This window comes from Bradyrhizobium pachyrhizi (assembly GCF_001189245.1).
In the GTDB taxonomy this organism is placed as follows: Bacteria; Pseudomonadota; Alphaproteobacteria; order Rhizobiales; family Xanthobacteraceae; genus Bradyrhizobium; species Bradyrhizobium pachyrhizi.
In genome coordinates this window covers 55,683-111,645 of sequence record NZ_LFIQ01000105.1, presented here as the reverse complement: position 1 = coordinate 111,645, position 55,963 = coordinate 55,683, and the positions used below count along the sequence as shown (strand labels likewise).

General features: G+C 62.8%; 57 protein-coding genes and 1 pseudogene (1 of these 58 running past the window's edge). 36 read left to right on the top strand and 22 right to left on the bottom strand.

Annotation, left to right across the window (positions count from 1 at the left end):
• Window positions 1–159 carry the beginning of an RraA family protein gene (locus AKL29_RS26585; protein ID WP_050386200.1) on the bottom strand. Its footprint begins 522 nt before the window's first position, so only the first 159 of its 681 coding nucleotides appear in the window; its start codon is at window positions 157–159; the stop codon falls past the left edge of the window.
• Window positions 160–251: 92 nt separating this feature from the next.
• Between AKL29_RS26585 and AKL29_RS26580 the strand changes: the two genes are divergently transcribed.
• Window positions 252–986 carry an IclR family transcriptional regulator gene (locus tag AKL29_RS26580; RefSeq protein WP_050386199.1) on the top strand — a complete coding sequence of 245 codons (735 nt, stop codon included), beginning with the start codon at window positions 252–254 and terminating at the stop codon, window positions 984–986.
• Window positions 987–1,293: 307 nt separating this feature from the next.
• On the top strand, window positions 1,294–1,629 hold the full coding sequence (locus AKL29_RS42295; protein ID WP_152977782.1) for a hypothetical protein: 336 nt from the start codon (window positions 1,294–1,296) through the stop codon (window positions 1,627–1,629).
• A 53-nt stretch (window positions 1,630–1,682) separates the two neighbouring features.
• On the opposite strand, the gene AKL29_RS26570 is transcribed toward AKL29_RS42295, so the two are convergent.
• From AKL29_RS26570 to dctP, 4 genes are read right to left on the bottom strand one after another with little or no spacing between them, the layout of a single operon-like run.
• The gene (locus AKL29_RS26570) at window positions 1,683–2,600 is read right to left on the bottom strand and encodes an SMP-30/gluconolactonase/LRE family protein (RefSeq protein ID WP_028334190.1); all 918 of its coding nucleotides are present in this window, start codon (window positions 2,598–2,600) and stop codon (window positions 1,683–1,685) included.
• Window positions 2,601–2,612: 12 nt separating this feature from the next.
• Window positions 2,613–3,920, bottom strand: a complete 1,308-nt coding sequence (locus tag AKL29_RS26565) for a TRAP transporter large permease (RefSeq protein WP_050386198.1) — start codon at window positions 3,918–3,920, stop codon at window positions 2,613–2,615.
• Window positions 3,917–4,471, bottom strand: coding sequence for a TRAP transporter small permease (locus AKL29_RS26560; protein WP_050386197.1), 555 nt, complete (start codon window positions 4,469–4,471; stop codon window positions 3,917–3,919). The genes AKL29_RS26565 and AKL29_RS26560 overlap by 4 nt, the downstream gene beginning before the upstream one ends.
• A gap of 6 nt (window positions 4,472–4,477) precedes the next feature.
• Window positions 4,478–5,482: a TRAP transporter substrate-binding protein DctP gene (gene dctP / locus AKL29_RS26555; protein WP_244482436.1), complete on the bottom strand. Its 1,005-nt coding sequence runs from the start codon at window positions 5,480–5,482 to the stop codon at window positions 4,478–4,480.
• A gap of 209 nt (window positions 5,483–5,691) precedes the next feature.
• On the opposite strand from dctP, the gene AKL29_RS26550 reads away from it, so the two are divergent.
• The 4 genes and pseudogenes from AKL29_RS26550 (at window position 5,692) to AKL29_RS46360 (ending at window position 9,233) form a co-directional block, all read left to right on the top strand.
• Window positions 5,692–6,888, top strand: a complete 1,197-nt coding sequence (locus AKL29_RS26550; protein WP_050386196.1) for a CaiB/BaiF CoA transferase family protein — start codon at window positions 5,692–5,694, stop codon at window positions 6,886–6,888.
• Entirely contained in the window at window positions 6,885–8,084 is a 1,200-nt protein-coding gene (locus tag AKL29_RS26545; RefSeq protein WP_283809426.1) for an acyl-CoA dehydrogenase family protein, read from the top strand. Before AKL29_RS26550 ends, AKL29_RS26545 begins: the two co-directional genes overlap by 4 nt.
• A gap of 13 nt (window positions 8,085–8,097) precedes the next feature.
• Window positions 8,098–8,829, top strand: a pseudogene (locus AKL29_RS46485) (acyl-CoA dehydrogenase family protein); the annotation flags it as partial.
• A gap of 104 nt (window positions 8,830–8,933) precedes the next feature.
• Complete coding sequence (locus AKL29_RS46360) at window positions 8,934–9,233, top strand: acyl-CoA dehydrogenase family protein (RefSeq protein WP_283809425.1); 300 nt, start codon at window positions 8,934–8,936, stop codon at window positions 9,231–9,233.
• Here AKL29_RS46360 and AKL29_RS26535 read toward each other — a convergent pair.
• Together AKL29_RS26535 and AKL29_RS26530 are read right to left on the bottom strand one after the other, a co-directional pair.
• A complete protein-coding gene (locus tag AKL29_RS26535; protein ID WP_244482435.1) occupies window positions 9,187–9,918 on the bottom strand; it encodes an IclR family transcriptional regulator in 732 nt (243 codons plus the stop codon). The two genes, AKL29_RS46360 and AKL29_RS26535, sit on opposite strands and share 47 nt — an antisense overlap.
• A gap of 118 nt (window positions 9,919–10,036) precedes the next feature.
• Window positions 10,037–10,879 (bottom strand): IclR family transcriptional regulator, encoded by an 843-nt coding sequence (locus AKL29_RS26530; RefSeq protein WP_050386193.1) that lies wholly within the window; start codon window positions 10,877–10,879, stop codon window positions 10,037–10,039.
• On the opposite strand from AKL29_RS26530, the gene AKL29_RS26525 reads away from it, so the two are divergent.
• From AKL29_RS26525 to AKL29_RS26500, 6 genes are read left to right on the top strand one after another with little or no spacing between them, the layout of a single operon-like run.
• On the top strand, window positions 10,860–12,173 hold the full coding sequence (locus tag AKL29_RS26525; protein ID WP_244482434.1) for an acyl-CoA dehydrogenase family protein: 1,314 nt from the start codon (window positions 10,860–10,862) through the stop codon (window positions 12,171–12,173). The two genes, AKL29_RS26530 and AKL29_RS26525, sit on opposite strands and share 20 nt — an antisense overlap.
• Window positions 12,170–13,693 carry a class I adenylate-forming enzyme family protein gene (locus tag AKL29_RS26520; RefSeq protein WP_063779947.1) on the top strand — a complete coding sequence of 508 codons (1,524 nt, stop codon included), beginning with the start codon at window positions 12,170–12,172 and terminating at the stop codon, window positions 13,691–13,693. Before AKL29_RS26525 ends, AKL29_RS26520 begins: the two co-directional genes overlap by 4 nt.
• A complete protein-coding gene (locus tag AKL29_RS26515; protein WP_050386190.1) occupies window positions 13,690–14,904 on the top strand; it encodes an ABC transporter substrate-binding protein in 1,215 nt (404 codons plus the stop codon). Before AKL29_RS26520 ends, AKL29_RS26515 begins: the two co-directional genes overlap by 4 nt.
• Entirely contained in the window at window positions 14,877–15,791 is a 915-nt protein-coding gene (locus tag AKL29_RS26510) for an NAD(P)-binding domain-containing protein (protein WP_082190717.1), read from the top strand. The genes AKL29_RS26515 and AKL29_RS26510 overlap by 28 nt, the downstream gene beginning before the upstream one ends.
• 13 nt (window positions 15,792–15,804) lie before the next feature.
• Window positions 15,805–16,935, top strand: a complete 1,131-nt coding sequence (locus AKL29_RS26505; RefSeq protein WP_050386188.1) for an Ldh family oxidoreductase — start codon at window positions 15,805–15,807, stop codon at window positions 16,933–16,935.
• Between the two features lie 2 nt (window positions 16,936–16,937).
• Window positions 16,938–17,834, top strand: a complete 897-nt coding sequence (locus AKL29_RS26500; protein ID WP_082190716.1) for an amidohydrolase family protein — start codon at window positions 16,938–16,940, stop codon at window positions 17,832–17,834.
• A gap of 319 nt (window positions 17,835–18,153) precedes the next feature.
• On the opposite strand, the gene AKL29_RS26495 is transcribed toward AKL29_RS26500, so the two are convergent.
• On the bottom strand, window positions 18,154–19,341 hold the full coding sequence (locus AKL29_RS26495; RefSeq protein WP_050386287.1) for an ABC transporter substrate-binding protein: 1,188 nt from the start codon (window positions 19,339–19,341) through the stop codon (window positions 18,154–18,156).
• Window positions 19,342–19,397: 56 nt separating this feature from the next.
• Complete coding sequence (locus AKL29_RS26490; protein WP_050386186.1) at window positions 19,398–20,537, bottom strand: acyl-CoA dehydrogenase family protein; 1,140 nt, start codon at window positions 20,535–20,537, stop codon at window positions 19,398–19,400.
• Window positions 20,538–20,620: 83 nt separating this feature from the next.
• On the opposite strand from AKL29_RS26490, the gene AKL29_RS26485 reads away from it, so the two are divergent.
• From AKL29_RS26485 to AKL29_RS26470, 4 genes are read left to right on the top strand one after another with little or no spacing between them, the layout of a single operon-like run.
• A complete protein-coding gene (locus AKL29_RS26485) occupies window positions 20,621–21,487 on the top strand; it encodes a FadR/GntR family transcriptional regulator (RefSeq protein WP_050386185.1) in 867 nt (288 codons plus the stop codon).
• 59 nt (window positions 21,488–21,546) lie between these two features.
• Window positions 21,547–22,356, top strand: coding sequence for an enoyl-CoA hydratase/isomerase family protein (locus AKL29_RS26480; protein WP_244482432.1), 810 nt, complete (start codon window positions 21,547–21,549; stop codon window positions 22,354–22,356).
• A 14-nt stretch (window positions 22,357–22,370) separates the two neighbouring features.
• Complete coding sequence (locus AKL29_RS26475; protein WP_050386183.1) at window positions 22,371–24,608, top strand: acyl-CoA dehydrogenase family protein; 2,238 nt, start codon at window positions 22,371–22,373, stop codon at window positions 24,606–24,608.
• A 10-nt stretch (window positions 24,609–24,618) separates the two neighbouring features.
• Complete coding sequence (locus tag AKL29_RS26470) at window positions 24,619–25,812, top strand: CaiB/BaiF CoA transferase family protein (RefSeq protein WP_050386182.1); 1,194 nt, start codon at window positions 24,619–24,621, stop codon at window positions 25,810–25,812.
• Between the two features lie 21 nt (window positions 25,813–25,833).
• On the opposite strand, the gene AKL29_RS26465 is transcribed toward AKL29_RS26470, so the two are convergent.
• The gene (locus tag AKL29_RS26465) at window positions 25,834–26,328 is read right to left on the bottom strand and encodes a MarR family winged helix-turn-helix transcriptional regulator (RefSeq protein WP_050386181.1); all 495 of its coding nucleotides are present in this window, start codon (window positions 26,326–26,328) and stop codon (window positions 25,834–25,836) included.
• A gap of 205 nt (window positions 26,329–26,533) precedes the next feature.
• Here AKL29_RS26465 and AKL29_RS26460 point away from each other — a divergent pair, with 205 nt between their 5' ends.
• Genes AKL29_RS26460 through AKL29_RS41195 form a run of 7 tightly spaced genes read left to right on the top strand, consistent with a single transcriptional unit; the run spans window position 26,534 to window position 33,397 of the window.
• A complete protein-coding gene (locus AKL29_RS26460) occupies window positions 26,534–26,860 on the top strand; it encodes a hypothetical protein (protein ID WP_028334208.1) in 327 nt (108 codons plus the stop codon).
• A 13-nt stretch (window positions 26,861–26,873) separates the two neighbouring features.
• A complete protein-coding gene (locus AKL29_RS26455) occupies window positions 26,874–28,193 on the top strand; it encodes a Rieske 2Fe-2S domain-containing protein (protein WP_050386180.1) in 1,320 nt (439 codons plus the stop codon).
• A complete protein-coding gene (locus tag AKL29_RS26450) occupies window positions 28,190–29,140 on the top strand; it encodes a PDR/VanB family oxidoreductase (RefSeq protein ID WP_050386179.1) in 951 nt (316 codons plus the stop codon). The genes AKL29_RS26455 and AKL29_RS26450 overlap by 4 nt, the downstream gene beginning before the upstream one ends.
• Window positions 29,141–29,167: 27 nt before the next feature.
• Window positions 29,168–30,391: an ABC transporter substrate-binding protein gene (locus AKL29_RS26445; RefSeq protein ID WP_028334211.1), complete on the top strand. Its 1,224-nt coding sequence runs from the start codon at window positions 29,168–29,170 to the stop codon at window positions 30,389–30,391.
• A 50-nt stretch (window positions 30,392–30,441) separates the two neighbouring features.
• The gene (locus AKL29_RS26440; RefSeq protein ID WP_050386178.1) at window positions 30,442–31,725 is read left to right on the top strand and encodes a CaiB/BaiF CoA transferase family protein; all 1,284 of its coding nucleotides are present in this window, start codon (window positions 30,442–30,444) and stop codon (window positions 31,723–31,725) included.
• The gene (locus AKL29_RS26435; protein WP_028334213.1) at window positions 31,722–32,918 is read left to right on the top strand and encodes a thiolase C-terminal domain-containing protein; all 1,197 of its coding nucleotides are present in this window, start codon (window positions 31,722–31,724) and stop codon (window positions 32,916–32,918) included. Before AKL29_RS26440 ends, AKL29_RS26435 begins: the two co-directional genes overlap by 4 nt.
• Complete coding sequence (locus tag AKL29_RS41195; RefSeq protein WP_193395254.1) at window positions 32,915–33,397, top strand: OB-fold domain-containing protein; 483 nt, start codon at window positions 32,915–32,917, stop codon at window positions 33,395–33,397. The genes AKL29_RS26435 and AKL29_RS41195 overlap by 4 nt, the downstream gene beginning before the upstream one ends.
• A 469-nt stretch (window positions 33,398–33,866) precedes the next feature.
• Here the strand turns inward: AKL29_RS41195 and AKL29_RS26430 are convergent, their stop codons facing one another.
• Window positions 33,867–34,358, bottom strand: coding sequence for an Lrp/AsnC family transcriptional regulator (locus AKL29_RS26430; protein WP_050386177.1), 492 nt, complete (start codon window positions 34,356–34,358; stop codon window positions 33,867–33,869).
• 142 nt (window positions 34,359–34,500) lie between these two features.
• Between AKL29_RS26430 and AKL29_RS26425 the strand changes: the two genes are divergently transcribed.
• The 6 genes from AKL29_RS26425 to AKL29_RS26400 are packed head-to-tail and all read left to right on the top strand — an operon-like array spanning window position 34,501 to window position 41,203.
• On the top strand, window positions 34,501–34,893 hold the full coding sequence (locus AKL29_RS26425) for a RidA family protein (protein ID WP_050386286.1): 393 nt from the start codon (window positions 34,501–34,503) through the stop codon (window positions 34,891–34,893).
• A gap of 33 nt (window positions 34,894–34,926) precedes the next feature.
• A complete protein-coding gene (locus AKL29_RS26420; protein ID WP_050386176.1) occupies window positions 34,927–36,312 on the top strand; it encodes an MFS transporter in 1,386 nt (461 codons plus the stop codon).
• A complete protein-coding gene (locus AKL29_RS26415; protein ID WP_050386175.1) occupies window positions 36,309–37,112 on the top strand; it encodes a putative hydro-lyase in 804 nt (267 codons plus the stop codon). Before AKL29_RS26420 ends, AKL29_RS26415 begins: the two co-directional genes overlap by 4 nt.
• Before the next feature lie 28 nt (window positions 37,113–37,140).
• Complete coding sequence (ggt, locus tag AKL29_RS26410) at window positions 37,141–38,727, top strand: gamma-glutamyltransferase (protein ID WP_050386285.1); 1,587 nt, start codon at window positions 37,141–37,143, stop codon at window positions 38,725–38,727.
• An 8-nt stretch (window positions 38,728–38,735) separates the two neighbouring features.
• Complete coding sequence (locus AKL29_RS26405; RefSeq protein ID WP_050386174.1) at window positions 38,736–39,989, top strand: diaminopropionate ammonia-lyase; 1,254 nt, start codon at window positions 38,736–38,738, stop codon at window positions 39,987–39,989.
• Window positions 39,986–41,203 (top strand): M20 family metallopeptidase, encoded by a 1,218-nt coding sequence (locus tag AKL29_RS26400; RefSeq protein ID WP_050386173.1) that lies wholly within the window; start codon window positions 39,986–39,988, stop codon window positions 41,201–41,203. Before AKL29_RS26405 ends, AKL29_RS26400 begins: the two co-directional genes overlap by 4 nt.
• A gap of 83 nt (window positions 41,204–41,286) precedes the next feature.
• Here the strand turns inward: AKL29_RS26400 and AKL29_RS26395 are convergent, their stop codons facing one another.
• Complete coding sequence (locus tag AKL29_RS26395; protein ID WP_050386172.1) at window positions 41,287–41,796, bottom strand: ParB N-terminal domain-containing protein; 510 nt, start codon at window positions 41,794–41,796, stop codon at window positions 41,287–41,289.
• Between the two features lie 284 nt (window positions 41,797–42,080).
• On the opposite strand from AKL29_RS26395, the gene AKL29_RS26390 reads away from it, so the two are divergent.
• A complete protein-coding gene (locus tag AKL29_RS26390) occupies window positions 42,081–42,614 on the top strand; it encodes an enoyl-CoA hydratase/isomerase family protein (protein WP_160321794.1) in 534 nt (177 codons plus the stop codon).
• Between the two features lie 2 nt (window positions 42,615–42,616).
• Window positions 42,617–42,859 (top strand): TrbI/VirB10 family protein, encoded by a 243-nt coding sequence (locus AKL29_RS46740; protein ID WP_050386170.1) that lies wholly within the window; start codon window positions 42,617–42,619, stop codon window positions 42,857–42,859.
• A gap of 290 nt (window positions 42,860–43,149) precedes the next feature.
• On the opposite strand, the gene AKL29_RS43765 is transcribed toward AKL29_RS46740, so the two are convergent.
• Entirely contained in the window at window positions 43,150–43,359 is a 210-nt protein-coding gene (locus AKL29_RS43765; protein WP_050386169.1) for a hypothetical protein, read from the bottom strand.
• A 135-nt stretch (window positions 43,360–43,494) separates the two neighbouring features.
• On the opposite strand from AKL29_RS43765, the gene dusA reads away from it, so the two are divergent.
• Window positions 43,495–44,490 carry a tRNA dihydrouridine(20/20a) synthase DusA gene (gene dusA / locus AKL29_RS26375; RefSeq protein WP_283809424.1) on the top strand — a complete coding sequence of 332 codons (996 nt, stop codon included), beginning with the start codon at window positions 43,495–43,497 and terminating at the stop codon, window positions 44,488–44,490.
• Between the two features lie 9 nt (window positions 44,491–44,499).
• Here the strand turns inward: dusA and AKL29_RS26370 are convergent, their stop codons facing one another.
• From AKL29_RS26370 to AKL29_RS26350, 5 genes are all read right to left on the bottom strand, one after another.
• Window positions 44,500–45,417, bottom strand: coding sequence for a LysR family transcriptional regulator (locus tag AKL29_RS26370; RefSeq protein ID WP_244482431.1), 918 nt, complete (start codon window positions 45,415–45,417; stop codon window positions 44,500–44,502).
• Between the two features lie 165 nt (window positions 45,418–45,582).
• Window positions 45,583–46,719: a muconate/chloromuconate family cycloisomerase gene (locus AKL29_RS26365; RefSeq protein WP_244482430.1), complete on the bottom strand. Its 1,137-nt coding sequence runs from the start codon at window positions 46,717–46,719 to the stop codon at window positions 45,583–45,585.
• Between the two features lie 109 nt (window positions 46,720–46,828).
• Complete coding sequence (locus AKL29_RS26360; protein ID WP_050386283.1) at window positions 46,829–47,698, bottom strand: intradiol ring-cleavage dioxygenase; 870 nt, start codon at window positions 47,696–47,698, stop codon at window positions 46,829–46,831.
• A gap of 71 nt (window positions 47,699–47,769) precedes the next feature.
• Window positions 47,770–48,294, bottom strand: coding sequence for a flavin reductase family protein (locus tag AKL29_RS26355; RefSeq protein ID WP_050386166.1), 525 nt, complete (start codon window positions 48,292–48,294; stop codon window positions 47,770–47,772).
• On the bottom strand, window positions 48,291–48,908 hold the full coding sequence (locus tag AKL29_RS26350) for an FAD synthetase (RefSeq protein ID WP_244482429.1): 618 nt from the start codon (window positions 48,906–48,908) through the stop codon (window positions 48,291–48,293). The genes AKL29_RS26355 and AKL29_RS26350 overlap by 4 nt, the downstream gene beginning before the upstream one ends.
• Before the next feature lie 253 nt (window positions 48,909–49,161).
• On the opposite strand from AKL29_RS26350, the gene AKL29_RS26345 reads away from it, so the two are divergent.
• Window positions 49,162–50,739 (top strand): 4-hydroxyphenylacetate 3-hydroxylase N-terminal domain-containing protein, encoded by a 1,578-nt coding sequence (locus AKL29_RS26345; protein ID WP_050386165.1) that lies wholly within the window; start codon window positions 49,162–49,164, stop codon window positions 50,737–50,739.
• Window positions 50,740–50,826: 87 nt separating this feature from the next.
• Window positions 50,827–51,117 carry a muconolactone Delta-isomerase gene (gene catC / locus AKL29_RS26340; RefSeq protein WP_028334230.1) on the top strand — a complete coding sequence of 97 codons (291 nt, stop codon included), beginning with the start codon at window positions 50,827–50,829 and terminating at the stop codon, window positions 51,115–51,117.
• A 22-nt stretch (window positions 51,118–51,139) separates the two neighbouring features.
• Here catC and AKL29_RS26335 read toward each other — a convergent pair whose 3' ends face one another.
• The 4 genes from AKL29_RS26335 to AKL29_RS26320 form a co-directional block, all read right to left on the bottom strand.
• Complete coding sequence (locus AKL29_RS26335) at window positions 51,140–51,730, bottom strand: TIGR02281 family clan AA aspartic protease (protein WP_028334231.1); 591 nt, start codon at window positions 51,728–51,730, stop codon at window positions 51,140–51,142.
• Between the two features lie 25 nt (window positions 51,731–51,755).
• Window positions 51,756–51,959 carry a DUF1289 domain-containing protein gene (locus AKL29_RS26330; RefSeq protein WP_028334232.1) on the bottom strand — a complete coding sequence of 68 codons (204 nt, stop codon included), beginning with the start codon at window positions 51,957–51,959 and terminating at the stop codon, window positions 51,756–51,758.
• A 256-nt stretch (window positions 51,960–52,215) separates the two neighbouring features.
• Window positions 52,216–53,823, bottom strand: a complete 1,608-nt coding sequence (locus AKL29_RS26325) for a sensor histidine kinase (RefSeq protein WP_028334233.1) — start codon at window positions 53,821–53,823, stop codon at window positions 52,216–52,218.
• Between the two features lie 296 nt (window positions 53,824–54,119).
• Window positions 54,120–54,992, bottom strand: a complete 873-nt coding sequence (locus AKL29_RS26320) for an NAD(P)-dependent oxidoreductase (RefSeq protein WP_028334234.1) — start codon at window positions 54,990–54,992, stop codon at window positions 54,120–54,122.
• A 200-nt stretch (window positions 54,993–55,192) separates the two neighbouring features.
• Here AKL29_RS26320 and AKL29_RS26315 point away from each other — a divergent pair, with 200 nt between their 5' ends.
• Both AKL29_RS26315 and AKL29_RS45605 read left to right on the top strand, forming a co-directional pair.
• On the top strand, window positions 55,193–55,630 hold the full coding sequence (locus tag AKL29_RS26315; RefSeq protein ID WP_016843272.1) for a VOC family protein: 438 nt from the start codon (window positions 55,193–55,195) through the stop codon (window positions 55,628–55,630).
• Between the two features lie 57 nt (window positions 55,631–55,687).
• Window positions 55,688–55,963, top strand: a 276-nt coding sequence (locus tag AKL29_RS45605) for an iron-sulfur cluster assembly protein (RefSeq protein WP_244482428.1), incomplete at its 3' end; no start/stop codon positions are given.

Below are 55,963 nucleotides of genomic sequence, written 5' to 3'. Positions count from 1 at the left end.
CATGCCACCGGCCGCATGCATCGGCCGCAGCGTCGCGCCGCCCGAGGCCATACGTGACATCACATCACTAATATTGGCGACCGGAAGGGCGCGAGCCCGCTTGATCCATTCGTCCGCGACAGCGCGCTTGCGGGAATGGATCCTGAACCCTACGGCCATACCGAACCCCCATTGAAAATGGAACGCCGTTACGCATAGTGTAATGGTGATGCGCCGAGGTCAACCCAGAATCGGCGGAACAGGGGATTTCGATGCCGAAGACGCAGGGGGTCGCCACCGTGCAACGCGCACTGGCGATCCTGGATACCTTCGCTGGAGCCGGCTCGCGCAGCCTGGCCGACATCGCCAAGATCACGGGTTTGGCGAAACCAACGGTGATGCGTTCGCTGGTATCATTGGACGAAGCCGGCTACGTCGTCCGCCTCAGCGACGGCCGCTACGCACTTGGTGCGAAGACTTTCCAGCTCGGCACCACCTATCGGGCCAATTTCAATCTCGAACAGCATGTGCTGCCGGTGCTTCAGCGGCTAAGCCAGCAGACGTTGGAGAGCAGCGCGTTTCACGTGCGCGAACGCGACAGCCGGCTCTGCCTGTTTCGGGTGGATTCGCCGCAACTAGTACGCGACGTCGCGCGGCTCACAAATCTCGCGCCGCTTGATTTGACCTCGACAGGACAAGTGCTGAGGATGGCCCGTTGGGCGGACCGGGTAGATGACGGCGTGCAAATTTTCGTCAGCTCCGGAATTTACGACGCCGTGACGGCCTCTCTCTCCACCGCTGTCTTCGGCCACGACAGAGCACTGGTGGGGGCCATGACGGTCAGCGGCCCCGTCGAACGCATACGTCGCGCCGATCTCGGGGCGTTGGCGGCCCGGCTTACCGACGCCTCGCATCAGCTGTCGCTTGTGCTCGGCGCGCCACTGCCCCGGGAGGTCGGCGCGCCGCGCATCATCAGCTTGCCATCGGCGGAAACCGGCTCTCCCTGAACCTCCACCAATTTGAGCTGTTTGGCGGAGCTTGCCCGAGCTGGGTGGTGATGGATTGGAGTGAGAGTTCACGTGTTTCAATCGACTAGAGGGCGTCGTGTGCACGATGTGTGCATCAGGAGATCAACAAAAATCTATAGTCGGCCAATACAGGCAGCGGCCTCAAAGCTCGTTTCGGTGTCATGGAAAATGACGTGGTTTCGGCTCGATTTCCTATCCGGCTCGGAAGTCGAAATACGGTCTGACCTCGCGCAGTTGATCGAGCAGGGCAGATCGATGAGCGGGGTCGAGATCGCCGCCATTCATCATGAGCGATTGGAAGTTCAGGGGCAGCCTGGTTGCATTGTTGGGGGGATCGACTGCTGCTCATCCGCAATGCTCGTGCCGATCCCGAACGATCGCCAAGACGAGTGAATACGGCGCCGATCCGACCGTGCCATTGAGCATCCTGCGCTTCACCGCCGTGTTCGATTTCAGCGGCAGCCCGACGAACTACGCTGTCGATGGCCATGGCAACGGATCGAATGCCCCTGAGCAAGCAACTGGCTGGTCCGAGGACGTGCCGCCCGGCGTTTTCAATCGACAACGGATTGACACAGGCGCCGTCCGCCACTCGATGATATCTGTGCATCAAAGTCGGTGATGGGACGCCAAAGCGCGAGGTGACCTCAATACGCTGCCATCCTCATTGAGCGGCTAACGATGCGAGGCCATCAGCCGTCCCGCAACGGGCAGGCGCGCGACCAGAATGGAGCCGGTTTCCGACTCCGTGATGTAGAGGTTTTTGTTGTCGGGACCACCATAGGCCACATTGGTCGTGGCGAGGCCCTTGCAGGAGCGGATTCGATAGAGTGGCTCGCCCAGGCGACTGAATATCCAAGCGGTGCCGAGGCCGGCGTGAGCGATGGCAAGATTGTCTTGCTCGTCCATCGCCAGGCCGTCGGGGCCGCCCAGGCTTCCGGACAACTGGAGGAATATGCCGACCTTCGATGCCGTGCCGTCCGGCATCAGCGGTATCCGCCAGATCGCATTGCCGCGCGTTGCGGCGACATACAAGATGTGTTCGCTGCCATTGAGCACCAACCCATTCGGGCTCGGCACGTTGCCGACGATCAAGTCGAGCGTTCCGTCGACGCGCAGACGATAGACGCGACCGGTCGGGTCGTGCATGCCGGTCTGCCCCTGGTCCGTAAAATAGATGTCGCCATTGCTGGAAAACACCAGGTCGTTGACGCCCTTGAAGCGCTCCGACCAGCGCCGGTCCAGCACGTTGGTGACTTTGCCGCTATCCGGCTCGAGCATCATGAGCCCGTGGCGATAGTCCGTGATGAATATCCGACCATCGCGTGCGATCTTCAAGCCGTTCGGCTCGCCGTCATATTCTGCGACCAGCGTGAACTCGCCGGCCGGGGAAATGCGGAAGACCCGGCCATACGGAATGTCGACGATATAGAGATTGCCGTTGCGATCGAAAGACGGTCCCTCGATGAAGGAATCAGTCGGAAGTCCCCGGCGGTTCACGACTGCCCAGGCGTTGTCAGGGTCCTTGCGACGAAACTTGTCCGGTAGGCAGGCGAAGACTTCGGTCTGGATTACTTCCGGTGCTGCGTACATCTATTCATCTCGTCAAGGGACAACAGCGGCCTGCGAAGGCAGCCACATCGCGATTTCAGGGAAGATCACCAGCAGACCGAGCAGCACGAACATGATCAAATGGAACGGAATCGTGCCCGTGACGACGTCGCTCAGCTTGCCGGTCCAGATGCTCTGGATCACGAAAAGGTTGATGCCGATGGGAGGCGAGATCTGGCCCATCTCGATGAAGAGCACGAGGATGACGCCGAACCAGATCGGGTCGATGCCGTATTGGACCAGAACGGGATAGAGAAGGGGCACCGTCACCACGATCATGCCGAGACTTTCGACCAGGCAGCCCAGCACCGTATAGAGCACGAACAGAGCGAAGAAGAATTCGAGCTTCGAGAGCTTCAGATCGACCAGGAACTGGGTGATCTGCTCGCCGACGCCGGCATAGCTGATGGCGTAAGAGAACAGGAAGGCGGCATAGACGATGAACAGGATGTTGCCGCACACGCGCACGGTGGTCTGTAATGCGCGCCAGAGAATTGCGACGCTGAAGTCACCCCAGAACATCGCGATGATCATCGCCAGCACACAGCCGACGGCAGCGGCTTCAGTCGGCGTGACCAAGCCGGAATAGATGCTCCCGATCGTGCCGCCGATCAGCACCATGAACGGAATGACGTCGAGCAAGGCCGACAGCAGTTCGCGGACCGATCGGGCGCCGGTTTCAGCGGGTGCGATCCCCGGCTTGAACCAGGCGTGCAGGGCAATGTAAGTCATGAACATCGCGGTCAGCAGCAGGCCCGGCATGACGCCGGCCATGAACAGCTTGGCGACCGAGGTCTCCGTGAAGGTGCCATAGACGATCATGGCAATACTCGGCGGGATCAGGATGCCGAGCGTGCCCCCTGCGGCCAGAGAGCCGGCAGATAAGCGGGGGCTGTATTTGCGCTTCCGAAGTTCCGGCAGCGCGACGCGTCCGATCGATGCAGCCGTGACGACACTTGAGCCGCTGATGGCGGCAAAGATCGCACATCCCGCGATGTTGGTTTGCAGCAAGCCCCCAGGAATCCACGAGACCAGCTTCGACAGGCCGTGATAGACCCGCAGGCTCAACCGGCTCTCCTGCAGGATCTCGGCCATCAGGATGAACAGCGGGATGGCGCTCAGCGTAAAGCTGTTCATGCTGCCCCAGCTGACGAGGCCGATGCCTTTCAGCCCGGGCAAACCGGCGTGCAGCAGCAGATAAATGACGGAAGGTACGGTGATTGCGAACGGGATCGTCATGCCAACGCAAAGCAGGCCGACGAAAATCGCAAGGACAAGGATCAGTTCGACGCCGGGAGTCATCGCTGCGTGCTCCCTTGAAGGTGGCGGATTTTCACGAGAATGGTGCGGACCAGGGCGAAGCACAGGAGCAGCATGCCGAGCGCCATCGTGGTCTGCGGCAACCACAGCGGCGTTTGCAGCGGCGTGGGAGCCACGTCCTCGGAGCGCCAGGAGTTCATCACGAGGCGCCCCAGTTGCCAGGTGACGAAAGCGGTGGCGATCAGCGACATCAGGTCAAAGATGATCTGCGAAACGATCCGTGCGGACTGTCCAAGCCGGGCCTGGATCAGCTCAACCCGGTGAAACGCGCCATGCGCTTCGGCAACCGACATGCTGAGGAAGGTGGTCGCGACTAGAAGATACCCGCCGATCTCATCGGTTATCTGAAGCGATGTCGAAAATACGTTGCGCGCGATCGCTTCCGCTCCGATCAGGATGATCATGGCAACCAGAAACAGGGCGCAGATCGCCTCGGACGCATTCTCGACCGGGCCCGGGCCCGATGACACGTTGTCGATGAAGTGGACGGCGCCGTCAGGCGCCACGTCCTTGATCTCGATGCCGCCGGCCATGATTGATTACCGGCCGAGAGCCGCACGAACCTGTTTGAGCGCTGCCGCGGCATCCGGGCCCTTCGACTTTGCCCATTCATCCCAGAATGCCGAGATCACCTTGGTGCCGGCGTCAATATCGCCGGGCTGTTCCGGCGTGACGGTCATCCCGCCCTCGGCAAACTTCTTGCTGAGACCGTCTTCCTCGTCCGCCATGGCCTTGGTGATCAGCGGCATGTTGTCTGTGATCGCCTTGCGGACCTTGGCCTGGATCTCCGGTGACAGCTTGTTGAAGCGATCCTTGTTCACGATGATGACGGAATTGAAGTAGTTGATGCCCAGCCGATAGTTGAATTTCAGCAGGTCCTTCCAGGTGTTTCCGCCGCCGGTGTTGGCGGTGAGCACGCCGTCGACGATGCTGCGATCCAGCGCCGAGGGGACTTCCGGCGCGCCAAGCGTGACCGGCACGCCGCCGAGCCGCTTGATGAATTCGCCCTGCTCGGGCGAGGTCACGCGGATCTTCTGCCCTTTGATGTCTGCGAGCGAGATCAGCTTCTTGCTCGAGAATGCGACCTGGTAAGGATAAAGGTACTGCCCGAGCACCAGCACGCCTTTTTTCTCGAAGGCCTTTTCCAGGTACGGCGCCATGATGTCGGCGGCTTTCCTGTATTCATCAAGCGAGCGGATCAGCAGCGGCAATCGCAGGACGCCGCCAATCGGCACGTTGCCGAGAAAGTATCCGTCGTCGCCCATCTGCACGACGTCGTCGCTGACCGCCTGGGTGATGGTCGTGGTGTTGATCGGAAGCGATCCGCCGAGGTGCAGCCGGATCGTCAGCTCGCCGGCGGTATCCTTCTCGATCTGCTCGATGATGGCGTTCATGCCCTTGGCCGCTGCAACCGTCGCCACGGGATTGTAGATGTAGAGATCCCATTTCTCGGCGGCGGAGGCCGGGGCGGTCTTTGCAAGGCCCGCCAGTGCAATGGCCCCTACAATTGCATGCGCAAATCCGCGGCGGCTCGTCGGCATCATCGTTCGCTCCCGGTCGTTTATTGTCGTTGAGCAAAACTATGTTTGATCGCGGCCCGGCCAGCAAGTGAACGAACGGTCATAATCAATCGCATATGTGATAAATGCCTGGATCACGCCGAAGCGTATTGATCGTTCTGCGATCACGTAGAAGTTGGACATCCCGCGTGGCGTGCCGGTAGACGCGGCCAACTGAATGAGAGAGTTTCGGGATGGACACGACCCCTGCAGATGGCCCGTTGGGCGGAATCCGCGTCATCGACCTGACCAATGTGATCATGGGGCCGTTTGCGACCCACATCATGGCCGATCTCGGTGCGGACGTGATCAAGATCGAGAGCGAGGAAGGCGATTCCTTTCGCACCTACCGTCCCAATCGCAGCGAGGGCATGGCCGGCGGCTTTCTCCATCTCAACCGCAACAAGCGTAGCGTCGTGCTTGACTTGAAGCAGCCATCGGGAATGGCTGCACTGCACAAGCTGATTGCGACGGCCGATGTCTTCGTGCACTCGCTCCGTCCCAGGGCGATCGATAAGCTCGGACTTGGCTATCAGGCGGTTCGTGTGATCAAGCCGGATATCATTTATTGCGGCGCTTACGGTTTCAGCGAGAAGGGACCTTATCGCGACAAGGCCGCTTATGACGACATCATCCAGGCGGGCTCCGGCCTTGCCGCGCTGCACCTTGCCGCGCGAGGCGAGCCGGCATTCATGCCGACCGTGCTGTGCGACAAGCTATCGGGGCAGGCAGTCGCCTATTCGGTGATGGCGGCCTTGTTCCAGCGTGAGCGCGGCGGCGGCGGCCAGGCCATCGAGGTGCCGATGTTCGAGACCACGGCGGAATTCGCCTATATCGAGCATCTGCTCGGCTTTGCCTTCGAGCCCTCGCTTGGAAGTCCCGGCTATAGCCGTGTCGTCAGCCCGCGGCGGAAGCCGTTTCGGACCGGCGACGGTTACATGTGCATCCTTCCCTACTCGGATCGGAACTGGCGCGATTTCTTCGATTTTATCGGGCGTCCCGAGCTGAAATCGGACGTCCGTTTCTTCCCGCTGGTCGAGCGGGCGTCTCATCTGGAGACGCTTTACGAGATTATCGAACAAGAGGCTCCCAGGCGCTCCACCGCCGCATGGGTTGCGTTTTGCGATGACGTCAGCATTCCCTGCATGCCTGTGCTCGGCCTCGCCGACTTGCCCGATGACGAGCACATGAGGGCCGTCGGAATGTTCGCGCGCGCCGAACATCCGTCGGAAGGCGCGTACAAATCGATCCGGGCACCGGTGTCCTTTAGCTCAGCACCGTTCCGCCTTCGCCGGCATGCGCCTCGCCTGGGCGAGCATACGGCCGAGATCCTGGCAGAGATCCGAATGGACGCTGCGCAGGCGTCCGCCAACAGCGTCAGGAGCAAGTGAGACGCCAGGCGCGTTGCGCTAAGCGAGATAATCTGAAGGAGGTTCAATTGCGCGCATTTCGGTTCGAATCCCTGACGCTTCCGCCGGAAGCCGATGCGATGCGGCGCAAGGTTCGCGTGTTCCTTGAGGATGAACGGGCCAATCGACGCTATGCCGCACACCGGACGTCGTGGTCCACATTCGATCCGGAATTCAGCCGGCGCGCAGCGAAGGCGGGCTTCATCGGCATGACCTGGCCGAGGCAATATGGCGGCGGCGAGTATTCCAACCTCGAGCGTTTCGTCGTCGCCGAGGAGATGCTGGCAGCCGGGGCACCAGGCGGAGCACACTGGATCGCCGATCGGCAGTCGGGTCCTCAGATCCTCAAGCATGGCAGCGAACGTGCGAAGGAATTGATCCTGCCCAGAATCGCGTCGGGCGAGTGCTATTTCGGCATTGGCATGAGCGAGCCCGACTCCGGCTCGGACCTCGCGGCCGCTCGAACCAGGGCAGATCGGGTCGAAGACGGCTGGGTAATCAACGGCGCCAAGATCTGGACATCGAACGCACACCGCGTCCACTACCTGATTGTGCTGGTCCGCACCGAGCCAACCGGCCAGGATCGCCATGCCGGCTTGTCCCAGTTCATCGTGGATACGACGTCGAAGGGTATCGAGATCAGGCCGATCATGAACCTGTCGGGCGGACACGAGTTCAACGAGGTTTTCTTCAAGGACTGCTTCGTTCCGGACGACATGATGATCGGTAAGCCGGGTGAAGGCTGGACGCGTGTCACCGGCGAGTTGGCGTTCGAACGGGCCGGTCCGGACCGCTTCATGTCCGATATCCGCCTGCTCGTCGAACTGATCAACAAGGTGGGACACGAACCGAATGAACGCCAGGCCGTCGAGATCGGTCGGCTGGCGGTTCACTTCGCTACGCTGCGGCGAATGTCGTCCTCGATCGCCGGGCTTCTGGAGCAGGGCGGGAGCCCGGTCACGGAAGCCGCGCTTGTCAAGGACGTCGGCACGGCATTCGAACGCGAGGTCCCGGAGATCGTGCGGAAGCTCCTGCCGATGGAGGCGAGCCTCGACGATGAGGACGAATACTCGCAAGGACTGGCGCACGTGCTGCTACACGCCCCGTCCTTCACCATTCGGGGGGGAACGCCGGAAATCCTGCGCGGGATGATTGCCCGCAGTCTCGGATTGCGGTGAGAAGGAGCGCGTCATGGAAGACATGTCAGCTATCGTACTCGAGCAGGCAGACCGCCTGTTTCAGCAACATATCGACAAGCAGATCCTGCTGGAGGCCGATGCAGGTCATTGGCCGGGGTCGCTGTGGGGCGCTCTGGACGATGCCGGCCTGCCACTCGCCCTCGTGCCGGATGCGAAGGGCGGGGGCGGACTGGCTTCGAGCGTGGCTGCGAGCCTGATCCGTAGGTCCGCATTTCATTCGGTGCCGCTGCCGCTCGCGGAAACCATCATGGCCAATGCTCTGTGGACGGATGCCGGCGGGGAGGTCATCAAAGGAGCCGTGACGCTTGCGCCGGTCAATCCGCTGGATCGCATCACGCTCGTAGCGGGCGCCAGGGGCGCGACACTCCATGGCACCGCGCGCCACGTTCCATGGGGCAAGCAGGCGTTGCACGCGCTGGTATTCGCTCGCGACGCATCCGGAAAGGCGTTCCTCTGCCGCGTGCCCACCGCAAAGATCAACTCGACCAAGGCGCGACGGAACGTCGCTTGCGAGCCACGCGAAGACATCGACTTCGACGGCTTGCACCTTTCATCGAACGACGTGTCGCCGGCATCCTCCTGCCTCGCCGCAGAGGGTTTGATGCCATTCGGCGCGGCCATCCGGGTGCAACAAATGATCGGAGGGATGGAGCGCTGCATGGACTATGCTTTGGCCTATGCCAATGAACGTGTCCAGTTTGGCCGTCCGATCAGCAAGTTCCAGGCCGTTCAGCACATGTTGGCGATTGCTGCCGGGCATTTCGCGGCAGCGTCCGCGGCGGCGACGCGCTCTCCGAGGTACCGCTGCTCGGCGACAATGCGTTTGCCGTGGCGATCGCAAAGTCCCGTTGCGGCGAGGCCGCCGGACAGGTTGCCGCCATATGCCATCAGGTGCACGGCGCCATGGGATTTACGCAGGAGCACCCGCTGCATTATGCCACTCGCCGGTTGTGGTCATGGCGCGACGAATGGGGCGCCGAACCGTGGTGGCAGGAAAAAATTGGCCGGGTAATCTGCGCGCGCGGCGGAGAAGGCTTCTGGCCGCTGCTGGTCGACCGGCAGGAAGCTGTCGGCGCCGCGCCTAGGCCGACGGAGCTGGCCGGAGATAGCGCTGCACGACATCATTGAGCAGTGCGACGATCTCGGCTCGACGTCGTGTCATGTCCTGCAGAGGACCTGACACTGCAACGGCGAGCGCTCTGTTCCATCCGTCGATGCCTTCGGGCAGGGGAATGGCAATCGACCCTGCGCCCGGCGTCACCAGTCCTGCCGAGAAGAAGTAGCCATCACGCCGCGTGCGACCGACATTCTCGACCACCTGATTGGTGTCGATACGCGGAATGCCGAGCGCTGCTTCCGCGTTCGTGCGCGTGCAGAGGCCGCGGATCTCTCTGTCGTTACATGCAGTCAGCAGCGAAAAGCCGGTCGCCGACCAGACCACCAGCCGCCGGGATCCCGGCGGAACGTGGAAGCGCATCGCGGACCTCGCCTGCAGCACGTGGATATACTGCGCGAAGATGCCGTTGCGCGCGGCGATGATCACCGTGTCGCCGGTCTTGTGGGACAGCTCTTCAAGCATCCTGATCAGGCTGCCGTTTCTGACCGGGCCCTTGTCCAGCCAGGTCCCGAGCAGGGTGACACGCGGTGAGGGCAGGAAGCTGCGGCTCTCCGGCAAATAGTCCATGTAACCTAGCTCGACCAGGCAGTTGAGGAGGATGGAGGTCGATGATTGCGGAAACGCAAGGCGTTCGGCCACTTCGGCAACCCGCGCGTCGCGCTGAATTTCGTCGAAGAACTCAAGAATCCGAAGCACGCGTCCCGCCGACTTGACCGAGCCCGCTGCGGGAGGGCCATAGCTCGTGGCTTCCGTGATTTGACTGTCTGCGGAGATTTTGGTTCTTCGTGTGGGCATTGTACGACGACTGATCCTGCTATTTTCGCAGACGCCTGGTCTTCTCTTGTTCAGATGTCCGCGTCGTCCCGCTGCGCATTTTCAAGGCGATCCCCGATTCGCTGGCCGCATCGCGCACTACAGACAATATCTGCTGGGCGTCGCGTGAAATCAGTTCGGACAGACCGCCGATTCCAAGTCCGATAGGTTGCTCAAGCGGTCCGCGCGGCATCGCAACGCAGACAATGCCGGCGCCGAGCGAGATCCGCCCCAGCGAAATCGCAAACCCGGTCCGTCGGATTTGCTTCAGCTCTTCCATAATTTCGGGAAGCGGCGAGACGAATGGATTCGCATTCCATAGATTGGAAACGTCGGAGGGGCGGATGCCTTGTGCTCCTTCGTCCTTGACGCGTCGTTTCGTCTGTTGCCAAAGCTCCTCGACCGTCTGGTCTGGCATCTCCGAGAGCAGCAGTCGCCCCATGCCGGCTTCCATCAGTGGCAGCCGCGATCCCACCGGGATGTCGAGGCGCATCGCGTGACGACCGGGAATCACGTCGATGTAGCGCACACACAGATCAGACGGGACGCCGAGCAGGATCGTCTGGCTGGTGCGTTCACCAACCGCGACCATCAGCGATCTAACGTCCGCGCGCGAGACGCTCGGCTCGACCCAGTTGCCCAACGCCGCCACCCGGCTGCTGGGAAGGATTCCCCGACTATCATGATCAACGACGAGATAACCGGCATTGATCATGCTCTGTACGATCGTCGACGTGCTCGACTGGGGAAATGCGAGACTTGCCGACAGTTCCGCGATGGTCACGGCCCGCTGTCTGGAATCGATGTACTCCAGAATCTGCAACGTGCGCAGTGACGACTTCACACTGATTCCCAAGGACTTGCCGGATCGTGATCGTGGCATGTTTCCTCCATTTAATCATATATATGATATTAAATATCTTATTGACGATCAAGACAATCTGCGTTGTTCTCTCGGCGAAAACAAATGCGAAGGAAACGCGATGGAAGGCTTGCCGAACACCATGTGGCAGCCGGCGGTCGAGGTCGGGTTCGTGGACGAGGTGCGGCGGTTCGTGAAGCACCGCATCGTGCCGCTGGCCAATGAGATCGACGCCAAGGACCTGTACCCAGCCGAGATCGTTCGCGATCTTGCAAAGCTTGGCTGCAACGCGATCTCGCTGCCAAAGAAATTCGGCGGCCGCGAGCTGGGCTACGCCCATAGCGTAGCCGCCTGCGAGGAGATCGGCTGCGGAAGCGCCGCCGTCGCGATCTGTCTGATCACGATCTTCCAGGCGCAGACGATGCTAAACACGTTCGGCTCGGAGAGCCTCAAACAGCGCTATCTGCCGCAATTCGCGGAGGGGCTGATCGCTTCCTACGCCCTGACTGAAGCCTCGCATGGCAGCGATATTCGCAGGCTCGATACCAAGGCGCACAGGGACGGCGACGCCTGGGTTCTGAACGGCGAGAAGTCGTTTATCACGTCCGGCTCACGCGCCGAAGTGTTTGTGATCCTTGCACAGACAGATATCGGCGTATCAGTCTTTGTCGTCCCGCGCGAATGCGCCGGGGTCTCTACATATGTCGGAGAGAACTCCGCAACCTTCGGTCTGCGCAACGGCCCGCATGTCAACGTTCGGCTGCAGGACGTGCGGCTTCCGCTGGATCACCTGGTCGGGCAGGAGGGCAAAGGCGTCCGGCAGGCGGTGACGACGCTCGACTATTCGCGCACACTTGCCGCGGGCATTTCGGTCGGTATTGCAAGGGCCGCGTTTGACGCAGCCCTTGTGTTCGCGCGCGATCGCACCGCGTTCGACCAGAAGGTTGTCAATTTTCAGGGTATCCAATGGTACTTCGCGGACATGCTGGCGAAGATCGATGCCGCGCGCCTGTTGGTTTACGAGGCGGCGCGGGCGCTGGACAACCATGACGACGTCATCCGTCGGGCCAGTGCCGCGAAGCTGTTCGCTTCGGAGGTAGCAACCGAGGTCGCGGCGCGCTGCGTCCAGATCTGCGGCGCCTACGGCACGATGGTGAACGCGCCGTTCGGCCGCTTCATGCGCGATGCCAAGACCTATGAGATAGGCGGCGGCTCCTCCGAAGTGCTGAAGAACGCCTTGGCCAAGTGTGTCGTCAGCTACGCGGCCGAGCTATGATCCTGGAACGCCTGGCACACTGGGCATCAGTCACGCCACAAAAGCCGTTTGTGGTCACTGCGGAGCGATCGTATTCGTTTGCGGAAATCCATTCGCTATCGCTCAGATGCGCGCGACTGCTGCAAGGGCGCAGCATCGGAAAGGGCGATCATGTTGCTCTTATCTCGGGGAACTCCGCCGCGTTCCTGGTCGCGTGGTTCGGTATCAATGCGGCCGGTGCCGTTGCCGTGTGCCTGAACGACCAGTTGAAGGGCGACAGCATCGACTATCTGGTGGCGCAATCCGATTCCAGGCTGATCATGGCCGATGAGAATTGGCTGGGCTCGAGGCGTGGTGATCTTCGTGACGGCCGGGCCGAGCTTCCCGTTGTCGCGATCGACGACGAAAAGTTTCTTCTGGAGCTTGCCGCTCTTCCCGAGAGCGAGGTCGCCGACATCGCGCCGCATGATGCCTGTACGATCCTGTATACGTCGGGAACGACCGGGCGTCCGAAGGGCGTGATATGTGCGCATGGCGGTTACGCGGCGACTGGAGTGCAGTCGGCCCGCATCCTCGAACTGACCGCGGAGGACCGCATCTTCGTCTATCTGCCGCTATATCACACGAATCCACAGACCTATGCGGTTATGTCGGCGTTGACGGTGGGCGCATCGCTCGGCCTGCGGCGGCGGTTTTCGGCGACTTCGTTCTTCGAGGATGCGAAGGCCGTGGAGGCGACCGGTTGCACGTTCGTCGGCACGGTACTCGCGATCCTGGCGGCACGCTATTCCGTACCGATGCGCGACCACATGATGCGCTTTACGATCGGAGGCGGTACGACAGCCGAACTCGCCCGCACCATCGAGGACCGCTTCGGTTTCAAGGTGCACGAACTCTACGGCATGACCGAGGTCGGAGGTTGGGTATCCGGAAGTACGGCTGGGGACCACAAGCTCGGCGCCAACGGCCGGGTGCGGCCGGACATGCAGGTCCAGATCGTCGACCCGGATGACAATCCGCTCCCGACCGGCGAGCGCGGCGAGATAGTGGTTCGGCCGCTCGAACCGAACCGAATCCTGCTCGGTTACTACAACAAGCCGGACGAGTTAGCGAAGGCGAGCCGGAACTTCTGGTTTCACACCGGCGATGTCGGCAGCTTCGATTCCGACGGATATCTATATTTTCATGGACGTACGAAAGAGCTCATTCGGCGTGGTGGAGAGATGATCTCGCCGCAGGAGCTCGAGGGCCGTTTGCTGAAGCTGCCCGGGGTCCGGGATTGCGCGATCGTAGGCGTTGCGGATCCCATCATGGGCGAAGAGGTCAAGGCGGTAGTCGTGACGGACTGCGATTTCGATCTGCGCGACGTGCGCGGGCGGCTTGCCGATCAGGTGCCGACATACATGCTGCCTCGGTTCGTCGAGCGAGTTCTCGCGATACCGCGCACCCAGACAGAGAAGATTCTGCGTCGCGAACTCCAATACATCGATGATCGGGTCACCGATCTCACCAATAATGAAAACAGGAGGAATTTGAAATGAAAGGGCTTGCGAGGGTACTTGGTGTACTGGCTTGCTGTCTGGCGACCGGTGCCTGGGCCGGAGACAAATCGGGGACGGTGAAGATCGGTGTCCTGACCGACATGACCGGGGTGTTCTCCGATCTGACCGGAAATGGATCGGTCGAGGCAGCCAAGATGGCGATCGAGAAGTTTGGCGGCAAGGTCAACGGCCGTCCGGTCGAACTCGTGTTTGCCGACCACCAGAACAAGGCCGACGTCGGCCTTGGTATCCTGCGTCGCTGGTATCAGGTCGACGACGTCGATGCGGTATTCGACTTCGCCAACTCGGCCGTCGCACTCGGCGCCGTCGAGATCACGAAGGAATTCGACCGGGTGATGGTTCCGTCTGGCGTCGGCGCGACCGACCTGACCGGCTCCAAGTGCTCGCCCAACACGATCCACTGGACCTGGGACTCCTATGGAAACGCCAATGCGCTGGTCAAGAGTGTGATGCATCAGGGCGGAAAGAAGTGGTTCTTCGTCACGGTCGACTATGCGTTCGGGCACAGCCTTGAGGAGAACGTCACGAAGTTCGTCAAGGCAGCTGGTGGTACCGTGCTGGGCTCCGTGCGTCATCCGCTCAACACGTCGGACTTCAGCTCTTATCTTCTTACGGCGCAGTCGTCCGGTGCGGACGTCATCGTGCTGGCCAGCGGCGGAGCCGATCTCTCGAACGCGATCAAGCAGGCACGCGAGTTCGGGATCACGTCGGACAAGTACAAGATTGTCGCGCCGCAGTTCAATCTTGCCGTCGTACACGCGGCGGGCCTTGACGCTACGCAGGGTCTGCTCGCCGCTGGCAGCATGAACTGGACCAAGGACGAGACGACGCGAGCCTTCGCGACCGAGCTCGCCAAGCGCAACAAGGGGATTCACCCCGATGCGCTTCAGGGCGGCGTTTACTCCTCGGTGCTGGCCTATCTCGGCGCCGTCGAGAAAGTCGGCAGCACCGATGGCCGCAAGGTGGTCGAATATCTGAAATCGGTCCCGGTCAAGGACCCGCTGCTTGGCGATGGCGTGGTCCGCGCCGATGGACGTATGACGCATCCGGTGCAGATCTTCCAGGTCAAGTCGCCAAAGGAATCGAAGGAGCCATGGGATTACTTCCGGACCATCGATACGATCCCCGGCGACCAGGCGTTCCGGCCGCTGAATGAAAGCGAATGCCCGCTCGTCAAAGCGTCACGATGACCGGCACACCCTCGATTGCACTCGTCGGTCTCGGTGAGGTCGGCACCAGCTTTGCGAGCGCATTGCTCGATCGCGGTGTCGAGCTGAAGGTTGCCTCGCGTGCATCGCCGCGCGCGACGGCCTCGGCGAAGAAGCTCGGCATCGACGTCGACGAGGATGTCGCGCGCGCGGCGAGCACGGCCGACGTCGTGCTGCTGACGATCACCGGCGATGGGCTGCGCGACGTGGTCAAAACAATCGCACCGGTACTACGGGAGCAGGCGATCCTTGCCGACCTGACCGCCGCCGATCCGCCACAGGTGATTGCGGCCGCCGAAATGCTCGGTGCGAACCGTGCGCGGTTCGTCGATGTGGCGATCATGGGCGCCGTCAGCCTGCACGGCATCCGGACGCCCTTGCTGGCGTCAGGGGAGAAGGCAACGGACTTCGCGGAGGCGATGAATGCGCTCGGCTTTTCCGTATCGGCCCGCGACGGCTCCGCGGTTGGCGATGCATCGAGCCTGAAGCTGCTCCGGAGCCTGTTTGCCAAAGGCCTCGATGCGCTGGTCGTGGAGTCGATGCTGGCCGCGGAGGCACTCGGCTTGCGTCAGGACCTGATCGAACTGCTCGGCGATTTCGATCAGCGTCCATTGCGCGACCACATCGACATGTATCTGAGGACGCATCCTCCCCACGCCGGCCGGCGGCTGGTGGAGATGGAGCTGGCGGAAACGCAGTTGAAGTCGCTCGGGCTCAGGAGCCTGACCACCCGCGCGACCATCGATCGCTATCGCCACACAACGGACCTGGTCCGGCAGGGTGGGGCGATGACGGGGCTGGATGCTCCAGCGGCCCTGCAATGGCTTCTGGCCGCCGAACGAGCCAGCACACATAAGAACAAGAGCTGAAGGACATTCGCCGATGGATTCGGAGGAGATGGATGCGAAGGAGCGGCTGGTCTACGTCACGCCCGCGCTTTTGAAGAGGCAGATCGAACTTGTGTTGTCGGCATGGGGGATGACGCCGGACAAGGTCAACGTGATCGCGGATCTATTGGTCGAAACCGATCTGCGCGGCATCGAATCTCACGGCGCGTCCATGCTCCCTCTCTATGACAAGATGCGGCGCGCCGGCGGACTCAACATGACGCCGCAGCCGCGGATCGTGAAGGAGAATGCCGCCACGGCTCTCATGGACGGCGATGCGGGCCTCGGCCATCCCGTCGCGGTCGAGGCGATGAACCTCGCGGTCACCAAGTGCAAGGCGATTGGCATCGGTGCCGTCTCGGTCGTCAATTCGCATCACTTTGGAGCGACCGGGCTCTATGCCGAGATGGCGGCGCGCCAGGGTGTCATCGCACTTGTCACGTCGTCGGCTCGTACCGTTGCAGTGCTCCCGACCGGCGGCACGACGCCCGTGCTCGGCACCAACCCGATTGCGTTCGCAGCGCCGGCCGGCAGGGGGGATCCGTTTCTTCTAGACATGTCGACCTCCGCGGTCGCCGCCAACAAGGTCAAGGTCTACGCATATCATCAGACGCCGCTTCCGGTCGGCTGGGTGGTCGACGGCTCCGGAAAGCCGGTCACCGACGCCACGGAAGGCTTCCGGACCTGCATGGAGAGCGACGTCGGCGGATTGATGCCGATGGGCGGCACCCGCGAAACCGGCACCCATAAGGGCTACGGTCTTGCCGTGATGGCGCAATTGCTCGGCAGCACGCTGGCGGGCGGCTCGTTCTCGCCGTTTCGCAGCCGGGATGCGAAGCCGGGCACGCCCGACAATATCGGTCATTTCTTCCTTGCGCTGGATCCGGATTTCTTCCGCGCCGGCGGGTTATTCGAGGACGACGTCAGCGACATCCTAGATCACCTTCGCGCGACGCCTGCCGTCGATCCGGGCAGCCCAGTGATCGTCGCCGGTGAGCCGGAATTCGCGCGCAGAGCGGAGCGGCTGAAGACCGGCATTCCACTCAACGATGCGTTTCTGGATGAAGTGAAGGCCGTCGCAACGAGCGCGGCCGTCGATTTCATTCTCGATTCAAAGGTCCAGTGACGATGCTTCATTTCGACGGTGTCATTAAGGACTGTCTCCCTCCGCGACTGGCTTCAGCTCCGGAGAGGATCAAGGTTCCGGCTGGCGCGTGGGAGACGCATGCCCACGTTATCGGTCCCGCAGTCGACTATCCTTTCGTATCAGGCAGACACTTCAATCCACCGCCGGCATCGCCTGCCGATTTCGTCGCGATGCTCGACAGGGTCGGCATGCAGTATGGTGTCGTCGTGCAGGTGTCGGTGCACGGAACCGATAACCGTCTGCTCGTCAAGGCATTGCGCGAATACCCCGACAGGCTGTGTGGGGTCGCCGTGATCGACCCCGATATCTCCGACAAAGAGATCGCCGAGCTCAAGGATGCCGGCGTGCGCGGTATCCGCATTCTCGATATCGTCGGTGGCGGTGTCGGCCTGCAGAATCTCGAAGTCCTGGCGGACCGCTGCGCGGAAGTTGGCTGGCACGTTCAGGTCGCGACCCGCGGCGAGACTTATCCCGAAATCGTCGATCGACTGCTTCGACTGCGGGCACCCTTCATCATCGATCACATGGGGTGGTGCGCCGCGGCAAACGGCCTTAACAGCCCCGAATTCCAGGCGGTGCTCCGCATTGTCCGAAACTCAAGCTGCTACGTGAAGCTGTCCGGCGGCTTCAGACTTTCGGCGCAATCCTATCCGTTCCGCGACGTCGTTCCGTTTGCCGAAGCATTGATCGATGCCGCGCCCGATCGGATGGTGTGGGGAAGTGACTGGCCCCATGTCGGTCTCTACGACGCTGCCACTGTCCCGGATGTCGGCGAGATCCTCGATGGGCTCGCCAAGTATACCGCTGATGTTCAGCAGCAGCACAAGATACTGGTGTCTAACCCAGCTAAGTTCTACGGGGTTCCCGTCGCCACCTAGTCCCGCGCCTGATTTCCCACCTGGAAAAGGGCTTATGCTCTTTTCGAGTGGGATCTGGAGCCGGCAATCAATGGCCATCACACTTTTTGCTGCGTGCCTCACTCCGACAAGGTTTTGGGCCCGACCCTGACGTCCGGCCCGGTGACGCATTGGCGCCGCCGCTGAGGTTCCAGAGATAACGCTCTGTGCAGACTCGCCGGCCCCCCACCACCACCAGTGCCTTCCGGTGATGGAACATGGCTGCTCGGGCAGCTCTAACCGGGCCCGGCTGTTGTCCTGACCTAGCGAGAGCCTTGGTGGCTCTCGCCGACAGTGTGGTCTAGTCGGCCGATAGAGGGGCGCCGGTCAAGGACCAGCTTTCTCCGTCAAATGTCGCAATCCGCAGAGTTCTGAAGGGCGTGTAGTCTCCGGGCCGGGTGCTGATCGCGACGCCTGGGAGCATCATCGGCAATCGCTCGCCATTGAGCGAGGTCGCCTGCTTCATGAGGTTCTCGCGGGTCAGGTCGTCGCCGCATTTGCGCAGAGCCAGCTCCACGGCGTGCACGTTCATATAGGCAACGAGCACAGAATAATCGTCCGGATTGGCTGAAGGTGCATACGCCTTCAAGAACTCCTTGTAGGCCTTGACTTCCTCATCATTGGCCCAGGCTGGGTCGCCCGGTTGCTTGAGGAATTGCGTTGTGACCAGCCTTTTCGATGCTTCGAGGCCTGCGGGCTTCAGGATAGTTTCGACCGATGCGGTCGAGCCGCCGATCACGTGCAGCGGCTTCCAGCCGAGCTCGTAAACCTTGCGGATCGATTGCGCGGCTGCCTTCGACGACGACTGCTCGATCAGGGTGTCGACACCGGCGGCCTTCAGCTGGACGATCTGCGAGTCGATCGTCGGATCGGCGAGCTCGTAGGAAGCCTGGGCAACGATCAACTCGGCCTTCGGACCGAGGCCGGCGCGGAGACCCTTGAGGTAGTCCTTGCCATAGTCGTCATTCTGATAGAGGACGCCGATCCTGGCGTCCGGCTTTGCCGTCAGGATGTACTTGGCGACGACGCGGCCTTCGGTTTCGAAGTCGGGATAGAGCGGGATAGTCCAGGGATCGTTGAAGCGGCGTCCGCCGGCGGTGATGAAGAGTTGCGGCACCTGCTTGGCGTTCAGGTACTTCTGGATCGCGACGTTGGGCGCGGTACCGATCGTGCCGACCTCGGCCAATATGCCGACGTCCTCGATCAGCTTGCGTGATTGTTCGACCGCTTTCGGCGCGCTGTAGGCATTGTCGAGCTGCGTGAAGTTGATCTTGCGGCCGTTGATGCCGCCTTTGGCGTTCAGCATCTCAAAGTAGCCGACCACCGCCCGCCCGGCGCCCGCGCCGAACGCGGATGCGGGGCCACTCAGCGGCGTCGATTGGCCGAGCTTGATCTCGGTATCGCTGGCACCGGGACCGTAGGCTTTCTGAGCATAGGCAGGTACCGCCAGAAGTGCCGACAGCGCGCCGGCTATCAGCGCCTGGTTCATGATATGGTTCAAGGTCGTTCCTCCCGGTAATTGTATCTTCTTGAAATCGATCTGCACTATCGCAGCAGCTCGCGGGCGATCACCACGCGCTGGATCTGGTTGGTGCCTTCAAAAATCTGGGTCAGCTTGGCATCGCGCATCATGCGTTCGACCGGATAGTCCATCGTGTAGCCATAGCCGCCGAAGATCTGGACCGCGTCGGTCGTCACCTTCATCGCCATGTCGCTGCCGACGCATTTGGCCATGCTGGCAAGCACGTTGAGCCGCTTCCAGTCGCCGGCATCGCCGGCGCGGGCACATTCGTAGACCAGTGCGCGGGCCGCCTCGATCTGCATGGCCATGTCGGCGAGCATGAACTGCACGCCCTGGAATTCGGCGATCGGCTTTTTGAATTGCTTGCGCTCCTTGGCGTAAGCGACGCACGCATCCAGTGCGCCTTGGGCGAGACCAACGGATTGCGCGCCGATGGTCGGCCGGTTGAGGTCGAGCGCGCGCATCGATGCGCGAAAGCCCCTGCCTTCCTCACCGACAAGGTTTTCGGCGGGGACCCGGACATTGTCGAAGAAGATCGGCGTGTTGGGCGCGCCGCGGAAGCCCATCTTGCGCTCGTGGCGCCCGAACGTGATGCCCGGCATTTTCTTCGGCTCGACGATGAAGGCGCTGATGCCGTCCGCACCGGCGCCGTCACTGGTTCGCGCCATGACCACGATGTAGTCGGCGGCGACACCATAGCTGCACCACTGCTTGCGGCCATTCAGCACATAGCTTTCTCCGTCCTTGCGGGCGCGGGTATTCAGCGCGGCGACATCTGAGCCGGCCTGCGGCTCCGAGATTGCGATCGCCGTGACCACGCCGCCCTCGGCGATGATCGGCAGATATTTCTTGCGCTGCTCCTCCGAGCCGAAATGCATTAGCGGCATGATGAACATGGTGTTGAGTGCCGCGATCGATGCGCAGGCGGGCGAGACCTTCGAGATCTCCTCGCGCGCGATGCAGGCCATGGTCAGGTTGCCGTTCGGGCCGCCATAGCGTTCCGGCACCCAGAGCTGCATCAGCCCCATCTCGCCGAACAGCTTGACCAGCTCGAGCGGGAAGCGGTCGGTTTCGTCGATCTCGGCGGCGATCGGCGCCACGTGCCTCGCGACCATCCTGCGCACGTTGTCGCGGAACGCGACCTGCTCCTCGGAAAAACTCATACGAACTCCCGGTTTGTTTTCTTTGCGGAAAGCCCAAAAAAGGGGCTTCCATTGAATGGGTGATCCATTTAATAATCCACCGCATGAGCACCAAGTCAAGCCCTCGCGCGCCGCAGCGCTCCCGTGCCGCCTCGCCGAGCCGCCGGGAGCGGGTCTCCGATCATCGTGCGGTCGGCCCCCCGGCCGCGCCGACATTCAAGCCAATTCACACCAGACGGACATTCGAGGAGATCTGCGAGCGCATTCGCGAGCAACTGGCGCTCGGCGTGCTGAAGCCCGGCGACAAGCTGCCGGCCGAGCGCGAACTTGCGCAACAGCTCGGGGTCAGTCGCAACGTGCTGCGGGAAGCGCTGCGCAGCCTGGAAATGGCCGGCGTGCTCCGGCTGCAGAAGGGCGTCAAGGGCGGCGCCTTCATCCAGCAGGGCGACACCCGCCGCATGAACGAGGTCATGCGCGACATGCTGAGCCTCGGCACGATTTCGGTGCGGGAATTGTCGGAGGCGCGGGTCCACGTCCTCGACCTCGTGGTGCAGCTGGCTTGTGCCAATGCCCGCCGGGCCGATCTCGATGCATTGGAAGCCAATATCGAGCGGACGGAGCTTGCGACGAAGGAGGGCCGGCTGCTCGACCGGGTCGAATGTTCGCGCGAGTTCTACAAGCTGCTGGCGGCCTCGACCGGCAACAAGGTGATTGCGATGATCGTGGACTCGGTGACTGAGATCCACATGCGCTTCGTCTACGCCAAGGTCGCCTCGAGCGGGGTCGCGATGGCGCGGCTGGCGGAAAAGCGGCGGCAATTCCTGGCGGCGCTCAGCGAACGGAACGTCGATCTGGCAAGCCGATTGCTGCGATCGCATCTGGAATCCGTGCAACGCATGCTCGAGCAGGATCCGGGCGCCATGTCGCTTCACGTCGCATTGGCGGATGTGCAGCCCGGGATGCGCCGCTAGCGCGCGCGCCTGAGTTGCCAATAATCAACAACTCAAACAGCGAAACAATGGAGGCAAACGTGTCCAATTACGCCAAGTATGAATGCCTGACGGTCGAGGTCGCGGACAAGGTCGCGACCGTGACCTTGAACCGCCCGCAGGCGCGCAATGCCATCAATCAGAAGCTGATCCGGGAGTTGCGCACGATCTGGGACGACCTCGCCGACGATCATGCCGTTAATGCTGTGGTGCTGACCGGCGCCGGCGACTTCTTCAGCGTTGGTGGCGACGTCAAGGCGATGTCCGAGCGGCCTGGCGGCGATGTGCTCGAAGAGGGCGAGGTACATGATCCCATGATTAGCCGCCGCGGAGTCACCCGCCAGCTCGAGCTCGACAAGCCCATCATCGCGGCGATCAATGGCGACGCCATCGGCCTTGCGGCTACCCATGCGCTGCTTTGCGACATCACGGTGATGGCGGAAGACGCGCGGATCGGCGACACCCATGTCTCGCGCGTCGGCCTGGTCGCGGGCGATGGCGGCACCGTGATCTGGCCGCTGCTGATCGGCATCAACAAGGCCAAGGAATTCCTGATCCGCGGCACACTCCTGAAGGGAAATGAGGCGGAGCGGATCGGGCTGGTCAATCATGTCGCGCCGCGCGCGGAGGTGTTGGCCAAGGCCCGCGCGATCGCGGTCGAGCTCGCGAACGGTCCGACCTGGGCCATTCGCTGGACCAAGCTGTCGATCAACCAGATCGTCAAGGAGCGGGTCAACATGCTGCTGGAGGCGTCGATGGCGCTGGAGCAGGTGACGTTCGAGACTGCCGACCACAAGGAAGCGACTATGTCGTTCAAGGAGAAGCGGAAGCCCAGGTTCGGCCAGGCATAGCGCGGGGCTTCACCATGGCGGCGATCGAAGCGTCGAATGACGATGTCGCAGGAGTGCTGCGCGATTCCTTGCGCGGTTTCCTGGACGAGCATTGGCGTCCACTCGGTTTAGCCGCGCCGTCCTCGCCGGAAGAGGTGTCGGCGATCTGGCGCAAGCTCGTTGGGCTGGGCGTCGCCGCGCTTGGTGCGGAGAGCGGCGAAGGCGGGCTCGCCGAAATCCTCATCGTCATGGCGGAACTCGGCCGGGCCGGCTGTCCGGCGCCGATGTGGTCTGCGGCGCTCGCCAATCTTGCGATCTCCGGATCGCAGGTCGATGTCGCAGTGGATCTGCTGGATCGGCTGCAGTCCGCGAAGGCGACCGTTGCCTTCTCATTCGGCGCGCTGGATCCGGACGCCGGCACAGGAGCGGTTGAGGTCGCGGACCTCAAGGCAAAGGGCACGCTTCGTTTTGTCGAGGCTGCCGGAGGCGCGACGCATCTTCTGGTCGTTCTAGACCAGGCCCAACTTGCGCTGATCAATCTTGGTGGTCCCGGTGTCGAGTGCGTCGCAACTCGCGCGATGGGAGCGTGGGGGCTCTATGAGGTCCGGCTGAACGAAGCGCCGCTCACGCGCATTCCCGCAGGGACGGTCGATCTCGACCATCTCCGTATCAAGGGCAGAGCGATGTTGACCGCGCGCGCTCACGGCGCGGCGCGGCGTGCCTTTGAGCTCGCCGTGGACTATGCCAAGGAGCGGCACCAGTTCGGGCAGCCGATCGGCAGGTTCCAGGCCATCCAGCACAAGCTGGCCGACTGCCTGATCGCGCTAGAAGGCGTCAGGTTGATCCTCGACCATGCCGCCAGACTGCATGATGGCGGCGAGGGCGGCTGGCGCTACTTCGCCGATTGCGCATCGGCGTTCTCCGGTCATGCGCTGCGGCAGGTGTCGCTGGAGATCCAGCATACGTTCGGTGCCATCGGCTATGCCGAAGAGCACGAGGCGCCGATCCACTTCAAGCGCGTGCATCTCGATACGGTTGCGCTCGGCGGCGCCTCGGATGCCAAGAGCGGGCTGGCAGCGCGGCTGCTGGATGCGGGCGGCGTCGGGCTGCCGCAATATGACCTCGGGTCGGCTGGGAATGCGTTTCGTGATCAGATCCGGCTCTGGCTCGAGCAAAACTGGACTGGAGATACGAAGCAAGCGTTCGACGTAAGGCCGTTCGCCAAGCGTGAGTTCGATGCCGGCTTCGCCCGCGACATCGGTGAGACCGGATGGATCGGCCTTGGATGGCCAAAGCAATTCGGCGGCCAGGCGCGATCGCCGCTGGAGCAGATCGCCTTCATGGAGACGATGGAGCGGGGCGAGGCGCCGCGAATCGGCGCGGCGATCCAGGCCAATGCGCTGATGATGTTTGGCACGGCAGCGCAGCAGCAGAAATACCTTCCGGAAATCCTGCGTGGCGAAGCGATGCACGGTATGGGCTACAGCGAGCCGCAGGCAGGGTCGGACCTTGCGGCGCTGCGCACCAGTGCGGCCAGGGACGGCGATCACTGGGTGATCAACGGCCAGAAGATCTGGACCACCACCTGGTGGGGCAAATACATGTTCCTCGCCGCGCGGACCGACAAGGACACGAAGCCGCCGCACGCGGGCATCAGCATGTTCATCGTGCCGATGGATTCGCCGGGCATCACGGTCCGTCCGTCTGCTACCATGTATGATGGCACGTTTGCCAACATCTTCTACGATAATGTCCGCATCCCCTCCGAGAACCTGGTTGGCGGGGTCAATGGCGGTTGGAAAGTGTTGACCGGCGCGCTGGCCTTCGAGCGCGGGCTGGTCGGTGGCGGGATCGTCCTGAAGGTCGCGCACGCCTTCGAGCAGCTGCGTTTGCATGTAATGGCGAAGCAAGGTGATCGGTCTCTCGCTGATGATCCAATGATCCGCGACAGGATGGCGACCCTGGCGTCAGAGATCGAGATCGGCCGGCTCTTGATGATGCATTGCGCCGAACTTGCCGCCGACGGCATGACGCCGCCGGAATATGGCGCGATCAGCAAGGTGTTTTCCGGTGAGCTGATGGAGCGCTTCGGCGAGGCTGCGCTCGACATCCTTGGCATGCGCGCCGCGCTGTCCGAGCAGATGCCGGGCGCGATCGACAACGGCCGCTTTGAGCAAAACCTGCGGCATTCGCTGATGTGGGTCATCAGCATCGGGACCAATGAGATTCAGCGCAGTCTGATCGCGCAACGCGCGCTCGGGATGCCGAGATAGGAGAGATCGGATGCAGAAGGATGGCGACAGGGCGCCGCTCGCCGGCGTGCGCGTGCTCGATTTCTCGATCATGGTGGCGGGGCCCTATTGCGCGCGGCTGCTCGCCGACGTCGGCGCCGAGGTCATCAAGATCGAGCCTCCGGAAGGCGACGATATGCGGTTGCGAACGCCGCTGCGCGAAGGCCACAGCACCTATTTCGGCCAGCTCAATGCCGGAAAGCGTAGCCTGGCGCTGGACCTGAAGAATGCCGACGCCATCAGGCTCGTACATCGCATGGTCGCGGAGGCGGACATTCTCGTCGAGAATTTCCGCCCTGGCGTGATGGACCGCCTCGGCCTTGGCTACGAGACGCTTCGCGAGATCAACCCGCGCCTCATCTATTGCTCGATCTCGGGTTATGGCCAGTCAGGCCCAGCCGCCGAGCGCGCGGCTTATGCGATGATCGTGCATGCCGAGAGTGGATTCGATCACTCCCTGATGCGCTATGCCGGCGACCGGGAGCGTCCCGCGCCGGGCGCTATTTTTGTGGCCGATATCCTCGGCGGTATCTTCGGCTATTCCGCGATCCAGACCGCGATGGTCCAGCGTACGCGCACCGGGAAAGGACAGCGCGTCGATGTAGCCTTGATGGACTGCATGCTGAATCTGCTGGTCTATGAACTTCAGGAAGCGCAATTCCCGATCCGTGCGCCGCGCCCGACCTATGGGCCGGTCCGCACGCGCGACGGCGATATCCTGATCGCCCCGGTCACGCCGCGTAATTTCGCGGCGCTGTGCGAGGTGACTGGGCAGGAAGAGCTGGTGAACGACCCCCGCTTTTCGACCATTCCGGCGCGCGGCGCCAATTGGACCGCCATGATGCAGGTGATCGAGAAATGGACGGAGCGCCACACTGTCGCTGAATGCATCGCGGCGCTGGATCGCGCCGGCGTTCCTTGCGCCGATTACCGGACGCCGGGCGCGGCGCTGACCGATGACCATTTGCGCCAGCGCGGTGTGTTCGGGACGGTCTCGGATGGCGCCGGCGACTTCGTCGGCGTCAATGCGCCATGGCAGATGTCCGGGGCCGATACGCCGATGGGAAGCCGCGTTCCCGGGATCGGCGCGCAGCGGGATGATGTGTTGTCGCGGATCCTGGAATTGTCGCCCGACGCAATCGCTGCACTTGCTGCCGCCGGCACATTTGGAAAGGCGCCGGCCTAGGAGGGCCGCGCGTCGGCGACCTCAGGTATCGGCCGGAGCGTCTGGCGGCGGAGCCTTCGCGATCGCAAGTAGACATTTCAGGAAATGCGCGCGGTCTTCCTTGCGCAGCGGAGCCAGCATGATGTTTTGCAGCTCAGCGGCGGCCGGAATGACGGCCAGAAGCGCTTCCTCTCCCTTGGCGGTGATCTGCACCTGGAGCGAGCGGCGGTCGTCCGGATTGTCCTTCTTTGAGACCAGCCGGCGCGCGACCATGCGCTTGAGCATTTCGCTCAGCGTGTTGCGGTCGCAACTGATCCGCTCCGCCAGCACGGAGGGGGTGAGGGGCCCCAACTGATACAGCGCCATCAGCACGCCGAACTGCCGCGGCGTGATATCGCTCTGGCGCGTCATGCTTTGGTAGAGGCCGTCGTAGCGGGCCTCCAGCAGCCGCAGCAGAAATCCGACGCCGCCTTCGAGTTGCCAGTCGCGCGCGATGTCTGTGGCCGAGTTCGTCTTCATACCCTTGTCGGCTGCCATGCCGTCGTTGAATCCCAGCTGCGATGTTTCGAATTCGCCTTAGCCGTTAGCAGCTTGGCCTGACGTCCTCAACCCTGTGGCAAACCGCGGTCCAAGTCTGTTCCGCGCGCGATGGATCGCGCCCTCGGCTCTTGCCAGCCCTCCGGCTATGTAGTACGTATACGTATCAAACGCGATGCGTAGACATCGTTCAGGGAGGTTGAACTTGGACCTGCGTGAGCTGCTGTCGATCCCCTATCTGCTTGAGGCCGAGGCGGTCGAAACCGAGCCGGGGCAGTGGCGGGTTCGACTTGCCTATCCGGAGCTGCCGGGGTGCACGGCGGAAGCCTCCGTCGTCGAGGAGGCTCTGCGCGAGCTCGAGCGGCGCCGCATCGAATTGATCGTCCGCCTAGTGGAGGAGGGCAAGCAGCCTCCGATCCCACGCAAGCCGCTCACCGCATCCGATCCGCTTTGGACCGCTCAGGATCTTGGACTGTCTGACCGTGTCGCCACGCTTCTCGGCGGCGCGACGGGCCCGGCCACACGCAATTGAAGGAGGCAAACCCATGCTCTCGCGCGAAGACAATGAACGCCTGGTGAGGGTCGGCAAGGGCACGCCGCTCGGCGACCTCTTTCGCCTTTACTGGATTCCATTTCTGCCGTCGGCGGATCTCAGCAAGGACGGGCAACCGAAGCGCATCCGGCTGCTGGGCGAGGATCTGGTCGCCTTCCGCGACACCGAGGGCCGCGTCGGATTGGTCGACCAGGCCTGCCCGCATCGCGGCGCACCGCTGATCTTCGCAAGAAACGAGGATTGCGGGCTGCGCTGCGTCTATCACGGCTGGAAATTCGACGTCACCGGTGCCGTGACTGACATGCCGGCAGAGCCGGTGCGCAGCCGCCTCAAGGAGCGGGTGCGGATCAAGGCCTATCCCTGCAAGGAGCGCAACGGGATGATCTGGACCTATATGGGTCCGGACCAGGCCGAGCTTCCGGCGTTGCCGAACCTCGAATGGAATCTCGTGCCGGCCGAGCAGGTGCACATCTCGGTTCGCGTCCAGGAGTGCAATTGGCTGCAGGCGGTCGAGGGCGAGATCGATTCGGCGCACGCGCCGCTGCTTCATGGACGGCTGGATGCGCAGGGCACGACGAGCGCCTGGATCCAGAAGCGCGACCTGCGCCCGACCTTCGAATGCATCAAGCAGGATTTCGGCATGAGCATCGCCGCGCGGCGGAATTACGATGCCAACACGTTGTATTGGCGGGTCAACCAGTTCCTTCTGCCGTTCTATACGCTGGTGCCCCCGCTGTCTCCGTTCCCGGATCTGAGCGGGCATGCCTGGGTGCCCATCGATGACGAGAACACGCTCTGTATCATGTTCTCCTATCATCCGTCGGAGCCGCTGCTGGAGAAGACGCGGCAGGTCTTTGCAGAAGGACACAAGGGCCGCGAGAGTGGCCACGCCAGCCGCCACGCGCTCGTGCAGCACCCGGTGACGGTGCCGTATGCCGGCTACTGGACGAGATACAACCCGCAGAAAGGTTTCCAGTTCGACTACGAGGCTCAGCGGACCACCTGGTTCTCGGGCCTGCCGGGGCTCTGGGTGCAGGACGGTGCGTGCCAGAGTGGCGTCTCGCCGATTTTCGATCGCACCAGGGAGACGCTCTGTTCGAGCGATACCGGCATCGCGATGACGCGGCGCTTCATCCTGGAGGCGCTCGGCGCCTATCGCGATCACGCGATCAAGCCGAAGGGTGTGTTGGACCCCGACGTGTTCATGGTGCGGGCGGTGTCGCTGCGGCTGCCGCCGGAGGATTCCTGGGTCGATGTCGGCGCACCGTTCATGCGGGCGAAGCTCGGTGCCGATTTCGGGTACGAGCTGTGAGCGCATCCAACCGGGAGGTTCTGGTCAAGCGCATTGGCTACGAGGCCGAGCGGATCCACTCCTACGAGCTGATCGCGCGGACGGGCAGCGAGCTGGCCCCGTTCACAGCCGGCAGCCATATCGACCTGCATCTGCCGAACGGCATGATCCGCAGCTACTCGCTGGTGAACCATCAGTGCGAGCGGCATCGCTACGTCATCGCGGTCAACAAGGATGCCGGGAGCCGCGGCGGCTCCAGCTTCATTCACGACGCTGTCAGGGTCGGGGACATCATCGCGATCTCCGGGCCGCGCAACAACTTCGCACTTCAGGAAGAGGCTGAGCATTCGGTCCTGATCGCTGGCGGTATCGGCATCACGCCGCTGCTGTCAATGATCCGGCGCCTGGAAGCGCTCGGATGCCGATGGGACCTGTTCTACGCCGCAAGGACGCGCGCCGCTGCCGCATTTCTCGACGAACTCGGCACGTATCGATCGAGGGTCCATGTCGATTTCGACGACGAGCGATCGGGACGGGTTTTCGATCTGCCGGCGATCGTCAGGAACGCGCCGGCTCACGCGCATCTTTATTGTTGCGGTCCGCTGCCCATGCTCGAGGCGTTCGAGGCGGCGACGGCCGATCGTCTGGCCGATCGCGTGCATGTCGAATATTTCAAGGCGCGGGAAGCCCCGGCCACCGAGGGCGGCTTCGACGTCAAGCTGACGCGAAGCAACCGCACCATCGCGGTCGAGGCCGGGAAGACCATCCTCGATGCGCTGCTGGATGCCGGGATAGCCGCGAACTACGCCTGCACCGAGGGGGTCTGTGGCACCTGCGAGACGCGCGTGCTCGAGGGCATACCCGATCATCGCGACCAGTTTCTGAGCGAGGAAGAGCAGGCGGCGAACAAGAGCGTCATGATCTGCTGCTCGGGCGCCAAGTCCCGCACGCTCGTGCTCGATCTCTAAGACAACAACATACGACGGGTGGAAACAATGAAGTATCTTTCGCGTATTGTCGGAATAGCCCTCCTGGCCGCTTGCGCCAGTGCGCCCGCGTCGGCGGACGCTGCGCGCTCCCTCAAGATCGGTGTGCTCAACGACGCGTCCGGCCCTTATTCGGACAACGCCGGCGGAGGTTCGGTGACGGCGGCCAAAATGGCGACCGAGGACTTCATGCGGCTTCATCCGGATTTCAAGGTCGAGATCGTCTCGGCCGATCACCAGAACAAGGCCGATGTCGGCGCCGCAATCGCGCGCCGCTGGATCGATCAGGAGAAGGTCGATGCAGTCGCTGATGTGCCGAACTCGGCCGTCGGGCTCGCCGTCAACGAGGTCGTGCGCGGCACCAAGGCGGCGCTGATCGCGTCGAGTGCGGCGTCTTCCGACCTGACCGGAAAATACTGCTCACCCAATACGATTCAATGGACCTTCGACACCTGGGCGGCCTCGCACACCATCGGCGCCTATCTCGTGCGTCACGGTGGCAAGAAATGGTACTTCATCGCCACCGACAATGCGCTCGGCAAGTCGATGGTGCGCGATGGGACGGCGGTGATCGGCGCCGGCGGCGGCACCGTTCTCGGATCGGTCAACGTGCCGATCAATAATGCGGACTACGCGTCGTTCATCCTACAGGCAGAAGGCTCGGGCGCCGATGTGATCGCGTTCGCGACCGCCGGCGGCGACACCGTCAGCCTGATCAAGCAGTCCGCCGAGTTCGGACTAAAGCAGAGTGGGCGTACCTTCGCGGCGCTGCTGACCACCACCAACGATGTCGAGTCGAGCGGCCTCGCGGTCGGCGAGGGGCTGATCATCACCCAGCCGTTCTACTGGGACCTCAACGATGCCAGCCGCGCATGGTCGGCCAGATTCGGCGAGCGGCAGCATGGGCAATCGCCGACTGCCTTCCATGCCGGCGTCTATTCGTCCGTGCTGGCCTATCTCAACGCGGCGTTGGCGGCAGGAACCAATGACGCGCCGGCCGTGATCCAGAAGTTGAAGGAGACGCCGATCGACGACGCCTTGTTCGGGCCGATCGTGGTGCGCGCCGACGGCCGCGCCATTCACAACATGTATATCCTGAAGGTGAAGAGCCCGACTGCGTCGAAGAGCAAGTGGGATCTGCTGGAGCAGGTCGGCGTGTTGTCCGGGCCGGAAGCCTTCCGGCCGCTCGACCAGGGTGGATGCCCGCTCGTCGAGCCACCGAAGAGCAACTGACGACAGCCGCGGTCCTCGGATCAACATTTCTCAAACCAACGGATATCCCGATGCTGGACCAACTCGAAGCCGATTTCCCCGAGCACACGCCTCGTCCTCCCGGCGCGCCAAAGGCGCTCGAGGGGATTCGGGTGATCGATTTCTCGCATTTCATCGCGGGACCGTTTGCGACCATGATACTCGCCGACATGGGCGCCGAGGTGATCAAGATCGAGGCGCCGGGCCGCGGCGACGATCTGCGCCGCTATCCCCCGGTGCATCCCGATCTCAAGCACGGTGCGCCGTTCCTCTGGACCAACCGCAACAAGCGCAGCGTTGCTCTCGATCTGAAGTCCCCGGAGGGCCTGAAGGTTGCGCGTGAGCTGATCGCGACGGCGGACGTCCTCGTCGAAAACTTTTCGGCGAGCGTGATGGCGCGGCTCGGGCTCGACTATGAGAGCTGCCGCAAGATCAAGCCCGAGATCATCTATTGCTCGGTGTCGGCCTATGGCCGCGACGGGGCGTTTGCGGACCGGCTCGGCTTCGATCCGATCGCGCAGGTCGAGAGCGGCTTCGTGTCGATGAACGGCTACGCCGACCGGGAAGGGGTGCGGGCCTTGTCGCCGGTGATGGACATCAGCACCGCGATGATGGCGAGCAATGCAATCCTTGGCGCGTTGTTGGCGCGCGAGCGCAGCGGGCAAGGCCAGGCCATCGAGGTGTCATTGTTCGACAATGCCGTCCTGATGACCGGCTACGCGACCACGCAGTCGCTCTTCAATGGCACCGATCCGAAGCGAAGCGGAAACACCAGCCCGGACACGTGTCCGTCGGGCGTGTTCCTGGCGAGCGATTGCTCGTTCTATATCAACTGCGGCAATGACAAGATCTTCCAACGCCTGATGGCGCAGGTCCTTGAGCGCGAGGATCTCGCGGCGGCCGAGATTTATGCAACCGGCCCTGACCGAATCCGCAGGCGCGAGGAGTTGTTCGCGATTCTCGGCGATGCCTTTGGCCGGCAGCCCTGGTCGCACTGGCAGTCGCGGATGCGGGCGGCTGGCGTCCCCTGTGGCCAGGTGCGGACCGTCGGCGAGGCGATCCGCTCACCGGAGGCGAGGGAACGCGGGATCGTCACCCGGATCCCGCACGAGATGGTGGGGTGGGTGCCCAATGTCAACCTGCCGATCCGCTATTCGCGGACGCCGATCGTTGATCCCGTCGCGGCACCGACCGTTGGGCAGCACACCGGAAACGTGCTGCGCGAGTTGCTCGGCTATGATGAGGCGGAGGTCGCGCGCCTCATCAAGGGCGGAGCCTTCGGCAGCCAGGCTTCGCAACGGGATGCCAAGCCGTGACCGGGCGCGCGCGAGACGAGCGTACGCTGCGGGGCCGCGTGGCCGTGATCGGGATCGGTGAAACCGAATATTATCGTCATGGCGCTTCTCCCGATCCGGAATTCAAGCTCGCGCTGAAGGCGATCCTGGCGGCCTGCGAGGATGCCGGGCTCGATCCCCGCGAGATCGATGGCTTCTCTTCCTACAGCGACGATCGCAGCGAGGCGTCACGGCTGGCTGCAGCGCTGGGCACGCATCGATTGCGCTCCGCCACCATGCAATGGGGCGGAGGCGGCGGCGGTTGCTGCGCGGCGGTCGCCAACGCGGCCGCCTCGATCGTCGCAGGCCTTGCCGATTGTGTCGTGGTGTTCCGTTCATTGGCGCAGGGCCAATATGGCCGTTTCGGACAGGCAGCCGGGATTCACACCGTTTCCGGCGAACGGTCCTATCTGATGCCCTATGGTGTGCTGGCGCCCCCGCAGCGCTTTGCCATGCGAGTGCAGCGCTACATGCACGAGCATGGCGTGCGGCAGGAGGCGCTACGCTCGATTGCTCTCGCCTCCTATCATCATGCCCAGGCCAACCCGCGTGCCGTGATGCATGGCAGGCCGCTGCACGCGGAGAAATACGATGCCTCGCGCTGGATCGTGGAGCCATTCCATCTCTACGATTGCTGCATGGAGAATGACGGAGCGGCGGCCTTGCTGCTGGTATCGGTAGAGCGCGCCAAGGACTTCGCGTCCAAGCCGGCCTACGTACTCGGTGCGGCCTTCGGCTCGGGCCATCGTGCAGCCGCGACGGCGCACAACGCGCCGCTCTACGCTACCGCGAGCTTCGACACAGTTGCCCCCGATCTGTACCGCATGGCCGGGGTAGGGCCGTCAGATGTCGGCGTGGTCCAGGCGTACGAGAACTTCACCGGCGGTGTCGTGATGGCGCTGGCGGAGCATGGCTTCTTCAGGCCCGAGAAGGCCAACGACTTCCTGACTTTCGACAATTTGATCGCTCCATCCGGGAGGCTCCCGCTCAACACCAGTGGCGGCAACCTTGCCGAATGCTACATGCACGGCTTTGAGCTGGTGCTGGAAGCTGTTCGTCAGGTGCGTGGCGCGTCGACGAGCCAGGCTCGACGAAATGATGTTGCGTTGGTGATCGGCGGCCCGATGGTGACGCCGGCCAGTAACCTCATCCTGGGTTCGGAGGCAACGTTATGAGTGGACCTACGCACTATCTCCCTGTCGGGTTGCCCATTCCAGTGGGCGAGCCGGACGGCCTCTCGACACCCTATTGGATGGGCTTGCGTGAAAATCGCCTACTGGTGCAACGCTGCGATCGCTGCTGCACCTGGCAGTTCGGGCCCGAATGGATTTGCCACAATTGTCATTCCTTTGATCTCACGTGGACTGACGTCGAGCCGACTGGCCGCATCTACAGTTGGGAACGCGTGTGGCATCCATCCCACCCGGCGCTAAAGCAGTGCGCCCCATATCTCGCGCTGCTCGTTGAGCTGCCACACGCCGGTGGCGTACGCATGGTGGGTAATCTGCCGGGCGATCCCCGGCAGACCGTGGTCATCGGAACCGAGGTTAAAGGGGTGTTCGAACATCACCTGGAGGCCGATCCAGTGTTCTCCTTGCTGCACTGGTGGCTACAGCGAGACGCTGACGCGTCGGACAGTCGATCGGGCGCCTAATGAGATTGCGGGCTGGCAAGAAACCCTTCAGACAAACCGCGGCTTAGACGGTTTGCCTTGGCATGATTGGCATGAGATGGCTCCGGAAGGCTCAACAATGGACTGGAGTGAGAGTTCAGAGTTTCAATGGGTTATAGGGCTGCGAGTGCACGGCATGTGCACTGGAAGATCAAGAGGAAGTATGAACGAGAGCAGATCCTCCCTTTTCTGGAGGATATAGATTTGCGCTCGCATGTGCAGAGCTCGCGCCGAAGGGTTCGTGCGCGGTGTGCAACTTCCCACTCAATTGCTGTCGCTCGCTGTACGCTTCAGGAATTTACTTTTTCATCCCGTTGACCTTCGCTATGTACGCCGCGACGAGGTGGTCGCCGCAGCGCTCGCCCGCTGCCGGCTGGAAGCCGCGGCGCACGAAGGCCAATGCGTTGCCTGTGCCGCAGAGATGGATGAGAGCGGCAAGATTTCGCGATCCTTACTTCGGCAGGATCAAGGCCATCGACGCCTTCACCCGGTCCATCACGACCAGGGTTTTGAAGTGCTTGATATTGTGGTTTTCGAAGAACAGGCGCTTGGTCAACTGTTCGTATTCCTGCATGGACCCCACTGTTACGACGAGCACGAAGTCTGTTTCTCCCGTCACGTAGTAGCATTGCTGCACTTCCGGGGCCGAGGCGAAACTCCCCTTCGACGCCTCCAGCAAGTCAAGCCGCTCATTCTCGATCTGGACCTCCACCAGCACGGTAATTGGTTGACCAACTGACGCGGGGTTCAGGATGGCGACGTTACCCTGGATGACGCCGTGCTTTTCCAGACGGCTGATCCGTCGCTGCACCGCAGCCGCGGACAGGTTGACCATTTCTCCGATCGTCCGCTGTGGAGTTGCGTTGTTTCGCTGAAGAATCTCCAGGATCGCAAGATCCTGAGGATCAAGGTCATTCAAGCGAAGTTCTTGTGTCGGTGCCATGGCGCGCAACAAAATCACGGGATCCGGCCCCACTTAGAGGCCTTTTCTCGACAGAGCGCAATACTGTCACCTCCATGACAGTCGTCGATGCGGACGGCATTTGCGCCGGATCCGGGCCTGAGAGATTCCGAACGAGGTGATGATGAGCACGATTACGCGCCACACGGTGCCGGGGTTACCCCCGTCGATGTCGCCGAGCAGCCATGCGGTCGAGGCCGATGGATTTGTGTTCTTGACGGGTCAATTTGCGAGAAATCTCGATGAGCCCGGCTCGCCACTTCCTGAAGGTATCGCATCGCAGACGGAGCAGACCCTCAAGAACATGGAACGGGTACTGGGGAGCCTCGGCCTGAAGATCGAAAACGTGGTCAGCGTCCGCGCGTTTCTCACCAACTTCAAACGCGATTACGACGAGATGAACGAGGTCTACTCCCGGTTTTTTCACCCGGATCATCGACCGACGAGGACCTGCGTCGGCGTCACCGATCTCGTAAGGGACGCTCTGATCGAGATCGACTGCGTCGCAAGGCGATAGGTAAAACAACTACAAAATCCAGAAGGGGAGAAAATGCAGCAAGCCAGCTCGGTATCGGCACGCCTCGACCGCCTTCCGATCTCGAAGGTTCACAAGCGTATCGTCGCCCTCGTGGGTGGCGGCATGTTCTTTGACAACCTCGATATCTACATAGCCGGCGCAGTGCTGGGCGTGTTTCTCTCAACCGGCTTTTCCAGTCTCGACCTGAATGCGTACTTCGTGTCCGCGACGTTCCTGGGCATGTTTCTGGGAACGGTCGGGGCCGGCGTCGTCGCGGATTTGCTCGGTCGCCGGGTGACCTTCCAGTGGAATTTGGCGATCTTTGGTCTGGCCTCGCTCGCCGGTGCGGCGGCGCCCAACATGGAATGGGTCGTTTTTCTGCGGTTCCTTTGCGGCGTTGGCCTCGGTGCCGAGATCGTCCTGGGCTATGGGACGCTTGCCGAGTTCGTGCCGCCGCAGCAGCGGGGGCGCTGGGTTTCCACGCTCTCGATGATTTCCAGCATGGGGCTACTGGTGTCGACCCTGCTGAGCTGGGCGCTCATCCCGGTATTCGGTTGGCGCGTTATGTTCGCTGTCCCCGGCGTTGGAGCGCTGGTCATCTTATGGCTTCGAAAGGCGCTTCCCGAGTCTCCGCGCTGGCTGGAGGTCAAGGGGCGGTTCAGCGAAGCGGACCAGGTCGTTTCTGCTATCGAGCACGAGGCTCGCAGAGAGCACGGCGAACTAGACGCTCCGGAGTGGCGGCCTGCAGTTGCACCCGGGTCAATTTGGCAAAAGGCGTTCATTCGGCCTCTGGTCCTCGGAACGGTTTTACAGGTCATCATGTTCGCAGCCCTATATGGCCTCGTCTCGTGGATCCCGACTTTCCTTCTCAAGCAGGGCATCCCGATCAATCAGACCCTCGGCCAGTCCGCGCTCATGTCCCTCGGCGCGCCAACGGGAGCATTCGTCGCCCGGCTTTGGGTCGATCGTTTGGGTCGACGCGTCGCGATCATCGGCGGCTCTATCGGTGCGGCCGTCATGACAGTGCTGTTCGGCCAAGCCACTTCACAGGTCGCGGCCGTGGGCATCGGCTTCGCCACCTTCGCGTTGATCTACTTTCTTCTCGCGACGATCCAGGCGGTCTATTTGCCCGAGCTCTTCCCGACGTCGGTTCGTATGCGCTGCAACGCTGTCTGTGTTGGAATAGCAAGGCTTACGACGGCTGTGGTTCCCTTCGGCGTTGTCTATCTCTTCAACAACTGGGGCGTCGCTGCGGTGCTGTCCACGATCGGCGGGCTACTTTTCGTGCAGGCCGTTACCATGGCGTTGCTTGGACGTGAAACTGGCGGACGTTCGCTCGAACTCGCGACCAATACAATGGCTCGACCGATGTCGGATTACGCGCCCGTCGAGGTGCCTGCGACCAAGGCGGTGCCATGAACAGTCGGGCTCCTGATTTCGATACGCGCGACGTCACCTCGGTCCGTAAGGCGGTGCGCTCCGGTGCTTATGTCGGCTACACGGCCGGCTTCGCACCGGATCGCGTGCAGGCGAACATCTGCATTCTTCCTCGAAGCCATGCGGAAGATTTCCTTCTGTACTGCCAACGCAATCCGCAGCCATGTCCCCTGATTGCCCGGTCGGATATCGGCGATCCCTGTCTTCCCACCCTGGGGAAGGATATTGACATCCGCACCGATGTGCCGCGGTACCACGTCTTTCGCGATGGTCAACTCGCGGAAGAAGTGACCGACATATCCCGGCTCTGGCAGGATGACCTGGTGACCTTCGCTTTGGGTTGCTCCTTTTCGTTCGAGTACGCCTTGGTGGAAGCGGGAATTGCGCTCAGGTATCTCGAGCGTGGCGAAGTGGCTGGCGTCTATGAGACGACGGTAGATACGATGCCTGCCGGTGACTTCCGTGCGAAGCTGGTGGTCACGATGCGACCGTTCGCGGCCAGGGAGGCTATTCGTGCCATCCAGATAACGTCGCGCTTTCCGAACGTTCATGGTGCTCCCGTTCATATCGGCGATCCCGGCTTGATCGGAGTGGACCTGTCGAAGAGGTACAGGGAGGTAGGTTCGGGAGAGGTGCTTCCACACGAGATCCCGCTGTTCTGGGCCTGCGGACTCACCCCGCAGCTTGCGACCGCGAACGCAAAGCCGCCCTTGTGCATCACGCACGCGCCGTCCTCCATGCTCATTACAGACCTGCGTAATGCTGGCCTCGCTTCCTTTTAGGCGCCGCCAGTTCCGGAAGGGGGGAGGCATGAGAAACTTCGAGTCACCGGGGCGGTCGGAAGCCTTCGGCGTGAACGGCATGGCCGCTACTACGCACCCGCTTGCCACATTGACCGCGATCGATGTGCTGCGCGATGGCGGCAACGCCGTAGATGCAGCTGTAGCGGCGGGAGCGATGCTTGCCGTCGTCGAGCCGACCCAAACAGGTGTCGGGGGGGATTGCTTCGTCTTGTTGAAACGGGAAGGGCAGCCGGTCATCGCCCTTAACGGGTCCGGAGCTGCACCGGCTGCGGTAAGCCTCGGCAGTCTCGCGGAAGCCGGAATCAGAACGCTCGATCCCGAAAGCGTCCACACGGTTACTGTTCCGGGCGCTGTACGCTCCTGGGCGCGGCTCACGGAGGACCACGGAACGTTCGATCTGGCGCGTCTTCTCGCACCGGCCATCGCGGCTGCGGAAAACGGTTATCCGGTCACCGAGCGACTGTCCCGGGACTGGAGCAGGCAGGTGCCGAAGCTGTCGCGTCTCGCCGCGACGACCTCGGTCTTTCTTCCCGCCGGGGAAGCGCCGAAGCCAGGCCAGCTGCACATGCAGCCGGCGCTCGCTTGCGCCCTCAAGGACCTCGCCGCAAAGGGAGCGGACGTATTCTACGAAGGGTGGATCGCAGAAAGCATCGTGAAGGCGCTTCGTTCGCTGGGTGGTTTTCACACGCTTGAAGATTTTGCCGCGTTCAGGCCCCGATACGAGACGCCGATATCGACATCCTATCGTGGCTACGAGTTATGGGAATGCCCGCCTAACGGCTCGGGCGTTGCTGTTCTTGCCATGGCAAACCTACTCGACCGATATAACGTCGCGGACTTCGCTCCGGTATCGGTCGAACGCTACCATCTGCTATCCGAGATTGCCCGCATCGGCTATGCGGAGCGGGACGCCTTCGTCGGCGATCCCGATGCCGCACCAGTACCCGTCGAACGCATGAAGAGCTCGGCCCGTGCCGACATCCTTACCGGCCGGATATCGCAGAACTCGCGGCTGGTCGATGTCGTTCCGGTCGCGATGCCAGAACACAAGGACACGGTGTTTCTGTCCGTCGTCGACAAGGATCGCACCGCAGTCTCGTTCATCAACTCCATCTTCGACGATTTCGGCAGCGGCATCGTCGCCCCCGAGTGCGGGGTCCTCTTGCACAATCGCGGCTTCGGCTTTGTGCTCGAACCCGACCATCCGAATACGCTCGCGGGCGGCAGGCGTCCGATGCATACCATCCTGCCGGCCATGCTCACCCGCGACGGCGAGTGCGTGCTTTCCTTCGGCGTGACTGGTGGTCACTTTCAGCCGATTGGGCAGATCCAGATCCTGTCGAACCTGCTCGACTACAAGATGTCCGTGCAGGAAGCCATCGACCAACCGCGCATCTTTGCTCGCGGTGACGTGCTGGACGTCGAAGGAACCGTTCCGGCGCATGTTGTCGAAGGTCTTCGCGCTCTCGGGCACCGCCCGACGCCGGCCCCCAATCCACTTGGAACTGCCCAGGCGATCTGGATCGACCGGAAACGCGGGGTCCTAAGAGGCGGGGCAGATTCCCGTCGTGACGGCGTCGCACTAGGTTATTGAGAGACCAAATGTTCAAAATCCTCAGCGAAAACTTCTCCCTCCAACCCAACCCGAACCCCGTTCGTCAGGAAAAGTACGGCGACAGCGGGCGCGGCGATATCCTCAGCCTCGCAGCCCTCGATCAGGCGCGGAAGGAGATCACCACCTGGCCCGGCTATCGTCCCACCGAGTTGCGGCGTCTGAACGGGCTGGCGAGCGCCGCGGGCGTTCGCACGATCCTCTATAAGGATGAGGGCGCTCGCTTTGACCTCGGCAGCTTCAAGGCCCTGGGCGGAGCCTACGCGGTGGCCTCCTTCCTGCAGCGCGAAGTAGAGGCGCTCGCCGGCAAGCGCCCGAGCACGAAAGAGCTTGGGGCCGGATCGCTGAAAGACGTCACGACCGGCATGACGGTGACCTGTGCGACGGACGGAAATCACGGCCGGTCCGTGGCATGGGGCGCCCGCACTTTCGGGTGCCGGTGCGTGATCTTCGTGCACGCCACGGTGAGCCAGGGCCGCCGCGATGCGATCGCTGCCTACGGCGCTGAAGTACGCGTGGTCGACGGAACTTATGACGACGCCGTTCGCGAGGCTGCAGACACGGCAGCGCGAAACGGCTGGCAGGTGATCTCCGATACGTCTTACGAGGGATATACCGACATTCCCCGCTACGTCATGCAGGGGTACGGAGTGATGGTGGAGGAGGCCGTCGAGCAAATGCCGCGCGGTGCTTTTCCGACCCACGTCTTCGTGCAGGGCGGCGTTGGCGGCCTCGCTGCAGCCGTCTGCTCCTATCTTTGGGAGCGTTTCGGCGAGAAGTCGCCCTTGTTCTACGTGGCTGAGCCCGAGACGGCACGATGCCTCTACCTTAGCGCGGCGGCGGGGCGGCCGACTGCCGACCACGGCTCGCTGGACACGATCATGGCGGGTCTTGCCTGCGGCGAGGTCTCCCTTCTGGCCTGGTCGATCCTCGATGCGGGCGCCGACGGCTTCTTCTCGATCACCGACGCATCCGCGGCGGAAACGATGCGCCTGCTTGCGGACGGTCGGTACGGCGATCATCCGATCGTCGCCGGTGAGTCCGCCGTCGCGGGTTTGGCTGCAGCACTTCTGGCCGCAGGCGATGCCGACGCCCGACATGCCATCAAGTTGACGGAAGAGAGCGTGGTGCTGGTCATCGGCACGGAAGGTGCAACCGATCCCGCCGTCTACGAGCGAATCGTCGGGAAGGCGCCTGAGCGCGTCGTGGCTGGCTGGTCGACCAGGAAGGAATTAGTGCAATGACGTCGTCTGGCTGGAACGAGCTTATTTTGCGTGAGATCGACGAAGATCGCGAGGCTCTCGTCGATCTGTGCCGTCGGCTGGTCGCGGCTCCGAGCATGAATCCGCCGGGGCGGACGACGGAAGTAGCGGACGAATTGCAGGCGTTTCTCCGAGGGAGGGGCTTGGCAAGCGAGCGGATCGCTGTTGTCGACGACGCCGCGAACGTTCACCTGACGCTGAGCGGCTCGGCGGAAGGAAAGCATGTGGTCTTCAACGCCCACATGGACACGATGCAGCCGGGCGACGAGTCCGCGTGGAGCGTGCCGCGTCTCGAGTTAACGCGCAAGGACGGTCGTCTTTACGGCCTTGGCATGGGCAACCTGAAGGGCGGTCTCGCCGCGATGGCTCTCGCGACGACCGTGCTTGCGCGGCATCGTGATCAGCTTCCGGGGAGCTTGAGCTTCACGGCCGTTTGCGACGAGGTCATGTTCGGCGGACGCGGCACCGAGCATCTCCTTGCGGTTCGGCCGGATCTTGCCGGCGACTTTATGATCAGCGCAGAAGGTCCCGGTTTTATGGATTTCGCTGTCGCGGAGAAAGGCCTTCTCTGGGTGGATGTTGAGGCAACCGGACCGGGAGGGCATTCGTCCCGCGCGCTGCGCGGCGAAAGCGCCGTCGGCAAGCTCGCCAACTTCATGGCGCAGGTCGATACCTTCAACGACGTCTTTGCGACCTTGCCCGAGGAACTCAAAGGCGTGACCGGCGGAGAGGGAAATCTGGGGCTTCGGTTGTCGGCCAACGCGGGCGTAATCCAGGCTGGCGAAGTGCGTAGCCTGATCTCGCCGTCCGCGCTTGCCCGGTTTGATTTCAGACTTCCACCGGGCATCACTGCTGCAAGCGTCAAGCACCGCCTGCAGAAGATCGCCAGCACCGTTCCGGGAATCCGTCTATCGTATCCGAAGGAGTGGGATGCGAATTGGGAGGCGGCCGATAGCCCGTATGCAAAGAGCCTGATTCATGTGATTGCCAATGTGCGAGGAAAGACACCTCAGCTGGTCGTGCGGCTTCCAGGCAGCGATGCCCGTCACTGGCGGAACAAGGGTGTCCCGGCCGCATGTTTCGGACCACAGCCGACGTTGTCAGCTGGCGTTGACGACTATGCCAACGAGCAGGACGTTGTCGATTGCGCGAAAATCTATGCCCTTGCTGCGATTGATCTCATGAGTCTTCGCTGAGGAGGTGAATACTTCCTAGTCCAGGCCACGGCAATCGTCATGAAGATTCCGCTGACGGCGGATGCAGAATCGAAAGCGGTCGATCAATAACGGCCGCCGTCGCGCTTTTGCTGCGCGATCCACTCCGACAACGTCTTTTTCGGCGTCGGTCCTGAGGCCCGGCTTGGCGATGTTCTCGAGTTCTCGCCCGCGCCCCTTGCCGCGCGGGCTCGCTCCTTATCCGTCTTGTTCAAAGCAGTAATCGAACTTTCTGCAGCTTCCTTCTCGAGACGCAGCTTTTTCAATCGCGCCATCTTGTCGCGTTCTGCATCTGCTTCGGGTCCCTCGGACAAGAGCGTCCGTTGCTGAGCATCCTCCGCAGAGACCACGATTCCCACAATCGTCGTCTCTCCAAGCGCCTTGCAAGCTTCGAGCCGATGTAGTCCCTCGACCAGAACGAAGCGGTCTTCGTCGGGCCGGACGAGGATGGGGGTTTGTTGTCCGATTTCCAGAATGCTTCCAGCGATCTCCTCGACGACTTGAGGTTTGATTGCCTTCCTTCTTTTCACGGGAACGTAGATCTTCTCGATTGGGAAGCTTTCCGGTTTGGGCATAACGTCTACTCCGCTGTACAGGCCCGTCCGAAACGCATGCCGGGGAGGCGGGATTTTAGGAATGAAGCGCTCGGCTGCAATGGCAATATTAGCGCGCGCAGGATTGATCGGTGTGGGACCCGGGCGCATTCTGAGGGGTGCACCGCCAACGCGTGATTCTTCGGCGAGCGGTTGCGGTGAGGGTAGGCCATGCCTCTTGTTTCCAACCAGGATCGCGACGCGGTCCGTGTCATCACCTACGCTAACCCCCATTCGGCACCATGACGGCCGCCGGGGCGGCCGAGATGTTCGATGCGGTCGCCGCTGCAGGGATGGCCCCATCGGTGCGGGTCATTGTCATTACAGGGGGCCTACCCGGCATCTTCATCCGTCACTACGACGTTGGGGAACTCTCTGAGGCCGCGGATGCGATTGAGCGCGGAGCGCCTCGCGCCCCGCCGTCGCCTGGTCCTCGACCACCTGGTTTCCACGCGCTGACAGATGCGATTGCAGCGGTCGACAAGCCGGTCATTGCGGCTATCAATGGCCTGTGCATGGGAGGAGGCTTCGAGCTTTCGCTGGCCTGCGACCTGCGCATCGCCGGGAGCAGTGTCGCGGCGATCGGACTTCCGGAAACGCGCATCGGTATCTTTCCGGGTGGTGGCGGTACACAGCGTTTGCCCAGGATCGTTGGAGAGACCAAGGCGCTCGAGATGATCCTCTGTGGCCTGACAGTGACGGGACTGCGCGCGCACGAAATCGGAATTGTGCATGAGGTTGTCGCCGATCCGCTCGCCCGTTTGGGCAGAAGCGGGCACTGGTCGTCTGGACGCGACTGATCTTGCCGAACAGCAATTCGATCGTGATCGAGAACCTTCCGGCCACGGATGTTGCAGGCTATGCCGGGCTCGAGGATGAGGTGGACTTCCATACCTGGCAACTGCTCAAGGGCGTGGCTTTGGCGACGCTGATCGGAGTAGCGAACGATGCGGCCCATGGGAATGACCTGTCGTGGATTCGTCTCGAAGTATTCAATGAGCTTGTCGAGCTCATCCTGCGTTGGCCGCCGGTCTCGCTCGTCTGATTTTTCCGACGAGACCCAAATGCTTCAACGCGAAGCGCGCGAGGGCGAACCTCCTCGGCAGAAACCTCAATTCCGTGGACGGCCGCGGCGTGCGTCGCGAGTGTCCTGATGAAAGCCATATCGATTGCGAGGGTCGCCGGCCTGGCGCCTTCCTTCGCTCGCTTGCGGCCATATTCAATAAGCCGTTCTCGGTCCAGCCGAGGTATCTTGGTGCATCCGAGCTCCTCCTTGAGCGCCTTCAGTACCGCCGCTTTGGATCGGCGTGGTGGGCGGCCGACGTCGCGCATGTCTTAAATGTGCAGATCAATGATGTCGCCGAAGGTCTTCGCTTTCACGGCAGCGCGCGGTTTGGGTGACCCGCTACGATCAATATTGCGCTCCACGTCGAGCGCCCATTCCTCGCCGTCCTTGCGGCGGCGAAAGGTCTCTGCCACATAACGGTTCTTGCGGCGAACTTGGACCCGCCAGTTTCCCGACGGCACCTGAGTAAAGGTGGCCATGGTCGTGTGCTTTTCCCAAACGGTGTGCGATACGTGTGCGTCGAGAGGTCAAAACGGGTACAAACGTGTGCAAATTCGGCAAGTTTGGCGGGTACTCGTTCTTGTTACATCCCATTGAGAGCTTAAGGTAAATCATTGGAAGCGCAAGACTATCGCTTTTCTGTGGCACCCATGATGGACTGGACCGACCGGCATTGCCGGGTCTTCCATCGGCTGATGTCGCGGCGTGCGCGGCTTTATACTGAGATGCTGACGACCGGCGCCATCATCCATGGCGACCGGGCGCGGCTGCTCGGCTTCGACGCCAGCGAGCATCCGGTGGCGCTGCAGCTCGGCGGTTCCAATCCGCGCGATCTGGCGACCGCTGCAGAGATCGGCGAGCAGTTCGGTTACGACGAGATCAACCTCAATGTCGGCTGTCCCTCCGATCGGGTGAAGGATGGCCGCTTCGGTGCCTGCCTGATGGCCGAGCCCGCGCTGGTCGCCGAAGGCGTTGCGGCGATGAAGCGCGCGGTGCGGATTCCCGTCACGGTGAAATGCCGGATCGGCATCGACGACCAGGATCCGGAAGTCGCGCTCGATACGCTGGCCCGCGGGGTGGTTGCCGCGGGCGCGGACGTGCTCGTCGTGCACGCGCGCAAGGCCTGGCTCAACGGACTGTCGCCGAAAGAGAACCGCGACATCCCGCCGCTCGACTACGATCGGGTCTATCGCCTCAAGGCGGCGTTGCCGGATGTGCCCATCATCATCAACGGCGGCATCACCAGCCTTGCGGAGGCAGAGCAGCATCTGGCGCATGTCGATGGCGTGATGCTGGGGCGGGCGGCCTATCAGGAGCCGTGGCGGCTGCTCACCGTCGATTCCGAGCTGTTCGGCGAGACTGCGCCGCACGCGACGATGAAGGACGTGTTCGCGGCGATGCTGCCCTATATCGAGCGGCAGCTTGCCGAAGGCACGCGGCTGCATTCGATCACGCGGCATTTCGTCGGTGCCTTCCATGGCGTCCCCGGTGCGCGTGCGTTCCGCAGGCACCTTGCGGAGAACGGCGTTCGGCCGGGTGCTGACATCTGCGTGCTGCACGAGGCGATCGCACGCGTTGACGATCGCGCGCCGGCGGCGGTCGCGGCCTGAGGGCGCTCGTTACGGCTTGCGCTGACGCCGCGTGACGTCCTGTGCGACCTTCAGGAAATTGAACAGATGCGACATCCGGTTGTCGCGCCGGTAGTTCAGCGACAGGGCAGTGCCTGGATTGTGTCCTTCATAGGCGCGGTAGGCGACGCCGGGCCGCTCCGCCTCCGAGACCGATTTCGGCACCAGCGCGATGCCGACGCCGACCGACACCAGGCTGATCGCGGTCTGGTAGTCTTGGGCCAGCACCTGCGATTTCGGAATGAAGCCTTCTTCGAGGCAGATGTTGAGGATGTGGTCGGCGAAGCTCGGGCGCGGCTTGCGCGGGTAGAGGACGAACGTCTCGGCCTTCAGCGCCGCCAGCCGCGGGACCCTTTGATCGAGCAAGGGCGAAGTGTCGGAGAGCGCGAGGATCAGCGGCTCCTGTAGCAGCGGCTCCGACTTCAGCTCCTCGTCGTCGAGCGAGGGGCGGGCGATGGCGATATCGATCTCGCGCTGGATCACCGCGCGCTTCTGCTCGGCGTTGTTCATCGCCGACAGCGCGAGCTCGACGTCAGGATAGGCCGACCGAAACGCCTGGATCACGCTCGGTAGCACGCCATAGGTCGCCGAGCCGACGAAGGCGACGCGCAGGTGTCCGGAAAAGCCTTCGCCGATCCGCTTGATCTCGCGGTGCGTCCGGTCGAGCCGCTCCAGCACGTCGCGCGCACGTTCCAACAGAACGCTGCCAGCCTGGGTCAGCCGGATCTGGCTGCGGCTCCGGTCGATCAGCATGACGCCGAGATCGCTCTCGAGTTGCGCAATCTGCCGGCTGAGCGGCGGCTGCGCGATCGCAAGCCGCGATGCGGCGCGGCCGAAATGCAATTCCTCGGCGACGGCGACGAAATAGACCAATCGCCTGAGATCCATGACATCGTCGCGATCGGTCACGGCTAGCCGAACGTCTGCTCGCGCGCTTCCGGGGAAGCTGCGGAAAAATCCTGCCGGGTTTGATATCGCGTGGTCATGTGCGCACGATCGAGACGATGGTTCCGACGCGAAGACTGGGCGTGGGTCCGTGGATTGTCAATTGTCCGCGGGAACGACGCCATCCGGCTAGTCCTTCCGGGCGACGGCGCGGATCTTGTCCTCGTCGACCTCTACGCCGAGACCGGGGCCATCAGGAGCGCAGATCTCGAACTCGTCGAACCTGATCGGGTTGACGACCAGATCCTCCACGAGGATTCGCGGACCGAAATGCTCGGTGCCCCATTCGAGCCTCGGCAGGGTGGCGAAGGCGGCGAGATGCGCCGCCGCGCCGATGCTGCTCTCCAGCAGGCAGCCGCCATAGAGTTCGAGCCCGTGGGCGGCCGCGACCGCAGCGGCGCGCTTCATCTCGAACAGGCCCCCGCTCTTCACGAGCTTCAGCGAGTAGACGCTGCCGCAGCCCATCGCGCCCGCGCGCGCGATTTCCTCCTTGGTGAAAGCCGCTTCGTCCACCAGCAGCGGAATCGAGGTGCGGGCCGCGACACGCGCCATCGCTTCCAGTTGCAGCGCCGACACCGGTTGTTCGATCAGGGCCACATCCAGCTCCTCCAGCGCCGGCATGAAGCGGATGCATTCGGCCTCGGTCCAGCCCTGGTTGACATCGACGATCAGGCGCACCTCGTCGCCGAGCCCGGCGCGCAGCGCTTGCAGCCGTTTCAGATCGACCTGCGGCCGGTTGAAGCCGAACTTGATCTTGAACTGGCGGTGTTCGCGGCGCCGCAGCTTCTCCCTGGCTTCCTCGACCTCCTGGCCGCTGTCGCCCGACGCCAGCGCCCAGATCACCTCCATGCGCTCGCGCACCGCGCCGCCGAGCAGGGCGCTGGCGGGCAGGCTGAGCGTCTTGCCGGCGGCGTCGAGCAGGGCGGACTCGATGGCGCCCTTGGCGGCGAAATTGCGGGTGGCGGCCTTGCTCATGCGCAAGGCATTGGCTTCGAAGGCGAGGGCAGGCTGTCCAAGCAGCGCCGGCGCCAGATAATTCGTGACCGCGGCCTTGATCGACTCCACGCTCTCCTCGGCCCAGCGCGGCCCGCCGAGCGTCGAGGCTTCGCCGATGCCCGTCACGCCGTTGTCGAGCAGGACGCGCACCAGCACGTAGCCCTGATGGGTGACCTCGGTGTTCGAGAGCTTGTGCCGGCGGCGGGTCGGCGCCTCCACGATGGTGGCGCGGATACTGCGGATCGCAGTGTCCTTTGCGTGAGCCTGCACTCGCTCCACGGGTTCGGCGATTTCGATCACGGCACGACTCATATGTCCTCGCAGGTCAGTTCACAGTGAGCCCTGCCAGGCTGATGGGCCTGGCAGGACGTAACGGGTACTACTCGGCTGCGACGAGCCGTTCGACAGCGGCTTTCTTGAGCTTGAAGTCGAAGTTGAGAACCAGATCGGTGTCGGCGCCGGCGGGGGCCTTGGCGAACTTGCCGATCAGGCTCTGCTTCACGGCGAACACCGAGTCGTTGTCGAGGTACTTGGTCTCGGAATCGTAGATCTGCGAGATCAGCGATTGATATCCGTCCTTCGCAAGCATGAAATGGATGTGGCCCGGACGCCAGGGATGGTGGCCCATATATTTCAGCAGCTCGCCGCCGGCGCCGTCATAGGGGATCGGGTAGGGCTCGGGGCGGAGCGCCACGAAGGCATATTCGCCGTTGGCGTCGGTCGTGAAGCGTCCGCGCAGATTGTAGGCCGGCTGTTCCGGATCCTGCAGGTCGTAGAGGCCGTTCGGCGCGTCTTCCCAGACGTCGATCGTGACGCCCTCGATCGGTCGCCCCGCCGTGTCGCTGATGCGCCCTGAGACCTTGACGGTCTGCGCGTTGTCGAAGGTCTTCTTGATGATGGAGGCGCCCTTGGGCAGCACCGGCGGGTTTTCCCGGTAGAACGGCCCGAGCACGGTCGACTCGCTCTCGCCGTCGGTGACCCGGTGATCGAGCATGTCGACCAGCACCTCGACGCCGAGGATGTCGGCGATCAGGATGAACTCGTTGCGCTTCTCGTCCGAGATGTCGCCCGCGCGGCGCAGGAATTCGCATGCGGCGAACCACTCGGCGAAAGTCAGGTCGACCTCCTTGCAGAAGTCGTGCATGTGGCGGATCAGGCTTGTCATGATCTGACGGTTGCGATCCGGAATGTCCTTCGAGAGCGCGGCGATCACGTGGTCGGTGATGGTGTCCTTGTTGACGTTCAGCATGGTCGTTTCCTCCTTTTCTTGCAGTTTGCTCAAACTTGCATCCCCGTTTTCGGGAATATCGGTTGCTGGCCTCACCAGACAAATTCGTAAGCGGCATTCTCCAGCGTCACGGGCGCGGGGTGCGGGTCGGCAAGGCCGCCGAAGCGACCGCGGAAGAACAGCAGCGGCTTCTTGCTGGGCTCCAGCGACATCTCGCGGACCTGGCCGAGGAAGATCGTGTGGTCTCCGGCGACGATCTCATCGGCGAGATCAGTCACGAAGTATGCCGCCGCGCTGGCGATCACAGGCAGGTCATTGCGGCGCTCGAAGACGTTGCAGAGGTCGAGCCTTGGCTTGCCGGCGAAATGCCAGGCGAAATCCTCCATGCCCTCGGCGAGGATGCTGACCGCAAAGCGGCCGGTCTTCTGGATGTTGCACAGCATCTTCGCGCTTTTCGCGATCGAGATCGCGACCAGCGGCGGATCGAGCGAGACCGACATGAAGGCGTTGGCCGTCATGCCGTGATCGCGGCCCTCGCAATGCGTCGTGATGATGGTGACGCCGGTGCCGAACTGGCCACAGGCATTGCGCAACTCTCGCGGATCGATGGCGGTCATTGGCTTGCGACCTCGAGTTGGGCCAAACCGGATCGGTTGGCCGGTGGCGCGGTCACGATATCTCGCCAGTTTTCCAGCGTCGCCGCGGCGGCGGCAAGGCCGGATCGTCGCAAGGCGCGAATCCGGCTGCTGGAGACGATCTCGCCATTGCCGCAGCGCACCGGCGGCAGGATGCGGGTGTTGAAGTGCTGCCGCAGCAGCAGGGCGGTGCCGCCCTTGCAGGACCCGAAGCGGAAATCCTCGCCGACGATGACTTCGCGTGGTCGCAGAAGCTGCAATTCGGTGAGGAAATCGAGCGCGGTGCGCCGGACGTAGATCTGGTTGAAATCGGCGACGACGACGTGGTCAGGCGCGAATGTTGCGATGCGCTCCAGCTTTTCGCGAAGCGAGATCAGCGGCTCGGCCTGGCCGAAATACACTTTTGGTGGCGGATCAAAGGTGTAGACCACGGCTGCAATGCCGCGGCGCCGCGCTGCCGCGATGGTCTGCCGCAGCAGTTCCTGATGGCCGCGGTGGACGCCGTCAAATGCGCCGATGGTCACGACACAGGCGTCGAGGGCCAATTCCCCATCGCGATGGAAAGCGACAGCGCTGCTGTCAAAACCCTTGCCCATGGTTCGCTCCCTTGCCGTGCTGCATTAGCTGCGGCGTTGCGCCGGCCGAACGATCCTTGCCGTCCGGTCCGTGCTATCGAGTCATAGCCCGAGCCGGGCCGGTCTGCGCGGTATGGTGTGATACCTTTCGCCCGCTCCGGGTGAGCGCGTAGCGTTTCCTCCGATGTCACGCCGTCCAAGAGCGTGACGAGATGGTCTTAGGGCCGGTGCGGCAAGCGCCGCCGGTCCAACGACACAAGCGGAGGAGAAACCCATGACTACAGCAGCTGCCCTGCGGGCCGACGTGCCAGCGTCAACCACCAGCGTCTATACCGGTGCGGAATTCCTGGACAGCATCCAGGACGGCCGGGAAATCTACATCTACGGCGAGCGCGTCAAGAACGTCACCCAGCATCCTGCCTTCCGCAATTCAGCGCGGATGGTGGCGCGCTGGTATGATCGCTTCCATGAGAAGAAGGATCAGATCGGCGTCCTGACCGACACCGGCTCGGGACAGCTGACCCATCCGTTCTTCCTCGGCTCGAAAACGGCCGACGACCTCGTCAAGGGCCGCGATGCGATCGCCGAATTGCAGAAGGTTGCGTTCGGCTGGATGGGCCGCTCGCCGGACTACAAGGCGTCGTTCCTCGGCACGCTGGGAGCGAATTCAAGCTTCTATGGCGATTACGCCGGCAATGCGAAAAAGTGGTACGCCCGGACCCAGGAGCGTCTGGACTTCTGGAATCACGCCATCGTCAATCCGCCGATCGATCGCGACCGCGCCATCGAGGAGGTGCGCGACGTCTTCATGCATGTCGAAAAGGAGACCGACGCCGGCCTGATCGTGTCGGGCGCGAAGGTGGTGGCGACCGGCTCGGCGCTGACGCACTACAATTTCATCGCCCACTACGGCATTCCGATCAAGGACAAGTCGTTTGCGCTGATCTTCACGGCGCCGATGGATGCCAAGGGCATCAAGCTGATTGCCCGCTCGTCCTACGAATTCACCGCGGCGGCGACCGGCTCGCCGTTCGACTATCCGCTGTCCAGCCGCTTCGACGAGAACGACTCGATCCTCGTGTTCGACAAGGTGCTGGTGCCTTGGGAGAATGTCTTCATCTATGGCGACGTCGACAAGATCAACCAGTTCTTCCCGGCCTCGGGCTTCATCCCGCGGTTTACGCTGCACGGTGTGACGCGGCTTGCCATCAAGCTCGACTTCATCGCCGGCCTGTTCTCGATGGCGGTCGAGGCGACCGGGTCAAAGGACTTCCGCGGCGTGCAGACGGCGGTGGGCGAGGTGATTGCCTGGCGCAATCTATTCCACGGCATTGCCGACGCGATGGTGAAGTCGCCGATCGCCTGGCAGGGAACCGATGGCTACAACCTGCCCAACCTGAACTACGGGCTGGCCTATCGCGTGTTCGCGCCGATGGCCTATCCGCGGATCAAGGAATTGATCGAGCGTCATGTGGCGAGCGGCCTGATCTATCTGCCGTCGAGCTCGGCCGATCTGGAGAGCGAGGCCATCCGGCCGTATCTCGACCGCTTCGTGCGCGGCTCCAACGGCTATGCCGCGATCGACCGGATCAAGCTGCTGAAGCTGCTCTGGGACGCGGTCGGCTCCGAGTTCGGCGGCCGGCATGAGCTCTACGAGCGCAACTATGCGGGCAATTACGAGAACCTGCGCGTCGAGACGCTGATGGCCGCGAGCGCCACCGGCGACCTCGGCGCCATGCAGGATTTCGTCCGCAATTGCATGAGCGACTACGACGTCTCCGGTTGGACGGCGAAGGACCTCGTCAACCCCGACGACATCAACCTCGTCAGCCGCGGTTTGGTGCAGGGCTGACGATCTGTTAGACGGATCAATGGAGCCGCCACAGTTGCGTGGCGGCTCCACGCCGTTCCATCTTGTCGTAGAAGGAGTTCACTTGTCATGCTGTTCCACGTCGAAATGGATGTGCGGATTCCGCACGATCTCCCGGTCGAGAAGGTCGACGCGCTGAAGGCTGCGGAACGCGTCCGCGCCATGGAGCTGCAGCGTACGGGGGCCTGGCGCCATCTGTGGCGGGTGGCGGGGCGCTACGCCAATGTCAGCATCTTCGACGTGTCCGGCGCGCAGGAATTGCACGACATCCTGTCCAGCCTGCCGCTGTTTCCGTTCATGGAGATCGAGGTCACGCCGCTGTGCCGGCACCCGTCGTCGATCCACGACGACGATCGATAGCGGTGGGGCAGGCGCCGTCGCGCTAGTCGACGGCCGTGCGCGCGCGCCGGTGGCGGCTTGAGGTGCTGATGCTGCCGGTGACGTCGGGGTAGCCGGTCAGGCTCAGTGTGTCGGCGCGAACGCCCCAGCTCTCGAGCCGGTCGAGGAAGCTCATGCCGAGCAGGTTGGTCTTCATCTGCCCGCGCTGCACCACCAGCGCCGGCACCGATTTCTCGACCAGCTTGCCGACCGCGAGCCGGTCGAGCGTCAGCCGCGCCGCCTTGGTGTGACCGCCGGCGGTCTCGAGGTCGACATTGTATTCGAGCATATCGATCGGCAGCCCGATCGCTTTCGCGGTTTCCCAGGTCAGCACGACCGAAGTCGCGCCGGTGTCGATCACCATTGGGGCGCTGACGCCGTTGATCTTAGCGCGGAACGCGAACTCGCCGCCCTGGCCGCGCGCGATCTGCACCGCGGGGGCGGAGCTGGAGGTCGAGGCTGAGGCGGTGATGCTGCGGCCGAAGATCTGGGTCAGATTCTCCCTGGCGCGGGCGATCTGCTCGGGGTCGCCGTAGGCAACAACGGCGCCGGCGGTTGCCATCAGCAGCACGATGACGAGGAGGATACGGGTCACGGCGCAACTCCCGCCGCAGCGCCGATCACGCGCGCTTCGGACGCGGCTCCATGCGCTCGAGCCCAGCCTCGGCCATGCGCGCCGGCAGCGTCGCCATCACCGACAGCCGCTCCGCGCGGTCCATCTTGTGCCAGCGCGCGATCTCCGGGAGCGTGCGGCCACAGCCGAAGCAGAGCTTCGTCCTGGGGTCCATCATGCAGACTGCGATACACGGCGTCTCTGAGCTCATTGTTCAAGTGTTGAACGGTTTCGGCGGCCAGTGCAAGCCGGCTGGTGTGGGATGCTGCATCACGCCACGGCTTTTTGTCGCGAGCATGGTCCTGGCGCGAACGCCTTGGGTTTATTGCCGAAGCGTTTTCGAGCGAAGTGGATACCGGTTCGCGTGAAGAAAACGCGTCAGAACCAAAATCTAGAGCCCCGTTCCGAATCCATCGGAACGGAAAGGGCTCTAGCGATAACCGCGTCACGATCTTCCGCGACATGCTCTACAATCCGGTGCCGGCACTCATGATCGACTTGCGGCGCACGCGTTTCCGGTCGGCGCCCATCGCGGGCTCGACGGGCTCCGGCGGCTGCATCGGCGGCGCTTCTTCAGTCATCGGCGCCAGCGCGCTCATCACCCGTTCCGGCGGCAAGGTGACGATCACCTCGGTACCGATGCGCAGCTTCGACTTCAGCGTGAAGGTGCCACCATGCATGTCGATCAGGCTTTTCGCGATTGGCAGGCCAAGGCCCGCGCCCTGTTCCGCCGACTTGATCGAGTTGGAGCCCTGGCCGAAGGAGGCCAGCACGACCGGGATCTCGTCCTCGGCGATGCCGCTTCCAGTATCCTTGACGCTCAGATATTGCCCGCCCGACGCGGTCCAGCCGACCTTCAACCAGATTTCGCCGCCCTGCGGCGTGAACTTGATCGAGTTGGAGAGCAGGTTGAGCACGACCTGGCGGATGGCGCGCTCGTCGCCCCAGATCCTGGGCATGCCGTGCTCGAACACCTCGTGGATGGTGATGCCGCGGCTGGAGGCGCGCAGCTTCAGGAGATGGTGGCAGTCGGCGACGACATGCACCAGCGCCACGGCCTCTTCGTTCAGCTCGTAGCGGCCGGCCTCGATGCGTGACAGGTCGAGGATCTCGTTGATGAGATTGAGCAGGTGCACGCCGGAATTATGGATGTCGGCGGAATATTCCTTGTAGACTGGCACGGTATGCGCGCCAAAAATCTCGCTCTTCATCACCTCGGAGAAGCCGAGGATCGCGTTGAGCGGCGTGCGCAGCTCGTGGCTCATCTGGGCGAGGAAGCGCGACTTGGCGACGTTGGCGGACTCGGCGCGGTGCCGTGCCTCGTCGGAGATCGCCTTGGCCTGTTCCAGCTCGCCGATCAGCGCATCCTTTTCGGCGCGGGCCTCCAGCGTCGCCAGCGTGGTCGAATGCAGGCGGTGCGCGAGCAGGGCAAAATAGCCTTCGGCTGCAAGTGCGAGCAGTGCCAGCACGTAATTGTCGAACGCGCCGTTGAGCACGAGGTCGAGCGCGATCCCGACCGTCACCGGAACGGTCGCCGCAAGTGCTGCGATCGGCAGGCTCGCGGCCAGCATGCTGGAGACCGCGATCACCAGCAGCATCAAAAACATCATCAGCGTGTTGGAGGCGAGGTCGCGCCCGGCGGGGTGGATCAGGATCGCGGTCCAGCACAGGCCGTAGAGCAAGTCGAGCAGCACGAAGCGGGTCCGCCATTTGCGGGTGACCGCGACGGAGGTCGGTTCGGCGAGGAAGCGGGAACAGCTGCGGATGATGGCGAGATGGACGCAGAGGATGCCGACCGTCCAGGCGCCGGCCACGATCGGCTTCATCCAGAGGCCAAACAGCACACCGGTTGCCACCACGAGCAGCATCACGACGTAGGACGCCGACATGCGGGTCTGGGCGTATTGGCGGAGCAGTTCGGCGTCGAACGCCGGGCGGGTTCCACTGGTTGACGTTAACCGATCCCGCGCCTCGCGCACCCGCTGCGCGGCGACGCGCCGGCTGTTCACCGGCACCGTCACCTGAGGTCCTGCCGGAAGCGCTACAACTTCAGGCTTTTCTGCGGGATTACTCATCAACAACACAAATCCTGCCCACGAACCGCGCGGGCTTTTTGCATTGTCTATCTGTGACGCTAAATCATTAAGCGTTGCCTTAAAGAGCTAAGGAAAAGCGTAAACGGGAAGTTAAATTAACTTTTGCGCGGGGGTCCCGCTGTTGTGCGAGGGCGGGTGCACATGCGCACGCCGGGTCTGACAATGCCATGTTCTCATGGCCGGGCTTGTCCCGGCCATTTACGTCTTGCTTCTCGTTGGATCCAAAGACGTGGATGCCCGGGACAAGCCCGGGCATGACGAGATGGTGGGAAGTGTTACCGCTGCAGACGGGCCAGCAGGCTCGACGTGTCCCAGCGCTTGCCGCCCATCTTCTCGACCTCGGCATAGAACTGGTCGACCAGCGCGGTGGCGGGCAGGGTGGCGCCGTTGCGGCGGGCTTCCGCCAGCGCAATCGAGAGGTCCTTGCGCATCCACTCGACCGCGAAGCCGAAATCGTACTTGCCCTCGTTCATGGTCTTGTAGCGGTTCTCCATCTGCCAGGACTGCGCCGCGCCCTTGGAGATGGTCTCGATCACGGCGGCGACGTCGAGGCCGCTCTTCTTGGCGAAGTGGATGCCCTCGGACAGGCCCTGAACCAGACCTGCGATGCAGATCTGGTTGACCATCTTGGTGAGCTGGCCGGCGCCGGCCGGGCCGAGCAATTTGCACATCCGCGCGTAAGCGCCGGTGATGATCGGCTCGGCGCCCGCATAGGCGTCTTCGCTGCCGCCGCACATCACCGTCAGCACGCCGTTCTCGGCGCCGGCCTGGCCGCCCGACACCGGCGCGTCGACGAATTTGAAGCCGGCCTTGGTGGCGGCGGCGTCGAGCTCGCGGGCGACCTCGGCGGAGGCGGTGGTGTGATCGACGAAGGTCGCGCCCTTCCTGATCCCGGCGAAGGCGCCGTCGGGGCCGATCGTGACCGAACGCAGGTCGTTGTCGTTGCCGACGCAGCACATCACGAAATCCTGGCCTTCGGCGGCGGCTTTCGGGGTCGGCGCGGTCTTGCCGCCGAACTTGTCGGCCCATTCCTTCGCCTTCGCCGCGGTCCGGTTGTACACGGTGACCTCATGGCCGCCTTTTTTCACGAGGTGTCCCGCCATCGGGAAACCCATCACGCCGAGACCGAGAAAAGCGACTTTAGCCATATCTGTTACCTTGTGATTTGCCGTGGTGATCGCCCTTCGCCTGCCGGCAAATTCGCGGCGGGCGGGGCATTCCGTCCATGGAAGGAGCCGCACCATACCCCCTGTGCAGCGGAGGGCAACGGCCTTGGTGGGATGGCAGAAGGCGGTTTTGTGCTAGGATTGGCCCACCAACGAACTTCACAAAAAAGGGAGTGTATCGCATGGGCATGAGCGTCGGTGTGCTCGATCATTTCAATATCCGGACCCGGAATCTCTCCGCCACGGTGCGGTTCTATGAGGACATTCTGGGCCTGGAAAAGGGCGCGCGGCCGAACTTCGCGTTCCCCGGTGCGTGGATGTACAGCGAAGGCAAGGCGGTCGTGCATCTGGTCGATATTTCGGCGACCGACGAGGCACAAAAGCCCGACTCGGGCGTCGTCCATCACGTCGCCTTTGCCAGCCAGGGCTTCGATGGGATGCGGCAGCGGCTTCAGTCCAAGGGGATGGAATTCGACTCGCGCCAGGTTCCCGGCGGCGATCTCTGGCAGATCTTCGTCAACGACCCGAACGGGGTCATGATCGAGCTGAACTACGAGGCCGCCAAGGAAGGCGGCTCGGCCGCGCCGGCCGAGCGGCGGGACGACGTCGGAGCGAGGTAGCCTTTTGCGCTGCAACGCTCTATGGGTCGGTCTCTTGAACTTTCCAGGAGATGCGCGGTGAGCGTGACGCAGCAACAGGTTCTCGATTGCCTTGCCAAGGTGATGTCGCCACGCGGCACGGCCTTGACCAACGCCAATGTGCTGTCGGCGATCACGGTCACCGACGGCAAGGTGTTCTTCTCGATCAATGTCGATGCCGCGGAGGCCCGCGCCTGGGAGAGCGTGCGCGCGCAGGCCGAGAACGCCGTGCGCGCCATTCCCGGCGTCAGCGTCGCGATGATCGCGTTGACCGCCGAGCGTAAGGCGGGCGGGGCGGCACCGGCGCCGCGGCCG

Excerpts from the sequence above, each read along its gene's own strand:
- AKL29_RS26580 (WP_050386199.1), top strand. The coding sequence starts at position 252 with ATGCCGAAGACGCAGGGGGTCGCCACCGTGCAACGCGCACTGGCGATC.
- AKL29_RS42295 (WP_152977782.1), top strand. The coding sequence starts at position 1,294 with ATGAGCGATTGGAAGTTCAGGGGCAGCCTGGTTGCATTGTTGGGGGGA.
- AKL29_RS26570 (WP_028334190.1), bottom strand. The coding sequence starts at position 2,600 with ATGTACGCAGCACCGGAAGTAATCCAGACCGAAGTCTTCGCCTGCCTA.
- AKL29_RS26565 (WP_050386198.1), bottom strand. The coding sequence starts at position 3,920 with ATGACTCCCGGCGTCGAACTGATCCTTGTCCTTGCGATTTTCGTCGGC.
- AKL29_RS26560 (WP_050386197.1), bottom strand. The coding sequence starts at position 4,471 with ATGGCCGGCGGCATCGAGATCAAGGACGTGGCGCCTGACGGCGCCGTC.
- dctP (WP_244482436.1), bottom strand. The coding sequence starts at position 5,482 with ATGATGCCGACGAGCCGCCGCGGATTTGCGCATGCAATTGTAGGGGCC.
- AKL29_RS26550 (WP_050386196.1), top strand. The coding sequence starts at position 5,692 with ATGGACACGACCCCTGCAGATGGCCCGTTGGGCGGAATCCGCGTCATC.
- AKL29_RS26520 (WP_063779947.1), top strand. The coding sequence starts at position 12,170 with ATGATCCTGGAACGCCTGGCACACTGGGCATCAGTCACGCCACAAAAG.
- AKL29_RS26515 (WP_050386190.1), top strand. The coding sequence starts at position 13,690 with ATGAAAGGGCTTGCGAGGGTACTTGGTGTACTGGCTTGCTGTCTGGCG.
- AKL29_RS26510 (WP_082190717.1), top strand. The coding sequence starts at position 14,877 with ATGCCCGCTCGTCAAAGCGTCACGATGACCGGCACACCCTCGATTGCA.
- AKL29_RS26505 (WP_050386188.1), top strand. The coding sequence starts at position 15,805 with ATGGATTCGGAGGAGATGGATGCGAAGGAGCGGCTGGTCTACGTCACG.
- AKL29_RS26500 (WP_082190716.1), top strand. The coding sequence starts at position 16,938 with ATGCTTCATTTCGACGGTGTCATTAAGGACTGTCTCCCTCCGCGACTG.
- AKL29_RS26495 (WP_050386287.1), bottom strand. The coding sequence starts at position 19,341 with ATGAACCAGGCGCTGATAGCCGGCGCGCTGTCGGCACTTCTGGCGGTA.
- AKL29_RS26490 (WP_050386186.1), bottom strand. The coding sequence starts at position 20,537 with ATGAGTTTTTCCGAGGAGCAGGTCGCGTTCCGCGACAACGTGCGCAGG.
- AKL29_RS26485 (WP_050386185.1), top strand. The coding sequence starts at position 20,621 with ATGAGCACCAAGTCAAGCCCTCGCGCGCCGCAGCGCTCCCGTGCCGCC.
- AKL29_RS26475 (WP_050386183.1), top strand. The coding sequence starts at position 22,371 with ATGGCGGCGATCGAAGCGTCGAATGACGATGTCGCAGGAGTGCTGCGC.
- AKL29_RS26470 (WP_050386182.1), top strand. The coding sequence starts at position 24,619 with ATGCAGAAGGATGGCGACAGGGCGCCGCTCGCCGGCGTGCGCGTGCTC.
- AKL29_RS26465 (WP_050386181.1), bottom strand. The coding sequence starts at position 26,328 with ATGGCAGCCGACAAGGGTATGAAGACGAACTCGGCCACAGACATCGCG.
- AKL29_RS26455 (WP_050386180.1), top strand. The coding sequence starts at position 26,874 with ATGCTCTCGCGCGAAGACAATGAACGCCTGGTGAGGGTCGGCAAGGGC.
- AKL29_RS26445 (WP_028334211.1), top strand. The coding sequence starts at position 29,168 with ATGAAGTATCTTTCGCGTATTGTCGGAATAGCCCTCCTGGCCGCTTGC.
- AKL29_RS26440 (WP_050386178.1), top strand. The coding sequence starts at position 30,442 with ATGCTGGACCAACTCGAAGCCGATTTCCCCGAGCACACGCCTCGTCCT.
- AKL29_RS41195 (WP_193395254.1), top strand. The coding sequence starts at position 32,915 with ATGAGTGGACCTACGCACTATCTCCCTGTCGGGTTGCCCATTCCAGTG.
- AKL29_RS26430 (WP_050386177.1), bottom strand. The coding sequence starts at position 34,358 with ATGGCACCGACACAAGAACTTCGCTTGAATGACCTTGATCCTCAGGAT.
- AKL29_RS26425 (WP_050386286.1), top strand. The coding sequence starts at position 34,501 with ATGAGCACGATTACGCGCCACACGGTGCCGGGGTTACCCCCGTCGATG.
- AKL29_RS26420 (WP_050386176.1), top strand. The coding sequence starts at position 34,927 with ATGCAGCAAGCCAGCTCGGTATCGGCACGCCTCGACCGCCTTCCGATC.
- AKL29_RS26415 (WP_050386175.1), top strand. The coding sequence starts at position 36,309 with ATGAACAGTCGGGCTCCTGATTTCGATACGCGCGACGTCACCTCGGTC.
- ggt (WP_050386285.1), top strand. The coding sequence starts at position 37,141 with ATGAGAAACTTCGAGTCACCGGGGCGGTCGGAAGCCTTCGGCGTGAAC.
- AKL29_RS26405 (WP_050386174.1), top strand. The coding sequence starts at position 38,736 with ATGTTCAAAATCCTCAGCGAAAACTTCTCCCTCCAACCCAACCCGAAC.
- AKL29_RS26400 (WP_050386173.1), top strand. The coding sequence starts at position 39,986 with ATGACGTCGTCTGGCTGGAACGAGCTTATTTTGCGTGAGATCGACGAA.
- AKL29_RS26395 (WP_050386172.1), bottom strand. The coding sequence starts at position 41,796 with ATGCCCAAACCGGAAAGCTTCCCAATCGAGAAGATCTACGTTCCCGTG.
- AKL29_RS26390 (WP_160321794.1), top strand. The coding sequence starts at position 42,081 with ATGTTCGATGCGGTCGCCGCTGCAGGGATGGCCCCATCGGTGCGGGTC.
- AKL29_RS43765 (WP_050386169.1), bottom strand. The coding sequence starts at position 43,359 with ATGGCCACCTTTACTCAGGTGCCGTCGGGAAACTGGCGGGTCCAAGTT.
- AKL29_RS26360 (WP_050386283.1), bottom strand. The coding sequence starts at position 47,698 with ATGCTGAACGTCAACAAGGACACCATCACCGACCACGTGATCGCCGCG.
- AKL29_RS26355 (WP_050386166.1), bottom strand. The coding sequence starts at position 48,294 with ATGACCGCCATCGATCCGCGAGAGTTGCGCAATGCCTGTGGCCAGTTC.
- AKL29_RS26350 (WP_244482429.1), bottom strand. The coding sequence starts at position 48,908 with ATGGGCAAGGGTTTTGACAGCAGCGCTGTCGCTTTCCATCGCGATGGG.
- AKL29_RS26345 (WP_050386165.1), top strand. The coding sequence starts at position 49,162 with ATGACTACAGCAGCTGCCCTGCGGGCCGACGTGCCAGCGTCAACCACC.
- catC (WP_028334230.1), top strand. The coding sequence starts at position 50,827 with ATGCTGTTCCACGTCGAAATGGATGTGCGGATTCCGCACGATCTCCCG.
- AKL29_RS26330 (WP_028334232.1), bottom strand. The coding sequence starts at position 51,959 with ATGAGCTCAGAGACGCCGTGTATCGCAGTCTGCATGATGGACCCCAGG.
- AKL29_RS26325 (WP_028334233.1), bottom strand. The coding sequence starts at position 53,823 with ATGAGTAATCCCGCAGAAAAGCCTGAAGTTGTAGCGCTTCCGGCAGGA.
- AKL29_RS26320 (WP_028334234.1), bottom strand. The coding sequence starts at position 54,992 with ATGGCTAAAGTCGCTTTTCTCGGTCTCGGCGTGATGGGTTTCCCGATG.
- AKL29_RS26315 (WP_016843272.1), top strand. The coding sequence starts at position 55,193 with ATGGGCATGAGCGTCGGTGTGCTCGATCATTTCAATATCCGGACCCGG.